41 protein-coding genes are annotated in these 47,313 nt (G+C 60.4%); 26 read left to right on the top strand and 15 right to left on the bottom strand.

Annotation, left to right across the window (positions count from 1 at the left end; translation table 11 throughout):
• The coding region (locus DA373_RS13695; RefSeq protein WP_157953669.1) for a transposase at positions 1-208 on the top strand (208 nt) is incomplete at its 5' end.
• Between the two features lie 384 nt (positions 209-592).
• Here DA373_RS13695 and DA373_RS13690 read toward each other — a convergent pair.
• Positions 593-1,762 carry a benzoate/H(+) symporter BenE family transporter gene (locus tag DA373_RS13690; protein WP_269801428.1) on the bottom strand — a complete coding sequence of 390 codons (1,170 nt, stop codon included), beginning with the start codon at positions 1,760-1,762 and terminating at the stop codon, positions 593-595.
• A gap of 94 nt (positions 1,763-1,856) precedes the next feature.
• Here DA373_RS13690 and DA373_RS13685 point away from each other — a divergent pair, with 94 nt between their 5' ends.
• Entirely contained in the window at positions 1,857-2,417 is a 561-nt protein-coding gene (locus tag DA373_RS13685; RefSeq protein ID WP_107852870.1) for a helix-turn-helix domain-containing protein, read from the top strand.
• Here the strand turns inward: DA373_RS13685 and DA373_RS13680 are convergent, their stop codons facing one another.
• A complete protein-coding gene (locus tag DA373_RS13680; protein ID WP_107852869.1) occupies positions 2,418-2,855 on the bottom strand; it encodes a CBS domain-containing protein in 438 nt (145 codons plus the stop codon).
• 199 nt (positions 2,856-3,054) lie between these two features.
• Between DA373_RS13680 and DA373_RS13675 the strand changes: the two genes are divergently transcribed.
• From DA373_RS13675 to DA373_RS13620, 12 genes are all read left to right on the top strand, one after another.
• A complete protein-coding gene (locus DA373_RS13675; protein WP_107852868.1) occupies positions 3,055-3,813 on the top strand; it encodes an energy transducer TonB in 759 nt (252 codons plus the stop codon).
• Positions 3,814-3,816: 3 nt separating this feature from the next.
• Positions 3,817-4,437, top strand: a complete 621-nt coding sequence (locus DA373_RS13670; RefSeq protein WP_107852867.1) for a MotA/TolQ/ExbB proton channel family protein — start codon at positions 3,817-3,819, stop codon at positions 4,435-4,437.
• Positions 4,434-4,856: an ExbD/TolR family protein gene (locus DA373_RS13665; protein ID WP_107852866.1), complete on the top strand. Its 423-nt coding sequence runs from the start codon at positions 4,434-4,436 to the stop codon at positions 4,854-4,856. Before DA373_RS13670 ends, DA373_RS13665 begins: the two co-directional genes overlap by 4 nt.
• A gap of 110 nt (positions 4,857-4,966) precedes the next feature.
• A complete protein-coding gene (locus DA373_RS13660) occupies positions 4,967-5,161 on the top strand; it encodes a hypothetical protein (RefSeq protein ID WP_107852865.1) in 195 nt (64 codons plus the stop codon).
• Between the two features lie 244 nt (positions 5,162-5,405).
• Entirely contained in the window at positions 5,406-6,461 is a 1,056-nt protein-coding gene (locus tag DA373_RS13655) for a BMP family protein (RefSeq protein ID WP_107852864.1), read from the top strand.
• Between the two features lie 538 nt (positions 6,462-6,999).
• A complete protein-coding gene (ettA, locus tag DA373_RS13650) occupies positions 7,000-8,667 on the top strand; it encodes an energy-dependent translational throttle protein EttA (RefSeq protein WP_107852863.1) in 1,668 nt (555 codons plus the stop codon).
• Between the two features lie 285 nt (positions 8,668-8,952).
• A complete protein-coding gene (locus DA373_RS13645) occupies positions 8,953-9,423 on the top strand; it encodes a hypothetical protein (protein ID WP_107852862.1) in 471 nt (156 codons plus the stop codon).
• A 6-nt stretch (positions 9,424-9,429) separates the two neighbouring features.
• The gene (locus DA373_RS13640) at positions 9,430-12,513 is read left to right on the top strand and encodes an NHL repeat-containing protein (RefSeq protein ID WP_107852861.1); all 3,084 of its coding nucleotides are present in this window, start codon (positions 9,430-9,432) and stop codon (positions 12,511-12,513) included.
• 373 nt (positions 12,514-12,886) lie between these two features.
• Positions 12,887-14,002, top strand: coding sequence for a helix-turn-helix transcriptional regulator (locus DA373_RS13635; RefSeq protein WP_107852860.1), 1,116 nt, complete (start codon positions 12,887-12,889; stop codon positions 14,000-14,002).
• A gap of 16 nt (positions 14,003-14,018) precedes the next feature.
• Positions 14,019-14,369 carry a lysozyme inhibitor LprI family protein gene (locus tag DA373_RS13630; RefSeq protein ID WP_107852859.1) on the top strand — a complete coding sequence of 117 codons (351 nt, stop codon included), beginning with the start codon at positions 14,019-14,021 and terminating at the stop codon, positions 14,367-14,369.
• A gap of 84 nt (positions 14,370-14,453) precedes the next feature.
• Complete coding sequence (locus DA373_RS13625; protein ID WP_107852858.1) at positions 14,454-15,161, top strand: AzlC family ABC transporter permease; 708 nt, start codon at positions 14,454-14,456, stop codon at positions 15,159-15,161.
• Positions 15,158-15,469: an AzlD family protein gene (locus DA373_RS13620; protein ID WP_107852857.1), complete on the top strand. Its 312-nt coding sequence runs from the start codon at positions 15,158-15,160 to the stop codon at positions 15,467-15,469. The genes DA373_RS13625 and DA373_RS13620 overlap by 4 nt, the downstream gene beginning before the upstream one ends.
• A gap of 303 nt (positions 15,470-15,772) precedes the next feature.
• Here the strand turns inward: DA373_RS13620 and DA373_RS13615 are convergent, their stop codons facing one another.
• The gene (locus DA373_RS13615; RefSeq protein ID WP_107852856.1) at positions 15,773-16,588 is read right to left on the bottom strand and encodes a phytanoyl-CoA dioxygenase family protein; all 816 of its coding nucleotides are present in this window, start codon (positions 16,586-16,588) and stop codon (positions 15,773-15,775) included.
• A gap of 95 nt (positions 16,589-16,683) precedes the next feature.
• Here DA373_RS13615 and DA373_RS13610 point away from each other — a divergent pair, with 95 nt between their 5' ends.
• Together DA373_RS13610 and DA373_RS13605 are read left to right on the top strand one after the other, a co-directional pair.
• Positions 16,684-17,589 carry a LysR substrate-binding domain-containing protein gene (locus tag DA373_RS13610; protein WP_107852855.1) on the top strand — a complete coding sequence of 302 codons (906 nt, stop codon included), beginning with the start codon at positions 16,684-16,686 and terminating at the stop codon, positions 17,587-17,589.
• Positions 17,586-18,305, top strand: coding sequence for an alpha/beta fold hydrolase (locus DA373_RS13605; protein ID WP_107852854.1), 720 nt, complete (start codon positions 17,586-17,588; stop codon positions 18,303-18,305). Before DA373_RS13610 ends, DA373_RS13605 begins: the two co-directional genes overlap by 4 nt.
• A gap of 200 nt (positions 18,306-18,505) precedes the next feature.
• Here DA373_RS13605 and DA373_RS13600 read toward each other — a convergent pair whose 3' ends face one another.
• Positions 18,506-19,861 carry a Na+/H+ antiporter family protein gene (locus tag DA373_RS13600; protein ID WP_107852853.1) on the bottom strand — a complete coding sequence of 452 codons (1,356 nt, stop codon included), beginning with the start codon at positions 19,859-19,861 and terminating at the stop codon, positions 18,506-18,508.
• A gap of 133 nt (positions 19,862-19,994) precedes the next feature.
• On the bottom strand, positions 19,995-20,585 hold the full coding sequence (locus tag DA373_RS13595; protein ID WP_107852852.1) for a DUF4202 domain-containing protein: 591 nt from the start codon (positions 20,583-20,585) through the stop codon (positions 19,995-19,997).
• 172 nt (positions 20,586-20,757) lie between these two features.
• Between DA373_RS13595 and hmpA the strand changes: the two genes are divergently transcribed.
• Positions 20,758-21,954: an NO-inducible flavohemoprotein gene (hmpA, locus tag DA373_RS13590; protein ID WP_107852851.1), complete on the top strand. Its 1,197-nt coding sequence runs from the start codon at positions 20,758-20,760 to the stop codon at positions 21,952-21,954.
• Between the two features lie 105 nt (positions 21,955-22,059).
• The gene (locus DA373_RS13585; protein ID WP_107852850.1) at positions 22,060-22,896 is read left to right on the top strand and encodes an HpcH/HpaI aldolase/citrate lyase family protein; all 837 of its coding nucleotides are present in this window, start codon (positions 22,060-22,062) and stop codon (positions 22,894-22,896) included.
• A 54-nt stretch (positions 22,897-22,950) separates the two neighbouring features.
• Here the strand turns inward: DA373_RS13585 and DA373_RS13580 are convergent, their stop codons facing one another.
• From DA373_RS13580 to DA373_RS13570, 3 genes are read right to left on the bottom strand one after another with little or no spacing between them, the layout of a single operon-like run.
• Positions 22,951-23,100 carry an entericidin A/B family lipoprotein gene (locus DA373_RS13580; protein WP_107852849.1) on the bottom strand — a complete coding sequence of 50 codons (150 nt, stop codon included), beginning with the start codon at positions 23,098-23,100 and terminating at the stop codon, positions 22,951-22,953.
• A 49-nt stretch (positions 23,101-23,149) separates the two neighbouring features.
• A complete protein-coding gene (locus tag DA373_RS13575; protein ID WP_198650317.1) occupies positions 23,150-24,325 on the bottom strand; it encodes an EAL domain-containing response regulator in 1,176 nt (391 codons plus the stop codon).
• Between the two features lies 1 nt (position 24,326).
• Positions 24,327-28,280 carry an ATP-binding protein gene (locus DA373_RS13570; RefSeq protein ID WP_198650316.1) on the bottom strand — a complete coding sequence of 1,318 codons (3,954 nt, stop codon included), beginning with the start codon at positions 28,278-28,280 and terminating at the stop codon, positions 24,327-24,329.
• A 211-nt stretch (positions 28,281-28,491) separates the two neighbouring features.
• Between DA373_RS13570 and chrA the strand changes: the two genes are divergently transcribed.
• Entirely contained in the window at positions 28,492-29,622 is a 1,131-nt protein-coding gene (gene chrA, locus DA373_RS13565) for a chromate efflux transporter (RefSeq protein ID WP_107852846.1), read from the top strand.
• 199 nt (positions 29,623-29,821) lie between these two features.
• On the opposite strand, the gene purT is transcribed toward chrA, so the two are convergent.
• The 5 genes from purT to DA373_RS13540 form a co-directional block, all read right to left on the bottom strand.
• Complete coding sequence (gene purT / locus DA373_RS13560; protein WP_107852845.1) at positions 29,822-31,003, bottom strand: formate-dependent phosphoribosylglycinamide formyltransferase; 1,182 nt, start codon at positions 31,001-31,003, stop codon at positions 29,822-29,824.
• A gap of 129 nt (positions 31,004-31,132) precedes the next feature.
• On the bottom strand, positions 31,133-33,589 hold the full coding sequence (locus DA373_RS13555; RefSeq protein WP_107852844.1) for a heavy metal translocating P-type ATPase: 2,457 nt from the start codon (positions 33,587-33,589) through the stop codon (positions 31,133-31,135).
• A 14-nt stretch (positions 33,590-33,603) separates the two neighbouring features.
• Positions 33,604-33,795, bottom strand: coding sequence for a heavy-metal-associated domain-containing protein (locus DA373_RS13550; protein WP_107852843.1), 192 nt, complete (start codon positions 33,793-33,795; stop codon positions 33,604-33,606).
• A 313-nt stretch (positions 33,796-34,108) separates the two neighbouring features.
• Positions 34,109-35,389 (bottom strand): 4-aminobutyrate--2-oxoglutarate transaminase, encoded by a 1,281-nt coding sequence (gabT, locus tag DA373_RS13545; protein WP_107852842.1) that lies wholly within the window; start codon positions 35,387-35,389, stop codon positions 34,109-34,111.
• A 23-nt stretch (positions 35,390-35,412) separates the two neighbouring features.
• Positions 35,413-36,876, bottom strand: coding sequence for an NAD-dependent succinate-semialdehyde dehydrogenase (locus DA373_RS13540; RefSeq protein WP_107852841.1), 1,464 nt, complete (start codon positions 36,874-36,876; stop codon positions 35,413-35,415).
• A gap of 167 nt (positions 36,877-37,043) precedes the next feature.
• On the opposite strand from DA373_RS13540, the gene DA373_RS13535 reads away from it, so the two are divergent.
• The 5 genes from DA373_RS13535 to DA373_RS13515 all read left to right on the top strand — a co-directional run bounded on the left by DA373_RS13535 (position 37,044) and on the right by DA373_RS13515 (position 41,949).
• Positions 37,044-37,973 (top strand): LysR family transcriptional regulator, encoded by a 930-nt coding sequence (locus tag DA373_RS13535; protein ID WP_107852840.1) that lies wholly within the window; start codon positions 37,044-37,046, stop codon positions 37,971-37,973.
• A gap of 515 nt (positions 37,974-38,488) precedes the next feature.
• Entirely contained in the window at positions 38,489-39,496 is a 1,008-nt protein-coding gene (gene dctP, locus DA373_RS13530) for a TRAP transporter substrate-binding protein DctP (RefSeq protein ID WP_107852839.1), read from the top strand.
• A 177-nt stretch (positions 39,497-39,673) separates the two neighbouring features.
• On the top strand, positions 39,674-40,207 hold the full coding sequence (locus DA373_RS13525; RefSeq protein WP_107852838.1) for a TRAP transporter small permease subunit: 534 nt from the start codon (positions 39,674-39,676) through the stop codon (positions 40,205-40,207).
• Positions 40,204-41,520, top strand: a complete 1,317-nt coding sequence (locus DA373_RS13520) for a TRAP transporter large permease (protein WP_107852837.1) — start codon at positions 40,204-40,206, stop codon at positions 41,518-41,520. Before DA373_RS13525 ends, DA373_RS13520 begins: the two co-directional genes overlap by 4 nt.
• A 6-nt stretch (positions 41,521-41,526) precedes the next feature.
• On the top strand, positions 41,527-41,949 hold the full coding sequence (locus DA373_RS13515) for a universal stress protein (RefSeq protein WP_107852836.1): 423 nt from the start codon (positions 41,527-41,529) through the stop codon (positions 41,947-41,949).
• A 133-nt stretch (positions 41,950-42,082) separates the two neighbouring features.
• Here the strand turns inward: DA373_RS13515 and DA373_RS13510 are convergent, their stop codons facing one another.
• Both DA373_RS13510 and zntR read right to left on the bottom strand, forming a co-directional pair.
• Positions 42,083-43,366, bottom strand: a complete 1,284-nt coding sequence (locus DA373_RS13510) for a purine/pyrimidine permease (protein ID WP_107852835.1) — start codon at positions 43,364-43,366, stop codon at positions 42,083-42,085.
• A 179-nt stretch (positions 43,367-43,545) separates the two neighbouring features.
• The gene (gene zntR, locus DA373_RS13505) at positions 43,546-43,974 is read right to left on the bottom strand and encodes a Zn(2+)-responsive transcriptional regulator (protein ID WP_107852834.1); all 429 of its coding nucleotides are present in this window, start codon (positions 43,972-43,974) and stop codon (positions 43,546-43,548) included.
• Positions 43,975-44,175: 201 nt separating this feature from the next.
• Here zntR and purH point away from each other — a divergent pair, with 201 nt between their 5' ends.
• Both purH and purD read left to right on the top strand, forming a co-directional pair.
• Positions 44,176-45,759, top strand: a complete 1,584-nt coding sequence (gene purH / locus DA373_RS13500; RefSeq protein WP_107852833.1) for a bifunctional phosphoribosylaminoimidazolecarboxamide formyltransferase/IMP cyclohydrolase — start codon at positions 44,176-44,178, stop codon at positions 45,757-45,759.
• A gap of 16 nt (positions 45,760-45,775) precedes the next feature.
• The gene (gene purD, locus DA373_RS13495; protein WP_107852832.1) at positions 45,776-47,062 is read left to right on the top strand and encodes a phosphoribosylamine--glycine ligase; all 1,287 of its coding nucleotides are present in this window, start codon (positions 45,776-45,778) and stop codon (positions 47,060-47,062) included.
• The last annotated feature ends 251 nt before the right edge of the window (positions 47,063-47,313 follow it).

Genomic DNA, 47,313 nt, shown 5'->3' with positions numbered 1-47,313 from the left:
CAGTGGAGCCAATCCGGTGATCCCACCAAGGAAGAACCGGATCAGCCCTCGGGATTACGATAAGGCACTGTATAAAGAGCGTAATTTGGTTGAACGCGCTTTCCAGAAGTTCAAGCATTACCGTCGTATCGCGACACGATATGAACGTGTCGCGAAACACTACACTGCCATGCTCCACCTCGTATCAACAGTGATATGGTTGGCATGATTGAGAACGCCCCCTAGCCTGTCTCTTGGTCACAAATATTATCGTTTGCTGTACCGTGCACTCTCGTCGGGCAAAGCGCACAGCTTCTCCGGCACGCCGTGAATACCTCCCTGTAGGCTCCACTGCGCCATCCATAGCGCAGAGGACGCGGCGAAGCTGACACCCTTTGCCCTCCTCAGAACGCTTGGCGCTGACTGACCGTATGCAGACAACGCCGATGTTGCCCGAAGCGGCAGTGGGGATTGCCGTAGCCGACCGTCAAATGTCAGGGATGACATTTGCCGAGCGTCCCACGGATGGGCTTGAAGCGTGTCGGCGAAGTGTAACCGCACTGATGCTTCGCATTGCGTCCTCTTTGGCAACTTGTGACCAAGAGACAGGCTTCTAGCTTACGGCTTCCAGCTTGCGTCGACGGTGGTTCAGCCAGTGCACACCGCCGCCCACCACCAGTCCCCAGAAGGCGCTGCCAATCCCCAGCAGGGAAACTCCCGAGGCCGTCACCATAAAGGTGAGCAGGGCCGCATCCCGCTCCTGCTCGTCACGCAATGCCACGGTCAGGCTGTTGCCAATGGTGCCCAGCAGCGCCAGGCCGGCAATGGCCATGATAAGCTCCCCGGGCAGGGCCGCAAACAGCGACACCACGGTGGCGGCGAACAGGCCCATCAGAATATAAAACAGGCCGGCCCAGAGGGTGGCTCTGTAGCGCCGCTCGGGGGCGGCATCCACCTCGGGGCCCATGCAGATGGCGGCGCTGATTGCCGCCAGATTAAAGGCAAAGCCGCCAAAGGGCGCCAGCAGCACCCCGGCCAGGCCGGTCACGCTTACCAGCGGCGAGGCCGGCACGTCATAACCATGGGCGCGCAGCACCGCCACGCCAGGTACGTTTTGCGAGGCCATGGTCACCATAAACAGCGGAATGCCCACGCCAATCAGACTGGCCAGACTGAACTCGGGCCACATCAGCACCGGCATGGCCGGCTGCCAGGTCAGCCGCTCCAGGTGCATCAGTCCCTGCCCTGCCGCCAGCGCCAGTCCGGTGAGCAGGCACAGGGGGATCACATAACGGGGCAGGCGCCGGCGCAGCGCCAGATACACCGCCAGCATGCTGATCACCAGCACGGGCGCCTGTTGTACCGATACAAACAAGTCCAGCCCGAAGTTAAGCAGCACGCCCCCCAGCATGGCCGCCGCCAGCCCGCCGGGCAGCAACCGCATGATGTGATCAAACCAGCCGGTCAGACCGCACAACAACAACAGCGCCGAGCTGAATAAAAATACCCCCACCGCCTCGCTCATGGGCAGGCCGGCCAGGGCGGTCACCAGCAGCGCCGCCCCGGGCGTGGACCAGGCGGTAAGCACCGGCTGGCGGTAACGCAGGGTCAGCAGCAGGGTAGTCAGGCCCGAGCCCAGCCCCAGCGCCCACATCCAGGAGCTGGTCTGGGCCTGGCTGGCACCGGCAGACGCCGCCGCCTGAAAGATAATGGCGGCCGAGCTGCTGTAGCCGACCAGCACGGCGATAAAGCCGGCGGAAAGGTGAGACAGGCTGAACATGATAAAGAAGCTCCGTTGTGCGTTATAACGCATAATGGCCGATGCTAGCAGAGGTATGCTATAACGCACAACACATCAGGATCACCGGACACCGCAGATGCAAGAGCCCAATCAATATCTGGCCACCACCCTGCGCCGGCTGCGCAAGGAGCGCGGCTGGAGCCTGGATGCCTGCGCCCAGGCCACCGGCGTCAGCAAGGCCATGCTGGGCCAGATTGAACGGGGCGAGTCCAGCCCTACCGTGGCGACCCTGTGGAAGATTGCTGGCGGCTTCAATACCTCACTGTCCACCTTTCTGGAGCCGGTACCCGAGTCCGGCCCTGGTCCCCTGTTCCGTCAGCCCGAGTCCCTGCGCCACCGGCCGGCCGGAGATGGCATGCTGGTCGCGCCATTGTTTCCGTTTGAAGCACGATTTGGATTCGAGATGCTGGAGCTGACCCTGTTACCCGGTTATCAGCGACTATCGGAGCCCCATGAGCCGGGGGTGATTGAACATGTGATTGTGCAGCAGGGTGAGCCGGAGCTGTTGCTGGACGGACACTGGCAGCGGCTGGGCCCGGGCGCGGCGGTGCGCTTTCACGGCGACCGGCCCCATGGTTATCGCAATACCGGTACATCAGAGGCGGTGTTTTACAATCTCATTCACTACCCGGCCTGATCAGGCCGGCTGAGCCTTCAGCAGCTCGGCGCACAGCCGCACAAAATCGGCTGAGGTCACCATGCCCTGCAGCCGGCCTTCCTCATCCACCACCGTCAGGCAGCCGTGCTTGTTGCTGAGAAAAAACGCCACCACTTCGGTCAGGGGCGCCTGCACATCCACACTTTCCAGATCCGCATCAAGAATTTCCACCACCCGGCATTCCCGCTCCCGCCGCTCCAGGGCACTGACGCCATAGTCCGACAGCAACTCCATAATGGTGGCGATAATGCGTTTTTGGGTCAGCACTCCCAGCAGCTTGCCGGTCAGCGGATCCACCACCGGAATATGGCGAATACTTTTTTCCCGCATCAGATCATGGGCGTCTTTAAGGGTTGCGGTCTGATCCAGCGTCAGCAGTTCGCGGGTCATGAGATCGCCAACCTGTTGCATGGCCATAAGAAACATCCTTTTTCTGTTTGTTACCATTAACACCTAGTATGTGCCCTGATTTGCCACCTCGCCGCCATGGTGTCACCAAAAATAAAAAGACCGACAAGATAAACCAAATGCAACCCATTATCATTTAAATAGACATTGATATAAAAATCCGTATGCTTTGGGGTTCATTCTTATCCGATTGCTTTAAAGGTGGACAGTGAGCCTGAAACGCTACGGCATCTTTGTTGCCTGCTCTTTATTACTGCATGGGCTGCTGGCGCATGCCATGGAGCACAGCCCCATGGAAATAGCCCTGGCGCCGGCCGACAATCCGGGGCCGGTAAGCGTGCGCATGATGCCGGCCGTCACCACCCCGCCCGAGCCTGCGCCTGAACCGGCTCCCGAGCCTGCGCCTGAACCGGCTCCCGAGCCTGCGCCTGAACCGGCTCCCGAGCCTGCGCCTGAACCGGCTCCCGAGCCTGTAAAGCCCAGACCCGAACCGGTAAAACCCAGGCCGCAACCCAGACCCGAGCCCGTAAAACCCAAACCGCAGCCCAGACCCGAGCCCGTAAAGCCCAGGCCAAAACCCGAGCCGGAACCGAAGCCGGAACCGGAATCCAGACCGGCGCCAGAGCCCAGGCCCGAGCCGGTCAGGCAGGCGGCCACACCTCAGCAACAGACAAAAAACAGTGCGCCAAAACGCATTGAAAAGCCGAGTTTCCGCACCCGGCCGGCGCCCATTTCCTACCCGGTTCAGGCGCGCCGCCGCGGTCTGGAAGGCACGGTAGTGGTGGAAGTCTGGCTGGATAAACAGGGTAAACAGACCAAGCGGCTGCTGGCCCGCTCCTCCGGCGTCAACCTGCTCGACAAGGCGGCGCTCAAGGCCATCGCCAAATGGCAATTCTCCGCCTACGAGGAAAACGGCCGGGCCCTGGAGCACCGCGTACAGATCCCCATTCGTTTCAAACTGGATTAAATCATGGCGTTTCTTAATCAACTGCACTCACAACTGGGCCTGATGAGCTGGCCCCTGATCATCTGCTCCATCATCACCCTGGCGCTGTGGCTGGAGCGGGGCCTGACCCTGCTCTGGACCAGCCTGCGTGGCGAGCAGGAAAAACGCCGGCTGCGCCGTCAGGGCCTGTCCTACCCTGACAGGGATGCCGAAGCGTCGGTGTCCATTATGTTGCAGGGCTGCCGGTTGCTGGTTCAGCATCAGGAATGCTCCAAAGCCATTCGTGAAGATCTGGCTGCGGTCTGGCTGCAGCAGCAACGCAGCCGGCTGCACGCCGGCCTGCGGGTACTGACTCTGGTGGGAGTGATAAGCCCGCTGCTGGGCCTGCTGGGCACGGTACTGGGCCTGATTGAAATGTTCAAAAGCATCGGTGCCAGCGGCGATCCGGTCACCCCCACCCTGCTGGCCGATGGCCTGGGTCTGGCCATGAGCACCACCGCCGCCGGCCTGCTGATCGCCCTGCCCGCCATCGCCGGCGCTCAGCTGTTCGGGCTCTGGGCCGATCGTCTGCTCGACCGTCTGACCCACGAGCTGAACCGCTGCAACCTGCATCTGGAAGGCCTCAAGGTAGGGGAAGCGGCATGATCAAAAACCCGGACGCCGGCCACAACGGCTGGAGCGCCCTCAGCCCGGATATTACGCCACTGCTCGATATCATTTTTATCGTGCTGGTGTTTTTGCTGCTGACCGCCAATATTCCGCTGCAGTCCCTTGAAGTGGATCTGCCCAAAAGCGACAGCGAGGCACTGTCGGTGGTGCAGGAGGACAAGAGCATGACCATCAACCTGCTGGCGGGCAGTCCGGCCTGGGCGCTGCAGGGAGAAAAATACGACGACTGGGCCGCGTTCAGGCCGGTGCTGGAGCAAAACCTTGAAAGCCTGAAAAAGGCAGAACTGATACTGGCCTCAGACAGCACGGTCACCGTGGACAACATGATGAAACTGCTGGCCTTTTTGCAGGAGCATGAGATCCAGGCCACCCAAATCCTGATGGAAAAAGAGTAATGGCCACGCGCCGGCAGCAGGAGGAGGACGAAAAATAATCAGCCGCCCTGCTTCTGGCCGTGACCCGGTCATGCTATAAGCAAGGCTTCTTCTTTACCGGAAGTGCTTCGATGAAAACCATCAAAATAAGAAAAGGCTTGCTCTCCTGCGTAGTGATGGTGGCGCTGTGGACGCCCCTGCTGGTGTCTGCCGCCGCCATCGACAAACACGCGCAAAAACCGGTCTGGATGGACTGGGCGTTTCTGGGCAACACCGTGGTGTCTGCCTGCCTGACCCGCTGGTGCAATAACCGGGACCCAGAGTAACCCGATGCCGCAGGGATGCGGTATTATCCAGGCTTCCTCTTTATTCCCTGCCGTGTTTTCTTCCCGCTCAGCGGCGCAGACCCTCTCCCCGATCACATTTACGCACCGATTTTTGCATTTTCTGTGATCAAAACCGCACCCAAAGCAACATTCATTTAACAACAACAAGACCAAAGTATAGGGTGTGCCTCACCAGAAAGGTTCACAACAAAACCTTAATACTGAAACAATCAAGGATGAAACCATGAACAACACCATGCGCAACCTGCTCGTCGCCGCCGGCCTGGCACTCACTCCCCTGGCTCAGGCCATGGCTGCCGACAAGGCCGATATTGCCGTGCTGATCCCCGGCAAGCACAACGACGGCGGCTTTATGCAGGCTGCCCACACTGGCTACGAAAAGATTCGTGATCAGCTGGATGTGAACGCCAGCTTTGTATCCAATATCTCCGCCACCTCGGATCCGGTTCTGCTCACCGAGGCCATGCGCGAGCTGGCCCAGAAAGGCCCGGACATGATCATCGCCCACGGCGGTCAGTGCAACGGCCCGGCCGAGACCGTGAGCCAGGAATTCCCCGACATCAAATTCGTGGTGATTCAGGGCCATGTACAGGGTCCCAACCTGTCCAGCTATGTGGTGCGCCAGGAAGACTCCGCCTGGCTGGCGGGCGCGCTGGCGGGCCTGACCACCGAATCGGACGTGGTGGGCCACATCTCCGGCGCCTGGCCCAAGCCCGGCCTGATTGGCCGCGCCGCCTTTTATGACGGCCTGATGCACGTGAACCCGGACGCCAAATACCTGACCTGGTTCACCGGCGATCTGGACAACACCGGCATCAACGCCGAGGCCGCCGCCGCCGAAATCGCTCATGGCGCCGACGTGATTTACACCATGCTCAACGCCGGCCGCCAGGGCGTGGTTGACGAGATCAAAAAGCACAACGGCGAGGTGCGCCATATCGGCAACGTGTCCGACTGGACCCAGGTGGACGACACCTTTGTGGGCTCGGCAGTGGCCGATGCCAGCGTAGCCATTCTCAACGCCGCCCAGGACTTCACCACTGGCAAGTGGCAGCCCAACCAAATCACCGAAATCGGCCTCGGCCAGGGTGACGTGGTCAAGCTGACCCTGGCGGACGACGTTTCCCCCGAGGTGCGGGCGAAACTGGACGAGCTGGCCGAAAAGCTGATCAGCGGCGAAATCACCATGAAAACCACCTATGAAGGCAAGGAGTTCCACCCCGCCACCGGCGACTTTGTGGAACAGTCCTTCAAGGAAACCCTGAAGACCAAGTCCTGATAACAAAGCCCCGCTCGTTGAGCGGTGCTTTGTCAGAGCGCAATGCGAAGCAGCGCGTCTGTCAGACCGAGCAACACCGTCGGGTAAAGCGCACTGCTTCGCCGACACGCCGTAAACCCATCCTTGGGGGCTCCGCTGCGCCATCCCTGGCGCAGAGGGTACGGCGAAGCAGACACCCTTTCCCCTCCGTGCTATGCACCGAGTTGCATGACAATGTTTACCTGTCAGCTCCGGATTTTCACGAAGCAGCAGCAGGGATTGCCGTAACCGACCGTCACATGCCAGGGATGGCATGTGCCGAGCGCCCCACGGAGGGGCTTGAAGCGTGTCGGTGGAGGTAACCCTGCTGCTGCTTCGCACTGCGCCCCCCCTGCCAGCCAGGATCTTCGCTTTTCACTCTACTCCCCACTGGCATTCCCCGCCCAGCCAAGTACCATATAGCGCCATGGCCCTGCGTTGGCCGCAGGCGTTGGGATCCTCCCGCCACAGCCTGCCGAAAAGGCCTGTCAACTCACTGATTTATCAGGACAATATAGAAATGGCTCAATTTGTTTACACCATGCACCGCGTGGGCAAGGTGGTTCCGCCCAAGCGTCATATTCTGAAAAATATCTCCCTGTCGTTCTTCCCCGGCGCCAAAATCGGCGTACTGGGTCTGAACGGCGCCGGTAAGTCCACCCTGCTGCGCATCATGGCCGGCATCGACACCGAGATTGAAGGTGAAGCCCGCGCCCAGCCCGGCATCAAGATCGGTTACCTGCCTCAGGAGCCCCAGCTCAACCCCGAGCACACGGTGCGCCAGGAAGTAGAGGAAGGCGTGGCCGAAGTGGCCGGCGCCCTCAAGGAGCTGGACGAGGTCTACGCCGCCTACGCGGATCCGGACGCCGACTTCGACAAGCTGGCCAAGCGTCAGGGCGAGCTGGAAGCCATTATTCAGGCCCACGACGGCCACAACCTGGACAACCAGCTCGAGCGCGCCGCCGACGCCCTGCGTCTGCCCCCCTGGGATGCCGTGATCGGCAACCTCTCCGGTGGTGAGCGCCGCCGCGTGGCCATGTGCAAGCTGCTGCTGGAAAAGCCCGACATGCTGCTGCTGGACGAACCCACCAACCACCTGGACGCCGAGTCCGTGGCCTGGCTGGAGCGTTTCCTGCACGACTACGAAGGCACAGTAGTGGCCATTACCCACGACCGTTACTTCCTCGACAACGTGGCCGGCTGGATCCTGGAGCTGGACCGGGGTGAAGGCATTCCGTGGGAAGGCAACTACTCTTCCTGGCTGGAGCAGAAAGATCAGCGTCTGTCTCAGGAAGCTTCTTCCGAAGCCGCTCGCCAGAAGTCCATTCAGAAAGAACTGGAGTGGGTGCGCCAGAACCCCAAGGGCCGTCAGGCCAAGTCCAAGGCCCGTATGGCCCGCTTTGAAGAGCTGCAGAACCAGGACTTCCAGAAGCGCAACGAGACCAATGAACTGTTCATTCCGCCCGGCCCCCGCTTGGGTGACAAGGTGATCGACGTTGAACACCTGACCAAGTCCTACGGTGACCGGGTTCTGATTGACGATCTGTCGTTCAGCATTCCCAAGGGCGCCATTGTCGGCATTATCGGCCCCAACGGCGCCGGCAAGTCCACCCTGTTCCGCATGCTCACCGGTGCCGAGCAGCCGGATTCCGGAGCCATCACTCTTGGGGACACCGTGCAGCTGGCCTCGGTGGAGCAGTTCCGCGACGCCATGGACAACAACAAGACCGTATGGGAAGAAGTGTCCGGCGGCCTGGACATGATGCGCATCGGCAACCTGGAGATCCCCAGCCGCGCCTACCTGGGCCGGTTCAACTTCAAGGGCGTTGATCAGCAGAAGCGGGTCGGCGAGCTGTCTGGTGGTGAGCGTGGTCGCCTGCACATGGCCAAGCTGCTGCAGACCGGCGGCAACGTGCTGCTGCTGGACGAACCCACCAACGATCTGGACGTCGAAACCCTGCGCGCGCTGGAAAACGCCCTGCTGGAATTCCCCGGCTGCGCCATGGTGATCTCGCACGACCGCTGGTTCCTCGACCGTATCGCCACCCATATTCTGGACTACCAGGACGAGGGCAAGGTGGAATTCTTCGAAGGCAACTTCACCGAATACGAAGAGTGGAAGAAGAAGACCTACGGCGCCGAGGCCATTCAGCCCAAGCGTATCAAGTACAAGCGCATCGCCAAGTAAGCGCTCGCCTTCATGCCAAAGCCCGCAATCGCGGGCTTTTTTGTGCCCGTTGTTTGCCCTGCAAAAGCAAAACTATCCATTTGGATGGTTCGCTCGCCAAAGCGCTTGCCTATTGTCAGGCATGACCGGGGCATGTCTTGGCAACCCGATATCAAGGCATGTGCACGATCTACGCCGTGCCACCCGAATGATTCACCATTTTTACCCTTCCGAGGCAAGGGTAAAAACAGGCCCAGACACAACTGTTGGGCTTCACGGAAAGCAAAAGCAAAAGGGGGTTAGGCCATGAACTCCAAAACACTAGGTTACCGCGCCCGGCAAAAGCGCTTTTATCGCTTGTTGCTGGTGGCGCTTTTGCTGTTGGGTGTCACGCCATTCAGCGCACATCTGCATGCGGATCAGGGGCGCAACTTCGCCGGCTTCTATGCCTTCAGTGAGGTGCGTGAAGAAGGCTTTGACGTGTTGTTAACCCTTCACCTCAAGGTGTTCAATGTGGGAAATATCAACATTGAAGCCGCCGATGTCACTTTGGGAGATGACTTCTTTCCCGAGCAGGGGATTGCCGAACTCGGCTCTATGACTCTGCTTACTCAGGAGTACGATCGGCTGCATTCCCCCTTGCGCGTTTCCCCCGAGCTCTATAACCACTGGCATCAGCACCCGCCCATGATTCAAGTGTGGTTTGTGGATGATGGCGGCCAGGAGCAGGTTTTTCCGGTGGAGCTGATGTTCATGCCCGGACTGAAAGAGGAGTAAACAACCATGTTCAAACACCTGTTTATCTTATTGTTACTGCTCTTCTGCACTCAGGTGCAGGCGGCCGGTATCATCACCACCTATGCCGGTGGCGGCCCCAATGCCCTGCCGGCGGTCAACGCAAATCTGTATGCGCCTTTCGGTGTTGTGGTCGACAACGCCGGCAACACTTATGTTGCAGCGCTTGAGCAGCACAGGGTATTCAAAATTGACAGCAGTGGTGAACTCACCGTGGTCGCCGGCAATGGCATCTTGGGCTTCAGCGGCGATGGCGGAGACGCCACCCATGCTCAACTTCATCAGCCATGGGGTGTGACGCTGGATACCGCGGGAAATCTCTATATCGCCGATAACCGAAACCACCGCATTCGCCGGGTCGATGCCGACACGGGCGAGATTGACACCGTGGCCGGCAATGGCAGTAGTGGCTTTAGCGGCGATGGCGGGCAGGCCACCAGCGCCAATATCTCGTATCCACGAGATGTGGAAATAGATTTGTATGGCAACCTCTATATCGCCGACAGTGGTAATAACCGCATTCGTATGGTCGATACCACCGGCATTATCACCACCCTGGCCGGCAATGGCAGCTTCGGTTTCAGCGGCGATGGCGGACCCGCCACCAGTGCTCAACTCGGGTTCCCAATAGGTGTGGCTGTGGACACCAATGGCAACCTCTATATCGCCGACGTGGGTAATCATCGTATTCGAAAGGTCGATGCCGACACGGGCGAGATTGACACCGTGGCCGGCAATGGCAGTGAGGGCTTTAGTGGCGATGGCGGACCTGCCACCAGTGCTACACTCTCGACTCCAACCGGTGTGACGCTGGATACCGCGGGAAATCTCTATATCGCCGATTACCAAAACCACCGTATTCGGCGGGTGAATGCCCTTACCGGCGAGATTGACACCGTGGCCGGCAATGGCAGCTTCGGCTTCAGCGGCGATGGCGGAGCCGCCATCAGCGCTGAACTCGCATATCCATTCGCTGTAGCAGTAGATACCGCCGGCAACCTCTATATTGCCGACAGGAGTAATCATCGTATTCGAAAGGTCGATGCCACCGGCACGATAAGCACCCTGGCCGGTAATGGCAGTCTCTATTACAGCGGCGATGGTGAAGAAGCCACTCATGCCAGCCTGGATACTCACAGCGCGGCGCTGGATACCAATGGCAACCTCTATATCGCCGATTACCGAAACCACCGTATTCGGCGGGTGAATGCCCTTACCGGCGAGATTGACACCGTGGCCGGCAATGGCAGCTTCGGCTTCAGCGGAGATGGCGGACCCGCCACCAGTGCTCAACTCCGGTCCCCAGTGGGTGTGGCGGTGGACACCAATGGCAACCTCTATATCGCCGACGGGGGTAATCATCGTATTCGAAAGGTCGATGCCGACACGGGCGAGATTGACACCGTGGCCGGCAATGGCAGTAGTGGCTTCAGCGGCGATGGCGGGGCCGCCACCAGTGCCCTATTCAGATATCCACAGGACGTAGCGGTGGATACGGCGGGCAACCTCTATATCGCCGATACATCTAATCATCGCATTCGCAAGGTCGATGCCAGTACCGGCATCATTACCACAGCGGCCGGTAATGGCAGTGAGGGCTTTAGCGGCGATGGCGGCCACGCCACCAGTGCTGAGCTCGATAGGCCGTTCGGTGTGGCGCTGGATAACGATGGCAACCTTTATATCGCCGACAGCAGTAATCATCGTATTCGACGGGTGGACGCCCTCACCGGCATCATCGACACCGTCGCCGGCAATGACAGTTCTGGCTTCAGCGGCGATGGCGGCCTCGCCACCAGCGCCAATATCTCGTTTCCACGAGATGTGGAAATAGATTTGTATGGCAACATCTATATCGCCGACAGTGTTAATAACCGCATTCGTATGGTCGATACCACCGGCATTATCACCACCCTGGCCGGCAATGGCAGCTTCGGCTTCAGCGGCGATGGCGGACCCGCCACCAGTGCTCAACTCCGGTCCCCAGTGGGTGTGGCGGTGGACACCAATGGCAACCTCTATATCGCCGACGGGGGTAATAATCGTATTCGCCTCGTGACCCCGGAGCAGCCGCCGCTGGCGAATGCCAGCGGCCCCTACAGCGTCAATGAGGGCGGCACTGTGGTGCTGGACGGCAGCGCCAGCACCGACCCGGACGGTGACCCCCTCACCTATGCCTGGGACCTGGACAACGACGGCCAGTTTGATGACGCCAGCGGCGTTAACCCCAGCTATGTGGCCGGCAGCCAGTTGGGTGCCATGACCATTGCCCTGCAAGTGACCGACCTCAGCGGGGCCAGCGACAGCGCCACCACCACGGTGACCGTGCAGGATGTGGCGCCGGTCATTAATCTCTTTAGCGCCAATGATGAACCCCTTATGCTGGGCAACCCGGCCGAGGCCCATGCCGTGCTCAGCTGCGCCAGTGGTGATGTCTGCACCGCCCAGCTCGACTGGGGCGATGGCACCACAGAAGCGGTGGTGCCGGCCGATGGCAACGTGACCCTGGCGCGTACCTACGCCAATCCCGGGGTATATGCCCTGCACCTGACCCTGAGCGATGACGACGGCAACAGCCTGAGCCAGAGCTACCAGTATGTGGTGGTGTTTGACGCCAGCGGCTCCTTTGTCACCGGTGGCGGCCATATTCAGGTGCCCGCCGGCGCCATGCCGGCCAAACCCGAGCTGAGTGGCCAGGCCAACTTCGGCCTGGTGGCCAAATACCAGAAAGGCAAACAACTGCCTCAGGGCCACACCGAGTTTCGCTTTCAGGTTGGCGAGCTGAACTTCCGCTCCCTTGTTTACGACTGGCTGGTGGTGGCCGGTGCCCAGGCCAAGTACAAGGGCACCGGGCAGATCAACGGCGGCGGTGAATACGGCTTTATGGTCTCGGCCACCGACGGCGATCTGCTGGGCAGCAGCGCCGACAAGTTCCGCATCAAGATCTGGGACAAGAACAACAACGATGAGGTGGTGTTCGACAACGAGCCCGGGGCCGATGACGATGCCGCCCCCACCAGCACCCTCAGCGGTGGCCAGATCGTGATTCATGAAAGCAAGGGCAAGAAATAATCCGCCGGAATGGCAGCTGCGGCTGCCATTCTTTTTCTTCTGCTCCCTCCCCCAGCCACATGCTCCCATTGTTCAACCGCCAATGAACGGCGCATCATGGTCTAGTCTTATTCCTCAGGGATAAAAATGAATTAACCGGATCCAACGGTGCTGCCGCAACCGGGGACAGCACAAAGGCACGCGGCGTCCTTATCTCTGGGGGTATCGCCACGCCACTGACCGCCATGAATGGCGTAAATGCCGGCTATTTTCCGGCCCTGGCGCGAAGCGTTTGCCTTGCCACACCCGGCCGCTGCCATTGGTGATCTGCCATTCAGGACAGCTCGTAAACTAACAGGGATAACAGCGGCCTGCTCAGCCGTTGAAAACAGGCATGACCAACAATACCCTGCTGATGTTGATCGACGCCATCTATGCCGCCGCCGCGGACCCGGCCCTGTGGCCGACGGCCGCCCGCGAAATTCAGCGCGCCATTGGCGGACACAGTGTCAACCTGATACTGGAAGACACCGTGGATGCACGGTTGAATTGCATTTTCAGCAATGGCGTCACAGCGGCAGAGGTGGAGCGCTATCAGCGCGAAATCATGGGCCGGGATGAACTGACCGAGCTGCTGAATACCATACCGCCCGGCAGGGCATTTACCAGCCAGGCCCATTTTGATCTGCATGATCTGCACGCGCTGTATTGCTATGAAAATTTCTACGAAAGCCTGGGATACACTCATTTCAATGCCGGCCTGTTTTACCATGACCACCAGCGCCGTGGCTGGCTCTCGGTCACCAGGAGCCATCTTGACCCCCTGTTTACTCTCAATCAGCAAATGCTGATGCAGGCATTATTGCCTCACCTCAATCGTGCCTTTCACATCAATATTCAACTGCTGGAAGCGCAGCTGAAATCCCGCATCGCAATGGACTCACTTGAATATATCAGTGCTGCCGCCGCCTTGCTGAACCAACAGGGCCGAGTGGTATATCACAATCAGAAGGCCATGCCCTATCTGTGCAAATGTGGCGTTGCTGCCGGCGACGTGACCCTGCGGCTGCCAGATGCAAAGGCAAACAGACGACTGCACATCCAGATAGCGGCCATGAGCGGGTTAAAGGGTGAGCTGGATGGCGGCATAGAGACTTTTCTGGAGCAGGGCATCAACAAAACGGCGCTCTGCTTTCCCTGGCGTGGCAGCGAACAGCAATGCGACTGGCTGGGCCAGGTCGCCCATTGCATCGTGTTTATCGTGTCTCCTGCTGCCGGGCCCCCAAGGGCGAAGCTGATGCAACAGCTGTTTGCTATCAGCGAGGCCGAATGCCGAGTACTGCAACAGTTGCTGAACGGCAGCCGGGTCTGCGACATCGCCAAAAAGCTATGTATCAGCGAAGCCACGGTGCGCTTTCATATTCGCAACCTGTTGCATAAAACCCAGACTCAAAGCCAGACGGAATTACTGTCCAGGGTATTCCGTACCATCAGCGTAATGGTGCGCTAACCAACGGAGGTAACCAATGCAACTCGTTCGATATATACTCATCATTCATCTGCTGCTGCCCACTCTTACTTTCGCCGCCACTCAGGTAGAGCTGAACGAGCAATCCCACCAAGAATACCTGGTCGCCGACAAGGCGTTGAACGAAACCTATGGCCGGCTGATGGACAGCCTTTCACCCAACCGCCGGCAAAAACTCAAAACCGCCCAGCGCGCCTGGCTGCGCTTTCGCGATGCTCAGGCCGAGCTGGTGTCGTCGGCCTGGGAAGGCGGCTCCATACGACCACTCATTCACAGTGAAGAGCTGAAACGCCTGACCGAGCAACGCACTCGGGAGCTGCAACAACAGCTACAGAATGAAAGCAACTGAGCCCGCCGCGAACTGTGATCCCCACGCCTCGTCCTTGTTGCTCTCTATGGTATGCTGTCGGTTTTACAGTTTCGCGGGAACCTTATGGACACCTATGCGGCCCAGGCCCAGCTGGACCGGCAGGACACCTGGCAGGGCTTTAAACAGCTGCTGCCCCTTTCCTTTTTTGTGGCGGCCTTTGGTCTGGCCTTTGGCCTGGCGGCGCACCAGACCGGGCTCAGCGATGGCCAGATCGTGCTGATGAGCGCCACCGTGTTCGCCGGCACCTCCCAGTTCGCCGCCCTCGATATCTGGGGGCTGCAGGTGCCCGTGGTGCCGCTCGCCATCACCACCTTTGCCATTAACGCCCGCCACCTGCTGATGGGCGCCACCCTCTACCCCTGGCTGCGCCACCTGCCACCCGCCAAACGCTACGGCATTATGCTGTTTGCCTCCGACGCCAACTGGGCGCTGGCCATGCAGCATTTTCACAAGGGCGAGCGGGCCCTGGGCATTCTGTTTGGCGGCGGCATGGCGATATGGGGCTTCTGGATGGCCGGCACCTTTCTCGGCATTCGCTTTGGCAGCGCCATTGAAGATCCGGTAAGCATTGGTCTCGACATGGTACTGGGCTGCTTTCTGCTGGCCATGGCCCTGGGGGCCCGTAAGGATTTGCGCACCCTGGCCATCTGGGTGGTGGCCGGGCTGAGTTCCATGGCGGCATACTGGTGGCTGCCGGAAAACAGTCATGTGGTGGTGGGCGCCCTGGCCGGTGGCGTACTGGGCGCGACTTGGATGGAGAAGGGAGAATGATGCTCGACACCGCCGGCAACGGCACCCTGCTGATTATCGCCGTCATGGCCGTGGTCACCCTGTTTACCCGCCTGGGCGGCGTACTGGTGATGTCCTTTATTCCCATCAACCGCCGGGTGCAGAACTTTATCAGCGCCATGTCGGGCTCGGTGCTGATCGCCATTCTCACCCCCCAGGCGGTGAACGGCGACGGCGGCGCCCGCGCCGCCCTGCTGGCCACCGGCCTGGTGATGCTGGTGCTGAAAAAGCCCCTGCCCGCCATCGCCGCCGGCGTGCTCACCGCGGCGCTGTGGCGGCAAGTTCTATAATAAAGCGAGAAGTCAAAAGCCAGAAGCGATGGGTAGCTGCCGCTTTAGCCGGCAGGGCCTGTGCAACAGGCCTTTAATGCAGATTTGCCTGACAGTTTGCGCCGGCTGAAGCGGCGCCTACAGGTGGTAGCATGCAGACAACGACGATGTTGACCGAAGCAACAGTGGGGATTGCCGTAGCCGACCGTCACCTGCCAAGGAAGGCAGGTGCCGAGCGCCCCATGGATGGGCTTGAAGCGTGTCGGCGTAGCGCAACCGCACTGCTGCTTCGCATTGCGCTACGACTCTAAACACAGAGCGGAATTAACGGCGCCATACCACCGGGAACCAGTCTTCGCGCATTTTGTCGCCGGTTTGCAGGTTAATGCCGTCAAAGGGCGGTGAGGTGGGGCCACCCCGGTTCACGTAACGTACGTCGTCGCCCATAAAGCGGGTGGAAAAGGCCCGGCGGCGGTGTTGTGTCTGGTTGCCCGGTGCGCCGTGCACGGTTTTGAAGTTGAACAGCAGGGCGTCGCCCAGCTCCAGCTCGGGGATCATGATCTCGAAGTCGCCGTTGTCGATGTCCGGCATCTCCATATAGGGGCTGTCGTCGCTGTACCAGGAAGCATTGGTGGACCACTTGCTGGGGCGAATGGGCTTGGGCCAGCAATGAGAGCCCAGCACCACCTGCAAAGCGTTTTCCGGAGTGATGGGATCCAGCGGTATCCAGTAGCTGCCGGTCTGATCGCCGTCCACGCAGTAATAGGGGTTGTCCTGATGCCAGGGGGTGGCCTTGGAGGTGCCCGGCTCCTTAACCAGAATATGTTCGTGAAACACCTGGATGGCGTTCGAGCCGGTGGCTTCACCCACAATGGCGGCCCCGGGAGACTGCTCAATCCACTGGCGAAATTCGGGAATGCGCTGCCAGTTGCAGTAATCTTCAAAGAAACGACCGGTCTCGGTGCCGGTGACGTTTTCCCGGCCATGCTCACTCGGATCGTTAAGCACCCGGTCAAAGCCGGCGCGTAGCGGTTCAATCCAGTCCTTGAATGCACCCTTGATCACTATGGCGCCATCACGCTGGTAGGCGGCAATTTGCTCGTCAGTAAGCCAGGTTTTGCTGGCGGTGGCCGTGGTCATGTTTCACTCCTTCCCCGGTGTGTGATTACGGCTCGACTTTAACAGCTTTTTTACATAGCATAAAAATACAGTTTCAATATAAAGCTCATAGCATAATGGCTATACCTTTTACCTTTCGCCAGCTCGGCTATTTTGTGGCCGTGGCCCAGCACGGCAGTATCAGCAAGGCGGCAGAATCGTTGCATGTGTCCCAACCTTCGGTGTCCGTGGCCATTACCCAGCTGGAAGGCCTGCTGGGCCAGCCGCTGTTTCAGCGCCACCGGGGTCAGGGCGTGAGCCTGAGCCCCAGGGGAGAAGTGCTGTTCAGGGAAGCCCGGCATATTCTGACCCTTTCCCACAACCTGCTCGATGACCAGCTGCAACATGATTCCGATGTGGAAGGCCGGCTGGTGCTCGGCTGCTTTCGCGACATTGCTCCCTATTATCTGCCCCGGCTGGTAAGCGAGTTTGAACGCCGTTACCCGCGCATTCGGGTGATCATGCAGGAGCAGGATCTGGCGGGGGTACGCCAGGGGCTGGAACAAGGCAAGGCCGAGCTGGTGCTGAGCTATGGCCTGGGGCTGCCGCCGGATTGCAGCACCCATGTGCTGGACGAGCTTGCGCCCTATGCCCTGCTGCCAGCCCGGCACCCGCTGGCAGGCCGGGCTCAACTGTCTCTGGCGGAGCTGGCCGAGGAAACCCTGATATTGCAGGATCTGCCCCTGACCCGGGAATATTTTCTGTCGCTGTTCTGGCACCGGGATCTGCAGCCGGCCCGCATTCACCATACCCTGTCGTTTGAAATGCAGCGGGGCCTGGTGGCCCACGGCCACGGCGTGGCGCTGTCGTGCACCCGGCCCGCCGGGGATCACAGCTACGACGGCGCGCCCATTGCCTGCCTGCCCCTCAGCGATGAGGTGCCGCCCCAGCGGGTGGTGCTGGCCCGCTCCCCGGCCTTTCCGCTGTCGCTGCCGGCCCGGCTGTTTGTGGAGCAGGTCACCGGCCGGCCCGCCAGTTCATGAGTCACGGCTGGATATTGCTGCGTGGCCTGGCCCGGGAATGTCGCTACTGGGGCGACTTTCCCGAGCGGCTGGGGGCGCCGGTGCAGTGCCTGGAGCTGGCCGGCAACGGTATTTATCACCGGCAAGCAAGCGCCACCACCATAGCCGCCATGGTGGAACAGCTGCGCCAGGAGGTCAGGCTCACCGGGCCGGTAAACCTGCTGGGATTATCCATGGGGGGCATGATCGCCACCGAATGGGCCGCCCGCTATCCGCAGGAAGTGGCCGGCCTGGTGCTGATCAACTCAAGCTGCGCCCTCAGTCCATTCTGGCAACGGCTGCGCCCGGGCGCTCAGTTTGGGATATGGCTGGCCTTGCTGCTGCCCCGGAAACAACGGGAAGCCCTGGTGTACCGGCTGACCTGCGCCCGCCCCGAACATCGCCACGCTACCCTGCAAGACTGGGTTCGCTACGCCAACCAATATCCGGTGGCGCGCAGCAACTTTGTGCGCCAGCTGGTTGCCGCCGCCCGCTACCGGCTGCCTGCTCAGGCACCGAGTGTCTCCCCGCTGGTGCTGTGCAGCCGGGGCGATCGCCTGGTGAATCCGCGCTGCAGCCACATACTCGCCCGGCACTGGCACACGCAAGTGTACGAACACCCCCGGGCCGGCCACGATCTGCCTCATGACGACCCGGAGTGGGTGCTGAATAAATTGGCAAGTTATGTGAGCAGATAAGAAAAAAGCGCCTTTCGGCGCTTATACAGGTGGGCTGCCCGCTGCTTGACTCAAAGGGTTGCCGTAGGTTGGAATGAGCACTGCGAATTCCAACATTTCGCAGTCGACTTTATGTTGCGATTCGCTTCGCTCATCGGCAACCTACGCGATCCCTTCAACCAGGATGATGGCTTGCCCCGATAAATCGGGGCAAGCAGTGGTTACAGCACCTGGGCCGCTATCCAGCCAAAGATCACCAGCGGAATATTGTAGTGAATAAAGGTGGGGATCACCGAGTCACGAATATGATCGTGCTGGCCGTCGGCGTTCAGGCCGGCGGTGGGCCCCAGGGTGGAGTCGGACGCCGGCGAGCCGGCATCGCCCAGGGCACCGGCGGTGCCCACCAGCGCCAGGGTGGCCAGGGGCGAAAAGCCAAAGCTGATGGCCAGGGGCACATAGATGGCGGCAATGATCGGAATGGTGGAAAACGACGAGCCGATGCCCATGGTGATAAACAGGCCCACCAGCAGCATCACCAGTGCCGCCAGCCCCGGATTGTCACCAATCAGGTCGCCGGAGCCCGCCACCAGCTCGGGAATGGCGCCCGATGCCTTCATTACCCCGGCAAAACCGGACGCAGCGATCATGATAAAGCCGATCAGCGCCATCAGCCGCATGCCCTGAGTGAACACGTCATCCTGATCCTTCCACTTGAACAGACCGTTCATCGACAGCAGGGCAAAGCCCAGCAATCCACCCAGCACCATGGAGCCGGTGGTCAGCTGCACCATGAGGGCGCCGACAATGGCCACGCCAATCATGGTCAACTGCTTGCGGCTGAGTTTCGGCCGGGTGACTTTCTCACCCTTTACCTCGTTCAGCGGTGACTGATAGCCCCGGGGGCGACGATAGCTGAACAGCACCGCCACCAGCAGCCCCAGCACCATGCCCACTGCCGGGATCATCATGGCCCTGGGGGCCATGCCGGTGCTGACATGCATGCCCAGCTCTTCACCGGCCTGGTTCACGCTGTTGGTGAGAATGTCGTTAAGGAAAATGGTGCCAAAGCCCACCGGCGTGGTCATGTACATAATGGTGATGCTGAAGGTGATCACACAGGCCACGGCGCGCCGGTCTAGCTGCAACATGTTCATCAGTCCGAGCAGGGGCGGCACCAGAATGGGAATAAAGGCGATATGCACCGGCACCACGGTACCCGATGCCGCCCCCACCAGGATCAGCGCCACAAACAGCAGCCATTTTACGCCGCCAGCCTGGCTGCCTCCTTCCCGAGAAGCATCACGCCGTGCGCCCACCCAGGCCAGGGCCTTGTCGGACACCATGGTAGTAATGCCGGTACGCGACAGCGCTACCGCAAAAGCCCCCAGCGTGGCGTAAGCCAGTGCTACCGTGGCGCCACCGCCCAGGCCCTCGTTAAAGGCCGAAATCACCTGGTCTACCGACATGCCGGCCCAGAGCCCGCCCACCAGGGCCGCCACCACCAGTGAAAACACCACCGATACCCGGGCCAGACACAGGCCCACCATTACCAAAATCGCCAGCACTATGGCATTCATAGGATCCTCTCCCCTCTCGCTAACATCCTGTTTAAGAGTGCACCGGCCCCGGCACACAACAAAAAATTAACACCAATAACAAAATTGAAATGAATATAATTTTTGCATGACGCACATAACCTTTTAGCTATGTTCAGCCGGTCAGGGCCTTGCCCACCAGCGCCTGCATGGCCGGAGACAAGGGCAGCGCCAGCGCCGCCTGATGGCCTTGTTCCGACATTTTTCGCCAGGTTTTAGCGATAATATCGACCACCTTGCTCTCATCATGACGGGCGGCAAAGTCTTCCAGGTAATACTGCAGGAATACCAGACAAATCACGTCTTCCAGAGTCTGCACACTCTCATCCTGCTTGAGCCGCTGTTTTCGTAACAGCTCGCTGACCCGCTGTTGCTCATCATCGCCGTACCCTGCTTCAGCCATCAATTTCGTGGTGAGATCGGCATGATATTGCGCCAGTTCGCTGCGCCAGCGCTGGTAACCGGCTCTGTTCATGAGGTAACCGGATCGGGGAATGGCCCAGCGGCGAACATGCTGAGCCCGGGCGGCAATGTGCAGCAGTTCGCCGGCATCGGGAGCGAACTCGGAAAGCTGCTGGCTCATTCGCTCGCTGTAGAGCAATTCCTTTGGCCAGTCCTTTCCTGCGTGGGTCTGAAGGTTGGGATCCTGAGCGTTAATTTGATCAATGGCGGATATTACGCGCTCCAGGCGCGATGAAGACGACATTTGGCTGACTCCTTGCACACAATGCCGCAATGATACCGGCTGCGCCGCCGCAGCTCGAGCCCGATGCACAAAAAATACAAAAACGCATTGATGCATTTCAAATGTACCTATATTATCCACCCTCAATAAGTGACATTTTGAATACACCTTAAATAACACCAACGAGGTACTCATGCTGGATGCTCGCACCATTGAAATCGTGAAAAGCACAGTTCCCCTGCTGGAGTCGGCCAATACTGCCCTGACCGAGCACTTCTACCGGCGCATGTTTCGCGACAATCCCGAGCTGAAGAATGTGTTTAACCTCAGCCATCAGAAAACCGGCCGCCAGCCCGCCGCCCTGTTTGCTGCCGTGCTGGCCTACGCCAAAAACATCGACAATCCCGCCGTGCTGAGCGCTGCCGTGGAGCGCATCGCCCACAAGCACACCGGCTTTGCCATTCAGCCCGGGCAGTACGCCATTGTGGGCCATCACCTGCTGGAAACCATCAAGGAGCTGGCTCCCGATGCCGCCACACCGGAAGTGATTGACGCCTGGGCACAGGCCTACGGCGCCTTGGCCGAGATTTTTATTGGCCGGGAAGAGCAAATCTATAAAGAAAACGAAACTCAGGCCGGTGGCTGGCGCGGCACCCGGGCCTTTGTGGTCAAGGAAAAACGCACCGAAAGCGAACAAATCACCAGCTTCCTGCTGGCTCCCGCCGATGGCGGCCCTGTGGTGGACTTCAGGCCCGGTCAGTACCTGAGCCTGCATCTGGCTTCTGACCGGCTGGAGCATAATGAATACCGCCAGTACTCCCTGTGCCAGGCGCCCAATGGCGAAAATTACCGTATTGCGGTGAAGCGCGAGCAGGGCGGTGTGGGCTCAAACTTTCTGCACGACCATGTAAACGAGGGCGATACCCTGCAGGTGCTGCCGCCGGCGGGCGACTTCTTTATGGAGGTAACCGCCGACACGCCTGTGGTGCTGATCTCCGGCGGCGTGGGACAGACCCCGATGCGCGCCATGCTCGATCAGCTGCTCAGCCAGGGCCATAATGCTCCCGTGCACTGGCTGCATGCCTGTGAAAACGGCGCTCAGCACGCCTTTAAGGCGGACATTCAAGCCCGCCGTCAGGCCCACGCCAACCTGGAAACCCACGTCTGGTACCGTGCACCCGAGGCCACCGATCAGCCCGCAGAGGATTATGACGCCACCGGCCTGATGGATCTCTCCAGAGTCAAGGACGCCATCAGCCAGCCCGGCGCTCACTACTATTTCTGCGGTCCTATCCCCTTTATGGCCATGGTGAAGGAAACCCTGTCCGGCTGGGGCATTGGCGATGACCGGCTGCACTACGAAGTATTCGGTCCGCACCAGAGTCTGTAAGGTCTTTTTGTAGGCTCAGCTGCTTGCAGCCGGGCCTTGTTTGATCTAAACAGAAGACTCCTTCACCACCACTTCGCTCTGGCGATGGGCTTAATGGAGTTTTCTATGAATATCAATGCGCTGCAGACCCTGCTGTTTGTACCGGCCAACCGCCCGGAGCGGTTTGAAAAAGCCCTGAGCAGCGATGCCGATGCCGTCATTATCGATCTGGAAGACGCCGTGCCACCGGCGGAAAAGGACGCCGCCCGGGCCACCCTGGCCAGCTGGCTGATCGGGCAGCCGCCGGCATCGGTGCTGGTGCGCATTAACGGCACCGACAGCCCTTGGTTCAATCAGGACATGGCCCTGTGCCGCGCCGATGCGGTGGCCGCCGTGGTGGTGCCCAAGGCGGAAGATCCCGCTGCCCTTACCGAGCTTGCCAATGTTACCGACAAACCCCTGCTGCCCTTTATTGAGTCGGCCCTGGCGCTGGCCCGGCTTGACGCCATTGCCGATGCCAATGGCGTTATCCGGCTGCTGTTCGGTCAGCTTGATATGGCGCTGGATCTGGCCATGGACTATCCGCCACCGGCAGGCGAGCCCTGTGATCAGCGCCCCTTTCTGCCCATTCGCAGCCAGCTGGTAGTGACATCACGGGCCCATGGTCTGGCTGCCCCGCTGGATGCGGTGTATACCGCCTTTAACGATGACGCCGGGCTGGAGGCCTATGTGCGTGAAGGCATGAAACTGGGTTTTGGCGGCGTGTTGCTGGTGCATCCCCGTCAGGTCGCCCCCGCCATGCGGGCCATGTCTCCCACCCCGGCCCAGCGCGCCTGGGCAGATCGCGTGCTGGCCGCCGAGCAGAAAAGCAGGGGCGCCGTGGTGGCGGTGAACGAACAGATGGTGGACAGCCCGGTCATGGCCCGGGCAAGGCGCATTCTGCAGCACGACAAACCATCCTGAACGACAAGGCCGGGCATTCGCCCGGCCTTGTTACACAGAATGAAGCCTTGTCTCTTACCACTGACGCTGAGCGTCCCGCGCTGCCTCCTGTACCGCTTCCCCACCCTGTTCAATGTCCTTGCCGGCGCCGGCCAGGGTATTACAACCTGCCAGCCCAAGAGTCAGACCGGCCAGCAGCCATAACGTCAGTTGTCGCACCTTCATCAATCACATCCTTTTTGCTGGAAAAGACGCTATCAGTATAGTCCGGTGGTTATATCACTCCGCGGTATTCTGCCAGCCATTTGCCCAGCGCCTCGGCGGCCATGGGCCTGGCGATCAGATAGCCCTGGCCAAGATCACAGCCCGACTCTTTGAGGAACATCAGATCCTGCCGGTTCTCAATGCCTTCAGCCACCAGGGTCATGTCATACTCCCCGGCCAGGGCCAGGCAGGCATGGTAAAAACCGAACTTGGATTTGGCGGTGCTGACACCGTCAATAAAGGAACGATCCAGCTTCAGCTCGTCAAACGGATAATCCTTCAGCTTGCTCAGGTTGGAATAAACCGTGCCAAAATCATCGATGGCCAGACGGAATCCCTGCAGCTTCAGCCTTATCATGATCTCCAGCGGCTGACGCTGGTCATCCAGGGTCCGGCTTTCGGTCACTTCAAAAATAAAGTCTTCAGGGGCACAGCCGCTTTCGGTAATCTGCCGGCAAATGCCGTCCATAAATTCCATGCTCGACAGACTCAGCATGGAAATATTGATGGACATGGAAAACCCTGCCTCATCCCCTTTCCAGCGGCGCCGATCCTGCAGGGCATTTTCCACCACCAGCCGGGTCAGCGCGTTGATACAGCCATACTGTTCGGCCAGAGAAATAAACTGACCCGGTCCCATCAGGCCGTGCTCCGGATGCATCCAGCGGACCAGGGCTTCCACCCCCGTGACCCTGTTGTCACTCAAGGAGATCTTGGGCTGGTAATGGTTAACAAACTCCCTGTTGGCAATGGCGGCCATAAACTCAGCCCGGGTAAAAAAGAAGGCATTATCCCGCTCGTTCCCGTCCAGCAGCCGCCAGTTTTGGCTGAGCGCATCCAGCTGTGCCGGACTGACCGGCTTTTCCAGATAACCCAGTATGGAGACCTGATGCTCTTTCGACAGCTCAACCGTGGCGTGAAGAATGCGTTTGCTGTAGCCACTCACCAGCACCAGCCCGCCCCGGTATTCCATTTTTCCCAGCAGGCCGATTAATTCAGGACCGTCCATGCCCGGCATATTCAGGTCGAGAAAAATAATATCCGGGTAGAACGCCTTGCTTCTTATCAGTTCCAGTGCGTGTTCGGCACTATCACAGCTTTCAATAACATAGCCACCTCGCTGCCTGAGCTGACTGGCCAGCAGCTTCAGTGAAAAATGGTCGTCATCCACGATCAGCGCTTTCATGTCAGCACCTCTGTGTCTCGCATTCATACCGGCCCTTGCTTATCTCATTTATTGATTCAAGTACTTCCTGGCATGTCAGGCCAAAACGCGCAATCACATCACTGGAAGGCATGCTTTTATTCTCGGAACAGCTTGCTTCTATCTGCTCGCACAGCTCACCCAGACCCAGAGCGCCAACCGAGCGGGAAGCCGATTTCAGAACATGCGCAATATCGGCCAAACGCCCGGGCTCCCGACGACGGCTGGCCTGATGAAATTCAGGAAGGTGGTTCTCCAGCAGTTGCCGGTAATCGTTCAGCAACTCATGGCACAACTGTTCGTCGTCACCGACCAGAGCCCGAAGTACCTTTATGTCCAGCACAGAGTGCGGTTGGGGATCCGCCAGCGCAGGCTGCGATGTGGGCAGCCAATGGTCAAGCATGTGCCCCAAACTGTCAAGCGTCACCGGCTTGGTCAGGTAATCGCTCATACCCTGCTCGATGCAGGACGTCATTTCTTCCCGGAAGGCATTGGCGCTCAGGGCAATAATGGGCATAGGGCCGGCCTGCTCTTCTGCCCGAATATGACGGGCAAGCTGATAGCCATCCATATCGGGCATGCCGAGATCGGTCAGCAATATATCATAGGCGCCGCTGCGCCACCGCTCGAGCGCTTCGCGGCCATTACCCGCAATCTCGGCGGTGTAACCCAGCAGAGCAAGCTGCTCCCGGATGACCTTCTGATTGACCACATTATCTTCGGCCACCAGAATACGGGCCTTGCTCCTCTGTTGCGGCGGTGCTGCTGCCGGGGTCATCAGCCTTTCCTCGGCATAGCGTCTGTCCGGCAACCGGGTATGGCCGGCGACGCCGGCTATCGCCTCGATAAAGGCCTTCCGGTTCAGCACATTGGCGTCGATCATCACATGATCCTCGCTCACCTGGCGGGTGCGCCGGCGCGCCCCCCGCTCCAGGGTTACAAAGCGGACGGTATGTTCGGGCCACCGGGCTGCGGCTTCCCTCAGCTCACCGACGGGAAAGCCCTGGTGTGTGGCATCATATACCCAGATACAGTCCCCCTCCGGATACAAACCGCTCATCTGCTCAGCCGCTGCCAGGGTCGGCGCATAATGCACCCGGGCCTGTTCATGACGAAGATAGCACAACAGATCCGGCGCAATGCCGTCATTCTCCCCTATCACCAGACAGGAAAGCCCGGCCAGGCGCGCATCGCACCGCTCGCTTGCCGTATAGTCTGCTTCCAGCTCAAAGGGCAGCGAGACGCTGAAGCAACTGCCCTGTTCCGGCTCGCTTTGCACCTGAATCTCTCCCCCCAGCAGGGTGACCAGACGGTGAGTAATGGACAACCCCAGCCCGGTGCCGCCAAAGCGGCGGGTCGTGCTGGCGTCCCCCTGAGTAAAGGCCTGGAACAACCGGGCCTTGATGGCGTCGTCCATACCGATGCCATTATCGGCAACCTCAAACCTGACGGTAATGGCCGAGCGCCGCTGGTCAACCAGACAGGCCCGTACCGACACCCTGCCCGGCTGCCGGGTGCTGCTGAACTTAATGGCGTTGCTCACAAGATTGATCAGGATCTGGCGCAGACGCAGGCTGTCACTGATAATCCGTTCGGGCAGGGCCGGATCAACAAACAGGGTCAGCTCCACTCCCTGCTCCCGGGCCTGCTGATCCAGCATCAGGCAGGTTCGCTCCACCAGCTCCGCCATGGCCAGGGGAGCCGGCTCTATGTCAATTTTGCCGGACTCGATTTTGGAGAACTCCAGAATGGAATTTATCAGCTCCGTCAGGGAGGTGGCGGAATACTGCACCAGCTCCAGCATGTCCCGCTGCCGGCGCGTCAGCCCGGTGCTGGCCAGTACATCCAGCATGCCGATGACTCCGTTCAGGGGGGTGCGGATCTCGTGACTCATGGTCGCCAGAAAGTAGGACTTGGCCCGGCTGGCCTGCTCCGCATCCTGGCGGGCCTGCTCCAGCTGCTGTTCCGCCACCTTGCGCTCGGTAATATTGATGGCCGAAATAATCACCCTGCTGACCCCGCCCTGCCCGTCACGGATGGGAATAATGTTCATATCAACAAAGAAAAAGCCGCCATTCGGATGACGCAGTCGCACATCATGCCGGGTACGCTGGCCATTTAATGCCGTGTCGAAGTCCAGGTGAAAAACGGCCGCTTCCCGGGGCAGATCCCGCCACCAGGCAAGCTCGGTAAAGGACAGGCCCAGCAGCGCGGCTCTGGGCTGCCCATAAGCCGTAAACATTGCCCGGTTGACATTGACAATGCGCTGACGGCGATCCAGCTCAACCACGTAACTCGCCATATTGTTGAAAATGTCGGCGGCCTTTTGCCGGGCTTTTTTCAGCGACCGGGTCCGGGCCCGGACCCGGTGGGCAAAGCGCACGTTTTGATCGGCGGTCAGAATGACATGACCCGTGACCAGGCATATCACCAGGACACTGGCCAGCACAAACACCCACATAAAGGCCGACTGGGCCGGCTGCCAGGGAAAGCTCGCCCAGGCTTTAACGGTGATCATGCGGTCGGCAAGAAATTCCGGATGGTTCGTCCAGTCCGGTGTTTCTCCCAAATGGATCTGCCGGCGGGTATCCATCAGTTTGACTGCCGGCTCTCCGTCCGCGGCAGCGAGCTGGACACAGAAGTTCATTCCCAGGCTCTCGGTGTTTTGCTTGAGCCGCTGCATTAATTCATCGAGGCGGATCACGCCCATCACAAAACCGAGAAAGGCCGCTTCCCGTTGCGCTTTGCTGGCACTGAGGACATCCAGCCCGGACTCATAAACCGGCAGCAGGTAGCGCCAGCCATCCGGCGTGCCGGCATTCACACCATACAGGGCATGTCGCTTCAGCAGCACGGGCCGCCCCCGGCGTATCACCGCCTGTAACCGCTGCGGATATTCGCTGCCCAGATCGTAGCCGGCGGCAAAGGCATGGCCAGGCCGAAAGGCGCCGAGCAACAGGGGATAATAATGATCCCGCACGGTGGCCGGCATCAGCCGGCCCTGACCGTCCTGCTGCTGAATGGAAACTCCCTCCCGGCCCTGATATCCGGCGTTGTTTTCAAAGTCTGTGCGCTGATCATGGGATACGCGGGGCGCCCAGGCGATGCCTTCAATACCTTCCGGTTGCAGGGTGTGGCGGGCAAAATGCTGAAACTCGGCGGGGGAGACCTGAACGCTGCTGAGCATAAAGGCCGCCGTGCCATTCATCATGGTATCCATCATCAGCAGGCTGCGTTCAAGGTGTTCATGCAGCAGCTCCCCGACGGTCGAAAAACGCTGCTGATACTGCAGCTTGTCGGTCCGGCTCAGGGTATGAAAGGCGATCACCACCAGCACAATCAGCAACAGCGGCCACCCTTGCAGCTTGCGGATATGGGCCTTTTCACTGCGTGAGATCCCCTTTGTCCGCAACAGTATAAGGGGAGCAAACATCAGCACGCCCAGGCAATCCGCCATCCACCAGGTCAGCCAACTACCAAGCAGAGAGTCGGCCGGGGTATTCAGCAGCAGATACATGCTGGCAATGCCGGTGCTGGCCGACAGCATGCAGGCCAGAGGAGCGGCCAGCAACAGCGCCCGCATGACCCGGCGTACCTGAATCCCCTTTCTCTTTGCCCTTATCAGACTGCCCAGGGCTCTGGCCGCGATCAGGGCCACCAGGGTCGTGCCGGCGGCGGTGATGGCCGTCACCGCCGCTGTGGCCGGATCGGGAGGCATGCCGGCAACCACCGCCTTGTGCAGGAAATCCGAGGCAAAGGCCGCCAGCCAGACCACAGACCAGTAATGCCGTCCCCAACTCAGCAGGCAGTACGCCGCCAGACCCAGCGCGGGCCAGATGGGGGCACTGTAAAAGGGCGGCACCGCCAGCCACATGGAAAACTCGGACAGGAGAGCATATCCGAGAAACAGCAATCCTGCCCGTTGAAGAAATAGCATTCGGTTATACCACTGGTTTAAACATGTAAAACGCCTGCATGGCTTTTCAGGCTTGTTATGATGCGACCATATCGCTGCCAGTATCACCATACCCGTTTGAATTTCAACTCGGCGCGCCCTTATTCTGCCGTTTTGGCACTGTTATCACGGGATTGCCATTATCGGCAGCCATGATAACGTCACGGTTTCGGTTTGCTTGCAATGTAACGTTATGCTTTCGGTATTCTGGCAGTTCTTCAAACTCGGCTGGGTCAGCTTTGGCGGCCCTGCCGCCCATATCGGCTATTTTCAGCGCCATTTTGTGCAAAAACTGGGCTGGCTGCCCCAGGATCGCTTTGCCGCCACCCTGGCCCTGTGCCAGTTTCTGCCCGGCCCGGCCTCCAGCCAGCTGGGTTTTGCCATCGGCTATCAGCGGGCCGGGCTGGGGGGCGCCGTGGCCGCCTTTATCGGCTTTACCCTGCCCTCCTTTATGCTGATGCTGGCGCTGGCCTTGCTCGGCCAGCACTACGCCGACTCTCCCGTGACCTCGGCGGTGGTGAGCGGGCTCAAGCTGTTTGCTCTGGTGGTGGTGGCCGATGCGGTGCTGACCATGGCCGGCCAGTTCTGCCGCAAGCGTTTGCCGCTCACCCTGGCGGTGGGCACCGCCGCCGGGCTGTGGCTGTGGCCGGGGTTGGCCGCCCAGTTTGTGGCACTGCTGGCAGCGGCTCTGATCGGCACCCTGTGGCTGAAACACGAGGGTAGCAGGCAGGCGCTTTCTCCCCGGCTTAACTGGCCCTTTCTGTTGCTGTTTGCCGGTCTGTTCCTGCTGTTGCCGCTGCTGGCCCGGGGCGGCTCGGCGGGGCTGTTTGCCGACTTTTATCAGGCCGGCAGCCTGGTGTTTGGCGGCGGCCATGTGGTGCTGCCGCTGCTGCAGAATTTGCTGGCGGACACGCTTTCCCGTGAGGCCTTTCTCACCGGTTATGCCGCTGCCCAGGCCATGCCCGGCCCCATGTTCACCCTGGCCACGTATCTTGGGGCCGAGCTGCTGCCGGAAAGCCCGGTGATCGGTGCTCTGGTGGCTACCTTTGGGGTGTTTTTGCCGGGCTTTTTGCTGGTGCTGGCATTATTGAACGGCTGGCAGACGCTGGCCGCCAACCCGCGCATGGCGGGCGCCATTGCCGGGGTGAATGCAGCCGTGGTGGGCTTGCTGCTGGCGGCTTTGTATCAGCCGGTGTTTGTGGCCAGTGTGACCGGAGCGCCGGCGCTGGCTGCGGCAGCGCTGGGCCTGCTGGCGCTCAGGGTGTTTCGCTGCCCGCTGCTGGTGCTGATCCCGGCCTTTATGCTGCTGGGGGTGTGGTTGTAGGCCCCGGGGATTAGGGATTAGGGATTAGACTGGAGTAAAAGACAATACCGAGCTGTATCAAGGAGGCCAAAGGTGGCCGCTTCGCGACCGATCAAATGCCATGGATGGCATTTGCCGAGCGCCCCACGGAAGGGCTTGAAGCGTGTCGCGAAGCGGTTCCTTTGGCCGACGTTTGCCGATTCCACAGACGACTTAAGGCTTAAAACTCTACCTTGACTGCGGCGGCGGCGCGGCGGGCCTTGTCCCTGGCGGCGTCTATGCTGTCGCTCAGGGCCAGGGCCACACCCATGCGGCGGCGGCCTTTGATTTCCGGCTTGCCGAACAAACGCAGATCCGTGTCGGGCTCGGCCAGCGCCTCGCTCAGGTTGCCAAAGGTGGTCTGGGTGGACTCCCCTTCCGGCAGGATCACCGCCGAGGCCGCCGGGCCATACTGGCGCAGGGTGGGAATGGGCAGGCCGAGAATGGCCCGGGCGTGCAGGGCAAATTCCGACAGGATCTGGGAGATCAGGGTCACCATGCCGGTGTCGTGAGGCCGGGGCGAGACCTCGCTGAACAGCACCTCGTCACCGCGAATAAACAGCTCCACTCCGAACAGGCCACGGCCGCCCAGCGCCGCCGTGACTTTTTCCGCCATGGCTTCGGCCGCCGCCAGCGCCGCCGGACTCATGGCCTGAGGCTGCCAGGACTCCCGGTAGTCGCCGTCTACCTGCACATGGCCGATGGGGGCGCAGAAGCTGGTGCCGCCCACATGGCGCACGGTGAGCAGGGTGATCTCGTAGTCGAACTGCACAAAGCCTTCCACTATCACCCGGCCACCGCCGGCGCGGCCGCCTTCCTGGGCGTAGTGCCAGGCGGCGTCGATATCGGCCTCGGTTTTCACCGTGCTCTGGCCCTTGCCGGAGGAGCTCATAATCGGCTTGACCACACAGGGCAGGCCAATGTCGGCCACGGCGGCGCGGAATTCGTCCAGAGTGCCGGCAAAACGGTAGGGCGACGTAGCCAGCCCCAGCTCTTCCGCCGCCAGCCGGCGAATACCTTCCCGGTTCATGGTGAGTTGGGTGGCCCGGGCGGTGGGCACCACGGTAAAGCCTTCCCGCTCAAGCTCGCCAAGAGTATCGGTGGCGATGGCCTCGATCTCGGGCACGATCAGGTGGGGCTGCTCCTGTTCTATCACGGCGCGCAGGGCGGCGCCGTCGAGCATGGAAATCACATGGGCGCGGTGAGCCACCTGCATGGCCGGCGAGTTGGGATAGCGGTCCACGACGATCACTTCAACGCCGAGGCGCTGCAGCTCGATCACCACTTCCTTGCCCAGCTCACCGCCGCCGCACATCAAAACCCGGGTGGCAGTTGCCGAGAGGGGGGTACCCAGAGTTGTCATAACAGCAGTCCTTTTTGTGAGAAAGCGCACATTGTAGCAACTCGGGTCACCGATGTGATCCTGAATGAATAATGCCAGATTTAACAAGATGCCGGCTCGAAGGCCGGCATGACAGGTCCGGTATCAGGCTTAACCGGCCGGCGAAAACCGCTTTAAGCGCAACGCATTGGTCACCACAAACACGCTGGACAGCGCCATGGCGCCGGCGGCCAGCATGGGCGAGAGCAGCAGGCCAAAGGCCGGGTAAAGCACGCCGGCGGCCACCGGAATAAGGCACACATTGTAGGCAAAGGCCCAGAACAGGTTCTGGCGAATATTGCGCAGGGTGGCATGGCTGATGGCCAGGGCCTGGGGCACGGCACGCAAGTCGCCCCGCATCAGCACCACCTGTGCCGCCTCAATGGCGATATCGGTGCCGGTGCCAATGGCCAGGCCCACGTCCGCCGCCGCCAGCGCCGGTGCATCGTTAATGCCGTCGCCCACAAAGGCCACGGTGCCGTGCTGCTCACGCAGGTGCTCCAATGCTTCCACCTTGCCATCGGGCATGACTTCCGCCTCCACCGCATCAATACCCAGCTCGTTGGCTATGGCGCTGGCGGTGCCCTTGTTATCGCCGGTGATCATGGCCACCTTGAGCCCCAGATCATGGAGCGCAGCAATGGCCTTGGGCGTGCCCTCCTTGATGCGATCCGCCACCGCCAGAATGGCCGCCGGTTTGCCGCCGATGGCCACGTACAGCGGGGTTTTGCCCTCTTCGGCAAGCCGTTGAGCGGTGTCGGCAAACACCGAGATATCCATGTCGAGGGATTTGAGATAACGATCCGCGCCCACGTTGACCTGTACGCCGTCGATCTTTGCCTTTACGCCCATACCGGTGACGGTATCGAACTCGCTCACCTCGGGCAGGCTCAGGTGGCGCTCTTTCGCCGCAGCCAGCAGCGCCTCGGCAATGGGATGTTCGGAGCGCTGCTCCACGGCCGCGATGTGCGCCAGCACTGTGTCCTTGTCAAAACCGTCGCTTACTTGCAGGTCGGTCAGCTCGGGTTTGCCTTCGGTCAGGGTGCCGGTCTTGTCAAAGGCGATCACCTTTACTCCGCGCAGGGCCTGCAGCGCTTCCCCCTTGCGAAACAGCACCCCCAGCTCGGCGGCCCGGCCGGTGCCCACCATAATGGAGGTGGGCGTGGCCAGCCCCATGGCACAGGGGCAGGCGATGATCAGCACCGCCACGGCGTTGACCAGGGCAAAGCTGAGCGCAGGCTCTGGCCCCAGCCACCACCAGATAACAAAGGTCAGCAGTGCCAGGCTCATCACCACGGGCACAAATACCCCGGTGACCTTGTCGACCAGTGCCTGAATGGGCAGTTTGGCCCCCTGGGCCTGCTCTACCATGCGAATGATTTGTGCCAGCCTTGTCTGCTTGCCCACCCGGGTTACTTCCACCAGCAGGGAGCCCTTGCTGTTAACGGTGCCGCCGGTGACCTCACTGCCCTCACCTTTTTCTACCGGCTCCGGCTCACCGGTGAGCATGGACTCGTCCACCCAGGAAGCGCCGTCGATTACTGTGCCGTCCACCGGAATGCGCTCACCGGGGCGCACCCGTACTCTGTCCTTGACCCTGACCCGCTCCAGGGGCACTTCGTCGGTGTTGCCATCCCGTTCTACCCTGGCCGTGGGCGCCTGCAGGCTGAGCAGCTTTTTAATGGCTTCGCCGGTACGCCCCTTGGCCCGGGCTTCAAGGTAACGCCCGAGCAAAATCAGCGTGACGATCACCGCCGCCGCCTCAAAATACACCTGGCGGCTGCCGGCGGGCAGCCAATGCCCGGCAAAGGTAGCCACGGTGGAATACCCCCAGGCGGCAAGACCACCCAGCGCCACCAGAGAGTTCATCTCGGGGGCACCACGCAGCAACGCCGGCAGTCCTTTTTTCAGAAACAGCAAGCCGGGGCCAAACAGCACCAGGGTGGCCAGCACAAACTGAAGCTGCCAGTTCAGCGTCTGACCCAGCGTGGCTTCAACCCAGTGATGCATGCCGGGCACAAAATGAGAGCCCATTTCCAGCACAAACACCGGCAGGGTGAGCACGGCAGCAACAAGCAGGGAGCGTTTCAGTGATTGTTGCTCCCGCTCACGGCCATCGTTCTCGTCGGATTGAGGCTTGTCGTCGGCAGTCTCGGCGCTGAAGCCGGCTTTTTCCACCACGGCCACCAGGGCGCTCACATCCTCACTGCCGGCAAGCCACTCCACATACGCCCGGCCGGCCGCCAGATTGACACTGGCGGACAGCACCCCGGGCAGCCGGCTTAATACCTTTTCCACCCGGCCGGTACAGGACGCGCAGCTCATGCCGCCAATGACCAGCTCCACTCGCTCCACCGGGCACTGGTAACCGGCTTTTTCCACCGCCGCTATCAGTTCACTTGTCTTCGTGCCCTTTTCCAGTGCCAGCTCGGCGCTGCCGGAGGCCAGATTTACGCTGGCGGAGTGTACCCCCGACACGCCGCTCAGCGCCTTTTCTACCCGGGATACGCAGGAGGCACAGCTCATGCCTTCGATGGGCAGATGCAGTTCCGCTGTTTTTGTGGTCATGGGCTCCTCCGCTGTTATTCGCAGTCGTAGCCGGCGTCGCTCAGGGCCTCGACAATCTGTTCACGGGGCAGACTGGTGCTGATCGTCACCTTGCGGGTGGCCAGTTCAAAGTTCAGTTCGCAGTCCGGATCCAGCTCGGTAAGAATGCCGGAAATCACGCCCACACAGTGGCCGCAGGTCATCTCGGGAACGGTAAGGGTCAGCATGGTTTTATCTCCTGATTAAATTTGACGCCCTTACTTTGAACCCTGACACAGGGGGAAGGTCAAGCTTCGAGTTGATGAAAAGTAGACGGCCCGGCCTCATGAGGCAGTAGAAGGGATTGCCGTAACCGACCGTCAAATGCCAGGGAAGGCATTTGCCGAGCGTCCCAGGGAAGGGCCCGAAGCGTGTCGGTGGAGGCAACCCTGCTGATGCCTTATGACACTCCGGCACCACAGGTTTTGCCTGGTTTAAACCAAAAAAAAGGCGGGCTCAATGGCCCGCCAAAGCTACTTTGACATCGACGTATCAGCCGGCTCAGATAAGCTCGGCCAGCACCTGCTCAAGCAGATCCAGACCTTCACTGACCACCTCCAGCGGTGAGGTCAGGGCGGGCAGAAAGCGAATGACGTTGCCGCGCACACCGCAGGACAACATAATCACGCCTTTCTCGATGCCCCTGGCCACCACGGCCCTGGTCAGCTCCGGGTTGGGCTGATCCACATCCCCATTGTGCACCAGCTCCATCGCCACCATGGCGCCCAGGTTGCGCACCTGGCCGATATGGTGAGGATACTTCTCCTGCAGCGCGCGCAAACGACCGGTCATCAGCTCGCCCAATGCCAGGGCCTTGTCGCACAGCTGCTCTTCTTCAATGATGTTCAGCACTTCCAGGCCGGCGGCGCAGGCCAGCGGAAAGGCGGCGTAGGTGCCCCCCAGACCACCCGGGTTGGCGGCGTCCATGATCTCTGCCTTGCCCACCACCGCAGACAGCGGAAAACCGCCGGCAATGCCCTTGGCCATGGTCATCAGATCCGGCTCTATGCCGGCGTATTCGGTGGCGAACAGTTTGCCGGTGCGGGCGAAGCCGGTCTGAATTTCGTCACAGATCAGCACAATGCCGTGCCGATCACAGAGGGTACGCAGCGTTTGCAGGAAGGACGGCGGCGCCGGATAGAAGCCCCCCTCGCCCTGCACCGGCTCGATGATCAGCGCCGCCACCCGGCCCGGCTCGATGTCGCAATGGAACAGCTCATCCAGCGCCTTGAGGGACTGCTCCTCGGTCACGCCATGGTAGGCATTCGGGTACGGCAGATGGTAGATCTCGCCGGGAAAAGGTCCGAAACCGGCCTTGTAGGGAGCGACTTTGCCGGTCAGACCCATGGCCAGGTTGGTGCGGCCATGAAAACCGCCGTTAAAGGCGATCACGCCGCTGCGTTTGGTATGAGCACGGGCAATTTTCACCGCGTTTTCCACCGCTTCGGCACCTGTGGTAACAAATATGGCCTTTTTGGCGCTGTTACCCGGGGCCAGTTTTACCAGCCGCTCGGCCAGCGACACCGCACTCTCGTAGGGGGTCACCATGGCGCAGGTGTGGCTGAAACGCTGCAGTTGCTCGTTCACCGCCGCCACAATGCGCGGGTGGCTGTGGCCGGTGTTGACCACGGCGATGCCGGCGGCAAAGTCGATATAGCGGTTGCCGTCCACGTCCCAGATTTCGTTGTTGTTGGCGTGGTCCACATACACGGGGGCCAGGTTGCCCATGCCGCGGGCAAAGACGGCGTCCTTACGCTGCTGAAGTTGCTGATTCTTGCTCATGATAATTCTCCTGTCTTTGCTGCTCAGCGAATGCCGCCCATGCACAGATATTTGGTTTCCATATAATCGGCCAGGCCTTCGGCGGAGCCTTCCCGGCCCAGGCCGGACTCCTTCACGCCGCCAAAGGGAGCGATCTCGTTGGACAGAATGCCCTCGTTAATACCGATCATGCCGTATTCCAGCTGCTCGGCGACGCGCCAGATGCGGCTGTGGCTCTCGGTATAAAAATAGGCGGCCAGACCGTAGGGGGTGTCGTTGGCAATGGCCACGGCTTCGGCTTCATCTTTAAAACGAATGACCGGCGCCACCGGGCCGAAAATTTCCTGATTGGCGATGGCCATTTGCTGAGTCACATTGCCCAGAATGGTGGGGGCAAAGAACAGCTCGCCGGCCTCGTGACGGCGGCCGCCGGTGACCAGCTCGGCGCCTTCGCTCTGGGCGGCGTCCACCATGCCGGCAATCTTGTCGATGGCGGCCTTGTTGATCACCGGGCCAAGGGTGGTAGCCGCGTCCAGGCCGTTGCCGATCACAAACTTCTCCACCTCGGCCTTGAAGCGGGCCATAAATTCGTCGTAAATGCCGTCCTGCACCAGAATACGGTTGGCGCACACGCAAGTCTGGCCGGCGTTGCGGAACTTGGAGATCACCGCACCGGTCACGGCGGCGTCGAGATCGGCATCGTCAAACACGATAAAGGGGGCATTGCCACCCAGCTCCAGGCTGAGCTTTTTCACGGTGTCGGCACTCTGGCCGTAGAGCAGCTTGCCCACCCGGGTGGAGCCGGTAAACGACAGCTTGCGTACACGGGCGTCGTCGGTCATCATGCGGCCCACCACGGCGGCCTGGCTGGAAGTCACCATGTTGATCACGCCGGCGGGAATACCCGCCTGCTCGGCCAGGGCCATCAGCGCCAGGGCGGAAAACGGGGTTTCTTCCGAGGGCTTGACCACCATGGTGCAGCCTGCCGCCAGCGCCGGGGCTATCTTGCGGGTGATCATGGCATTGGGGAAGTTCCAGGGGGTGATGGCCGCCACCACGCCAATGGGCTGCTGAATGCTCAGGGCCCGCTTGTCGCCGGTGGGGGCGGAGAATACCTTGCCGTAGGCGCGCTTGGCTTCCTCGGCATACCACTCGACATAGGAAGCGCCGTAAAGCACCTCGCCCCGGGTTTCAAACAGTGGCTTGCCCTGCTCCTGGGTCATCAGCCGGGCCAGATCTTCCTTGTGCTCGATGATCAGATCGAACCAGTTGCGCAGCAGACGAGCACGCTCCTTGGGGTTGAGTGCGCTCCAGGCCGGCAGGGCGCGGCTGGCGGCGTCGATGGCGGCGCGGGTTTCGGTTTCACCCATATCGGGCACCTGGCCCAGAAGCTCGCCGTTGGCGGGGTTGAATACGGAGATGGTGGCGCCGCTCTCGGCCTGACACCAGCGACCGTCGATATGGCCGCTTTCCCTTACCAGGGTGCTGTTCACTGCAGAAATGCTCATAGTTGGCTGCCTCATGTTGATTCCGTCCGTGCCCGTGAGTCCGGTTTCCGGGATTGCCGTGAGCGACGCCACAACGGCACGGTCCATGGTTTGACAACATGTTAGCCGTGGGCGCAAAGTTTTATAAATGATGCCCTTTCAACATACACATTGAAGATCTTCAAACTATGAGCCAGACCAACCGGCCCGTGCTGGGCCAGATCGGCGACTACGAAATTCGCCTGTTAAAACTGTTCAAGACGGTGGTGGAATGCGGCGGCTTTTCGGCGGCGGAGACCGAGCTGAACATCAGCCGCTCCACCATCAGCGTGCACATGGCCAACCTGGAAAGCCGGCTCAAGCTCAAGCTGTGCCGGCGCGGCCGCTCGGGGTTTTCCCTCACCGACGATGGCGAAGTCATTTACGAGTCCACCAAGCGGCTGTTCAGCCGGCTGGAGGAGTTTCGCTACACGGTCAACGAGCTGCACGAGCAACTGAGCGGCGAGCTTAAAATCGTGTCCAGTGACAGCATCTGGCTGGAAGACGAATTCTCCATGGTGGAAGTGTTTGCCGCCCTGGGCGAGCAGGCGCCGGATGTGAACGTGAGTGTGGACGTGGCCTACATGGGCGAGATTGAACGCCGAGTGCTGAGCGACGACGCCGACGTGGGCTTTATTCACTACCACAGGGACCTGGAAGGGCTGGATTATCATCACCTGTATCAGGTGCGCTGTTTTCTCTATTGCAGCGACCGCCATCCGCTGTTTGCCGAGCAGAACGACGCCGTGATTGCCGAGCGCCTGCCCGAGTTCAAGCTCATTCATCCCGGCATTCATACCAATCCGGAAACCAGCGCCCAGCATGCGGGCCTGAAGCTGGCCGGACGCGCCTACCACTATGAGCCCCGCGCGGCGCTGATCCTCTCGGGTCAGTACATTGGCTTTTTGCCCGAAAGCTACGCCCGCCGCTGGGTGGACGGCGGCCGTCTGCGCCCGCTGCTGCCCCGGCAGAAGACCCACCAGCTGGGCATTGCCGCCATTACCCGCAGCCACGGCCGCCAGAGCCGCATACGGCAACTGTTTTTACAGCTGCTGAAGGAGCAGCTGAATAAAGGCTGAACCGGCCCCTTACTGCCTGTCTCTTAGTAACAGGTTTGTGTCGTTTGTTGTACCGTGCTTTTTCGTCGGACAAAGCGCACTGCTTCTCCGGCACGCCGTGAATACTTCCATGTAGGCTCCGCTGCGCCATCCATGGCGCAGAGGGCACGGCGAAGCAGACACCCTTTGCCCTCCTTGGAACACTCGGAGCTGACTGACCGTATACAGGCAGCGTTGATGTTGCTCGAAGGGATTTATGACCAAGAAACAAGAGGAGAGTTAGCAACCGCAACAATATGATCACTCTCACAGTTCCCGCCAACAGTTATGCCAATGCACAATGTGAAAGTAGTGCTAACCACTACATAAACAAAGGTTTTCCGTTTTTTGTTTGATCCTTATCAAACCTAAGTTGAATTCCCGTGAATTTAACCAAAGAGTAACCTGACGCAGACTCCCTTCCCGCAAGCACATAACCCCGCGAAGGGCTCACCCCTACGCCAACGGAACGTGATAAAAAACAAGGGACTAATAGTATGAACAGCATCTGGAGTTCTGCCCGCACCAAAATTGCCGCTTCACTGATTGCCGTCGCCGGCATGGGCGCCACCATGGAAGCCATGGCCGCCGACGTGACCTGGCGCTTTACCAACCTCTATTCCCGCGGTACCGCCTTTGGCGACGTCTACCAGTCTTTTGCCGACAAGATTGAAGCCGACTCCAACGGCCGCATGAAGATCAACATGCTCTACGCCGGTGAAGGCGTCGACACCAAGGGCATTATCAGCGCCACCAAATCCGGCCTGCTGGACATGGCCGCCCCCTTTCAGCCCATGCATGCGGGCGAAATTCCCTTTGGCGTGGTGGAAGTCGGTCTGCCCGGCTCCAACGGCAGCCTGGAAGAGCTGAACCAGCTGTTTCATGAAAAAGGCTGGAATGAGGTGCTGAGCGAGGCTTATGACCGCCATAACCTGGTGTGGCTGGATCCCTACTTTCAGCCCGGCGTATATGTGATCACCAAGAAGAAAATCGAGTCCATCGACGACTTCAAGGGCCTGAAGATTCGGGCGCCCGGCGCCTACGGCCGCTTCTTCCGCGAGCTGGGTGCCTCGCCGGTCAACCTGGCCTGGGGTGAGACCTACACCAGTCTGGCCACCGGCGTGATCGACGGCACCATCGGCTCCAACCTGATCGACCACCGCGACGGCAACTTCGCCGAGGTGGCCAAGTACATGTACCCGCTGCCGGTCTCCAGCGCTCAGGCCCTGCCCATCCTGGTCAACAAAAACGCCTGGAACAAGCTGCCGGACGACCTGAAGCAGGTAGTGCGCAACGCCGCCAAATGGCATGCCGGACAACAGGCCGAAAAGTCTGCCCTGTGGGAACAGGAAGCCGTGGCCGACATGGAGCAACAGGGCCTGACCTGGAGCCCGGACGCCTCCGAGGCCGACCAGGCCAAATGGCGTGACGCCGCCGAGGCGGTATGGGCCCACTACGGCAATACCGACAAGTACAGCGCCCGCCTGGTTGAACTGATGAAGTAAGCCTGGCCGTAACAGACCTCTGCGTCTGTCGATAGCAGGCCAAAGAGAGCCGCTTCAACGTACCCTCTGCGCCATGGATGGCGCAGTGGAGCCCTCAGGGATGAGTTTACGGCGTGTCGGTGAAGTGGGCTCTTTGGCCGCTCTTTCCCGAACGTACAGACACCCCCCGGATTTATCATGAAAACACTGCTTAGTTTCTGGTGCAGGGGCACCGGCTGGCTGGTGTCGCTCACCAGCCACACCATTTCCCTGGCTTTGCCGCTGCTGGCGGGCACCGTCGCCTTTGAGGTGTTCTCCCGCTATGTACTCGACCGCCCTACCCTCTGGGCCTATGACGTGTCGCTGTTTCTGTTCGGCTATATCGGCGCCCTGTGTGGCGCCCACGCCCAGCTGAAAAAATCCCACATCAATGTCGACATCGTGTATCTGGCGGTGTCCCAGCGCTGGAAAAACGCCTTTGATCTGCTGGCCAACACCCTTGGCGGTTTTTTCCTGCTGGTAATCGCTACCAAGGGCTGGGAGAAAGCGGTGGAAGCCATGGAGTTCGGCTATACCCGCCAGTCGGAGTGGGCCCCTTCCATCACCCATTTCTGGATCATGGTCACCGCCGCCGCCGTGCTGTTTTTGATGCAACTGTCCGCCGACATGATCAAGGACGCCTGGCAACTGGTGACCGGTGAACCTCTGCTGAATGAGGAAGAACAAGCATGAGTATTGAACTGATCACCGGCCTGCTGCTGGTGGGCGTACTGGTGTCCTTTATTATGGGCGCCCAGGTGGGCCTGGCCTTGGGCGGCGTGGCCATGCTGCTGGGCTATGCCACCTGGGGCGAAGGCATTTTCAACATAGTGCCCACCACCATTGAAAGCACCCTGTTCAGCTTTGTGCTGCTGGCCATTCCCCTTTACATCTATATGGGTCAGCTGCTGACCCGCTCCGGCATTGGCGATGCCATGTTCAAGGCGAGCCAGCTGGTGATTGGCCGCATTCGCGGGTCGCTGGCCATCAGTGTGATCGGGGTCTGCTCCATGATCGGTGCCATGGTGGGCATTATCGGTGCCGGCATCATGACCTCGGGCAGCATTGCCCTGCGCCCCATGCTGGAGCGCGGCTACGACAAGAAGCTGGCCCTTGGGGTAATCATGGCCGGCGGCGGCCTCGGCATTCTGATCCCCCCCAGCATTCCCATGATTTTGTTCAGCTCCACCACCCAGAACTCGGTGGGCAAAATGTTTATCGGCGCCATGGTGCCGGCGCTGATCTCCATTACCGTGCTGATGCTGTATGTGGTGATCTCCTGCAAGCTCAACCCGGAGCGGGCGCCTATGGGCCACGCCCTGGACGTGCCCAAAAACCGGCGGGAAAAGCTGATCACCCTGCGCGACGGCTTTATGGCCCTGGGGCTGATTGTGCTGGTGCTGGGCAGCATTATCAGTGGCATTGCCACGCCCACCGAGTCCGGCGCCATTGGCGTGGTCGGCGCCCTGCTGCTGGCCATGCTGTACAAGCGCTTCAAACTAAACATGATGAAACGCTCCGGCGCCGAAACCGCGCTGCTGGTGAGCGTGGCCATCTGGATTGTGCTGGGCGCCTCGGTATTCAGCAACTTTCACCTGCTGATGGGCGTGCAGGGCATGGTGGCCGACTTTGCCGCCGGCCTGGATCTGCCTCCCATTGTCATCATCATCATGATGCAGGTGGTGATGCTGCTGCTCGGCTTTATTATCGATGAAATGATCATCGTGCTGATCTGCGCACCGCTGTTTACTCCCATTGCGGTGAGCCTGGGTTATGACCCCATCTGGTTCGGCATACTGATGATTCTGAATATCGAGATAGCCGTGCAGACGCCGCCCTATGGCTTTGCGCTCTTCTACCTCAAGGGCATTGCCCCGCCCGGAGTGACCATGATGGATATCTACAAGTCCATTCTGCCCTTTGTGGCGCTCAAGCTGGGAGTGCTGATCCTGTGCATGCTGGTCCCGGAAATCGTGACCTGGCTGCCCAATAAACTGATGGGGTAACCATTTATGTTCAAGGAAATACTGTTGCCGCTCGACTTTGAGCACCAGGAGCTGTACCCGCAGGTGGTGGCATCGGCCCTGAGGTTATGCCATCCACAGGGCCGTATTCACCTGCTGTATGTGAATCCGTCACGGGTGCATCACGCCGCCGCGCCCTTTTATTCAAAAGAACTGCTGGAAAAACAGGATAAGGCGATCACCGCACAGCTGCATGACTTTATGCAGACCCATATTCCGGCCAGCCATCAGGGCCGGCTGGAAGTGCGCCACGGCGTGGTGTACGACACCATTCTGGCCCGGGCGAAAAAGCTGGCAGTGAATCTCATCGTCATGCCCGCTTCTCGCCCGGGGGCCGAGACCTACCTGCTGGGATCCAATTCCTCCAGGGTGGTACGCCACGCCGACTGCGCCGTGCTGGTGGTAAGGTAAGGAAGACGAACATCTGCCACACCAATGAATGGTAGGTTGGCGATGAGCGCAGCGAATCCCAACATTTTACAGCCGCCTGCGTGTTGGAATTCGCTGCGCTCATTCGCAACCTACGACACCTGTATTCGCGATATTACCCCTTCCCTTTTGACCAGAGCTGCTCCATGGCCAGTGCCAGCAGGGTGCCGGTAAGCAGGCCGTTGCCCAGCAGATATTGCGCCAGCCCGGGAAAATGGCGGTACAGCGCGGGGGGCAGGAACATGCAGCCGACTCCCAGCAACAGGGCGACGCCCACTATGGTGCTGGCGCGGTTGTCCATGCCGTTTTTGGTAATAAGCTGAAACGCCAGGCTCACCAGCTTGATAAAGGTGGCCAGCAGGGCGGCGTTGGCCACCGGCGCCGGCAGCAGCGACAGCACGCCCACCGCGCCCGGAAACAGCGCCACCAGCGCCAGCAGGGCGCAGGCCAGCAAAAAGGGGCCCCGTCTGTCTTCTCCGCTCAGCTGAATAAAGCCGGCAGTCACCGGCAGCGGCACCACGGCAATGGTGGAAAAGCAGCCCGCCAGACCATGGCTGATGCCCGACATTCGGCTGCTGCGGTTGATCACGGCATGGTCATCGGGCTGGCGCTCCCGCACCACCGCCGACACCGCCGTTACCGCCGCAATCTGGTTGGAAAACAGCAGCAGCGAGAACAGCACCGCCACCACCAGCATGCCCGCATCCAGCCGGGGCAGGCCCCAGGCAAACAGCGCCGGCAGCGCCAGACCGGCATCTTCTGCCACCGCCAGCGGCGACAGTCCGAACAGCCAGAACGCCCCCCAGCCCAGCACAATGCCCACCAGCACCGCATAGGTGCGCAGCAGAGTGTGACGACTGAAGGAGCACAGCAGCACCCCGAGAAACACCAGCAGGCCAATCAGCAGCACCGGCAGGCTCATGGTGCCGGTGCGCGGATCCGTGACCATGCCGCGCACAAACACCCCGGCCAGCTGAATCACCAGCAGCAGAATAAAGCAGCCGGTCACCAGGGGTGTGAACAGAAACAGCAGCCGGTGCACCTGCTGGGCGATTCCCAGCACCAGCATAATCAGTCCCGCCACCAGCACACCGCCGGAGAGCAGCCGCAGGGTGTCGAAACTGTCGAGTCCCTGCTCCCTGCCGATGTAGGCCATTACCACAAACACGATGGCCCAGGAGCCGGCGGGGCCGTCGGCAATGGGGTAACGGTGCCCCAGCCAGGCCTGCAGACCGGAGCTCAGACCCACCACCAGCAGGGTACGCTGCACCAGGCCCGCCACCTCGGCACTGTCGAGCCCAAAGGCCTGGCCCAGCACAATGGGCAGGGCCAGGGCGTTGGCCAGCAAAAACACAAACCACTGAGTCACGCTCAGTCCCCACCCCAGGTGGTGTCGCATGAAAAGTCTCCCGTGATAAAGAATAAAGAAAATGCCGTAGCTGCCGCTTCAGCCGGCAGGGCGTGCAACGCACGCCTTTCACTCGGATGTCTGCATAATTGCGCCGGCTAAAGCGGCGCCTACAGCTCTACACAGGCACAACAAGACAGGCCGCCGGCGGCGGCCCTTTCAGGTGAGAATTAGCGGGCGTTATTGTCGGTATTATCAAGCTTGCCGTCCAGCGCCTCCAGAATGGAGCAGTGCTCGGCGCTTTCCAGCCCGCCGCAACAGGCATCCGACAACTGCCGCAGGGAGCGGCGAAACTGCTCCAGCTCGCGAATGCGTTCTTCCACCTCGGCCAGCTTGCTGTCGGCCACCGCCTTGACTTCGCGGCAGGTCACTTTACAGCTGCTGATGCGCAATGCCAGCAGCTCTTCAATGTCTTTGAGAGAAAAGCCCACCCTCTTGCTGCGCAAAATAAAATGCAGCCGCTTCTTGTCGTCTTCGCTGTATTGCCGGTATCCGGTGGGAGTACGTAAACTGGGCACCAGCAGCCCTTCCTTTTCATAAAAACGCAGGGTGTCGGTCTTGATGCCGAAGGCCCTGGCCAGCTCGCCGATGCGATACATTTATCTCTCCTTTCAGCCCTGGTTTAATTACAGATAAAACCTCTTTACACCAAACCAAATAGTCCGGCATTCAGCGGCAAAAACGGGTAGAATATGCCGCCTTCTGTTCTGGCGTACCAGGCGGTTTGGTAAAGCCGGTGTCGATTGCTTTCGCCGATTTTACCAAACCCCCCGATGAATCGTTAAAGGAACGAGAACATAATGGAAACTGCCCGACCCATTCGCCGAGCTCTCCTGAGTGTGTCCGACAAACAAGGCATTGTGGCCTTCGCCCAGGGGCTGCACGCCCGTGGTGTAGAGCTGCTGTCTACCGGTGGCACCGCCCGTCTGCTGGCGGAGCAAGGCCTGCCTGTGACCGAAGTATCCGACTATACCGGTTTTCCGGAAATGATGGACGGTCGTGTCAAGACACTCCACCCCAAGGTACACGGCGGCATTCTGGGTCGTCGCGGCCAGGACGACGCCATCATGGCCGAGCACGGCATTGCGCCCATCGACATGGTGGTAGTCAATCTCTATCCTTTCGCCAATACCGTTGCCAAGGCTGACTGCAGCCTGGAAAACGCCATTGAAAACATCGACATCGGTGGCCCTACCATGGTGCGCGCTGCGGCCAAAAACCACAACGACGTGGCCATTGTGGTTAACGCCAGCGACTACGATCGCCTGCTGACCGAGCTGGATGCCAACGACAACAGCCTGAGCCAGGCCACCCGCTTCAGCCTGGCCATTGCCGCCTTTGAGCACACCGCCCAGTACGACGGCATGATCGCCAACTACTTCGGCACCATGGTACCGGCCTATCACGAGGCCGCCGAGGGTTCCAGGTTCCCGCGCACCGTCAACTACCAGTTCACCAAGAAGCAGGATCTGCGCTACGGCGAAAACAGCCACCAGAGCGCCGCCTTCTACGTGGAAAACAAGGTCGACGAAGCCTCCGTGGCCACCGCCACCCAGCTGCAGGGCAAGGAGCTGTCCTACAACAACATCGCCGACACCGACGCCGCCCTGGAGTGCGTGAAGGAATTCGATGAGCCGGCCTGTGTCATCGTCAAGCACGCCAACCCCTGTGGCGTGGCCCTGGGCAAGGATCTGCTGGAAGCCTACGATCGCGCCTACCAGACCGACCCGACTTCCGCCTTTGGCGGCATCATCGCCTTTAACCGCGAGCTGGATGAAGCCACTGCCCGCGCCATTATCGATCGCCAGTTTGTGGAAGTGATCATCGCCCCGTCCATCAGCGCCGAAGCAAAAGCCGCCGTGGCCGACAAGAAAAACGTGCGCCTGCTGGAATGCGGTCAGTGGAGCAGCCAGACCAGGGGTCTCGACATCAAGCGGGTGAACGGCGGCATTCTGGTGCAGGACCGGGATCAGGGCATGGTCGACATGGCCGATCTCAAGGTGGTGTCCAAGCGTCAGCCCACCGAAGAAGAGCTGAAGGATCTGCTGTTCTGCTGGAAGGTGGCCAAGTTCGTTAAATCCAACGCCATCGTCTACGCCAAGGGCAGCCAGACCATAGGTGTGGGCGCCGGCCAGATGAGCCGGGTGTACTCCGCCAAGATTGCCGGCATCAAGGCCGCCGACGAAGGTCTGCAGGTAGAGGGCTCCGTCATGGCGTCCGACGCCTTCTTCCCCTTCCGTGACGGCATCGACGCCGCTGCCGCCGCCGGCATCAGCTGTGTGATCCAGCCCGGTGGCTCCATGCGCGACGAAGAAGTGATCCAGGCCGCCGACGAGCACGGTATGGCCATGGTGTTCACCGGCATGCGCCACTTCCGTCACTGATTGCGAGGAAACAAGCATGAACGTATTGGTAATCGGCGGTGGCGGGCGTGAACACGCCCTGGCCTGGAAAGCCGCCCAGTCGCCCAGGGTAAGCAAGGTCTTCGTGGCCCCGGGCAACGCCGGCACCGAGCTGGAACCGGCTCTCACCAACGTGGCCATTTCCGCCACCGACATTCCCGCTCTGCTGGCCTTTGCCAAACAGGAGCGAGTAGAACTGACCATCGTCGGTCCCGAAGCCCCGCTGGTGGCCGGTGTGGTTGACGCCTTTGAAGCCGACGGCCTGGCCATTTTCGGCCCCACCGCCGGCGCGGCTCAGCTGGAAGGCTCCAAGGCCTTTACCAAGGACTTCCTGGCCCGCCATCACATCCCGACCGCCGCCTACCAGAACTTCACCGAAGTGGAGCCGGCGCTGGCCTACCTGCGTGAGCAGGGTGCCCCCATCGTGATCAAGGCCGACGGCCTGGCCGCGGGCAAGGGCGTGATTGTGGCCATGACCCAGGAAGAAGCCGAAGACGCGGTGCGCGACATGCTGGCGGGCAACGCCTTTGGCGATGCCGGCAGCCGGGTGGTGATCGAGGAATTCCTCGAGGGCGAGGAAGCCTCCTTTATCGTGATGGTGGACGGCGAGCATGTGCTGCCCATGGCCACCAGCCAGGATCACAAGCGCGTGGGCGACAAGGATACCGGCCCCAACACCGGCGGCATGGGCGCCTACAGCCCGGCCCCGGTGGTGACCCAGGAAATTCATGACCGCATTATGGAACAGGTGATCATGCCCACGGTGCGTGGCATGGCGGAAGAAGGCCATGTCTACAAGGGCTTCCTGTATGCCGGCCTGATGATCGACAAAGCCGGTCAGCCCAAGGTGATCGAGTTCAACTGCCGCTTTGGCGATCCGGAAACCCAGCCCATCATGCTGCGGCTCAAGTCCGATCTGGTGGAGCTGTGCCTGGCCGGTTGCAAGGGTGAGCTGGACAAGGCCACTGCCGAGTTTGACCCGCGCGCCGCCGTGGGCGTGGTGCTGGCCGCCGGCGGCTACCCCGGTGCCTACCGTCAGGGTGACGCCATCACCGGCATTCCCGCCGAGGCCGAGGGGGCCAAGGTGTTCCATGCCGGCACTCAGTTCAAGGATAACGAGCTGGTCACCGCCGGCGGCCGGGTGCTGTGCGCCACCGCCCTGGGCGAGAGCGTCAGTCAGGCTCAGCAGAAGGCCTATGAGCTGACTCGTCAGATCAAGTGGGATGATGTCTTCTTCCGCAGCGATATCGCCTGGCGGGCGATTGAGCGGGAAGCGCAGTCATAAGCTGGAAGCGTGAAGCTGAAAGTGAAAGCAAAACGGGGCCAATTTGGCCCCGTTTTTTTATGGATGTCTCGTTCCCATGCTCTGCGTGGGAACGCATATTTTCGTCAACTTATACCAATTACATTAGGTGGCGTTCTCAATTAGTGTAAACTCCTACCGATAGCCACTTGCATCAGGGCCTTCGGAGTGTAAATGAGTGAGCGTACAGTACTGAGAGATGACCAGTGGGAACGGATCAAGGACTTGCTTCC

The organism is Oceanimonas marisflavi (genome assembly GCF_003049725.1).
GTDB classification, from domain to species: domain Bacteria; phylum Pseudomonadota; class Gammaproteobacteria; order Enterobacterales; family Aeromonadaceae; genus Oceanimonas; species Oceanimonas marisflavi.
This window is presented reverse-complemented; position numbering and strand designations above follow the sequence as displayed.

Excerpts from the sequence above, each read along its gene's own strand:
- DA373_RS13535 (WP_107852840.1), top strand. The coding sequence starts at position 37,044 with ATGAGCCAGACCAACCGGCCCGTGCTGGGCCAGATCGGCGACTACGAA.
- DA373_RS13605 (WP_107852854.1), top strand. The coding sequence starts at position 17,586 with ATGAGTCACGGCTGGATATTGCTGCGTGGCCTGGCCCGGGAATGTCGC.
- purT (WP_107852845.1), bottom strand. The coding sequence starts at position 31,003 with ATGACAACTCTGGGTACCCCCCTCTCGGCAACTGCCACCCGGGTTTTG.
- hmpA (WP_107852851.1), top strand. The coding sequence starts at position 20,758 with ATGCTGGATGCTCGCACCATTGAAATCGTGAAAAGCACAGTTCCCCTG.
- DA373_RS13620 (WP_107852857.1), top strand. The coding sequence starts at position 15,158 with ATGATGCTCGACACCGCCGGCAACGGCACCCTGCTGATTATCGCCGTC.
- DA373_RS13520 (WP_107852837.1), top strand. The coding sequence starts at position 40,204 with ATGAGTATTGAACTGATCACCGGCCTGCTGCTGGTGGGCGTACTGGTG.
- DA373_RS13555 (WP_107852844.1), bottom strand. The coding sequence starts at position 33,589 with ATGACCACAAAAACAGCGGAACTGCATCTGCCCATCGAAGGCATGAGC.
- DA373_RS13570 (WP_198650316.1), bottom strand. The coding sequence starts at position 28,280 with ATGCTATTTCTTCAACGGGCAGGATTGCTGTTTCTCGGATATGCTCTC.
- DA373_RS13525 (WP_107852838.1), top strand. The coding sequence starts at position 39,674 with ATGAAAACACTGCTTAGTTTCTGGTGCAGGGGCACCGGCTGGCTGGTG.
- ettA (WP_107852863.1), top strand. The coding sequence starts at position 7,000 with ATGGCTCAATTTGTTTACACCATGCACCGCGTGGGCAAGGTGGTTCCG.
- zntR (WP_107852834.1), bottom strand. The coding sequence starts at position 43,974 with ATGTATCGCATCGGCGAGCTGGCCAGGGCCTTCGGCATCAAGACCGAC.
- DA373_RS13660 (WP_107852865.1), top strand. The coding sequence starts at position 4,967 with ATGAAAACCATCAAAATAAGAAAAGGCTTGCTCTCCTGCGTAGTGATG.
- DA373_RS13655 (WP_107852864.1), top strand. The coding sequence starts at position 5,406 with ATGAACAACACCATGCGCAACCTGCTCGTCGCCGCCGGCCTGGCACTC.
- DA373_RS13685 (WP_107852870.1), top strand. The coding sequence starts at position 1,857 with ATGCAAGAGCCCAATCAATATCTGGCCACCACCCTGCGCCGGCTGCGC.
- DA373_RS13585 (WP_107852850.1), top strand. The coding sequence starts at position 22,060 with ATGAATATCAATGCGCTGCAGACCCTGCTGTTTGTACCGGCCAACCGC.
- dctP (WP_107852839.1), top strand. The coding sequence starts at position 38,489 with ATGAACAGCATCTGGAGTTCTGCCCGCACCAAAATTGCCGCTTCACTG.
- DA373_RS13550 (WP_107852843.1), bottom strand. The coding sequence starts at position 33,795 with ATGCTGACCCTTACCGTTCCCGAGATGACCTGCGGCCACTGTGTGGGC.
- DA373_RS13610 (WP_107852855.1), top strand. The coding sequence starts at position 16,684 with ATGGCTATACCTTTTACCTTTCGCCAGCTCGGCTATTTTGTGGCCGTG.
- DA373_RS13630 (WP_107852859.1), top strand. The coding sequence starts at position 14,019 with ATGCAACTCGTTCGATATATACTCATCATTCATCTGCTGCTGCCCACT.
- DA373_RS13635 (WP_107852860.1), top strand. The coding sequence starts at position 12,887 with ATGACCAACAATACCCTGCTGATGTTGATCGACGCCATCTATGCCGCC.
- DA373_RS13615 (WP_107852856.1), bottom strand. The coding sequence starts at position 16,588 with ATGACCACGGCCACCGCCAGCAAAACCTGGCTTACTGACGAGCAAATT.
- DA373_RS13575 (WP_198650317.1), bottom strand. The coding sequence starts at position 24,325 with ATGAAAGCGCTGATCGTGGATGACGACCATTTTTCACTGAAGCTGCTG.
- DA373_RS13645 (WP_107852862.1), top strand. The coding sequence starts at position 8,953 with ATGAACTCCAAAACACTAGGTTACCGCGCCCGGCAAAAGCGCTTTTAT.
- DA373_RS13600 (WP_107852853.1), bottom strand. The coding sequence starts at position 19,861 with ATGAATGCCATAGTGCTGGCGATTTTGGTAATGGTGGGCCTGTGTCTG.
- DA373_RS13670 (WP_107852867.1), top strand. The coding sequence starts at position 3,817 with ATGGCGTTTCTTAATCAACTGCACTCACAACTGGGCCTGATGAGCTGG.
- DA373_RS13680 (WP_107852869.1), bottom strand. The coding sequence starts at position 2,855 with ATGGCCATGCAACAGGTTGGCGATCTCATGACCCGCGAACTGCTGACG.
- purD (WP_107852832.1), top strand. The coding sequence starts at position 45,776 with ATGAACGTATTGGTAATCGGCGGTGGCGGGCGTGAACACGCCCTGGCC.
- purH (WP_107852833.1), top strand. The coding sequence starts at position 44,176 with ATGGAAACTGCCCGACCCATTCGCCGAGCTCTCCTGAGTGTGTCCGAC.
- DA373_RS13640 (WP_107852861.1), top strand. The coding sequence starts at position 9,430 with ATGTTCAAACACCTGTTTATCTTATTGTTACTGCTCTTCTGCACTCAG.
- DA373_RS13580 (WP_107852849.1), bottom strand. The coding sequence starts at position 23,100 with ATGAAGGTGCGACAACTGACGTTATGGCTGCTGGCCGGTCTGACTCTT.
- DA373_RS13540 (WP_107852841.1), bottom strand. The coding sequence starts at position 36,876 with ATGAGCATTTCTGCAGTGAACAGCACCCTGGTAAGGGAAAGCGGCCAT.
- DA373_RS13595 (WP_107852852.1), bottom strand. The coding sequence starts at position 20,585 with ATGTCGTCTTCATCGCGCCTGGAGCGCGTAATATCCGCCATTGATCAA.
- DA373_RS13625 (WP_107852858.1), top strand. The coding sequence starts at position 14,454 with ATGGACACCTATGCGGCCCAGGCCCAGCTGGACCGGCAGGACACCTGG.
- gabT (WP_107852842.1), bottom strand. The coding sequence starts at position 35,389 with ATGAGCAAGAATCAGCAACTTCAGCAGCGTAAGGACGCCGTCTTTGCC.
- DA373_RS13515 (WP_107852836.1), top strand. The coding sequence starts at position 41,527 with ATGTTCAAGGAAATACTGTTGCCGCTCGACTTTGAGCACCAGGAGCTG.
- DA373_RS13510 (WP_107852835.1), bottom strand. The coding sequence starts at position 43,366 with ATGCGACACCACCTGGGGTGGGGACTGAGCGTGACTCAGTGGTTTGTG.
- DA373_RS13665 (WP_107852866.1), top strand. The coding sequence starts at position 4,434 with ATGATCAAAAACCCGGACGCCGGCCACAACGGCTGGAGCGCCCTCAGC.
- chrA (WP_107852846.1), top strand. The coding sequence starts at position 28,492 with ATGCTTTCGGTATTCTGGCAGTTCTTCAAACTCGGCTGGGTCAGCTTT.